This is a genomic window from Flavobacterium sp. YO64, assembly GCF_004119505.1.
GTDB lineage: Bacteria > Bacteroidota > Bacteroidia > Flavobacteriales > Flavobacteriaceae > Flavobacterium > Flavobacterium oncorhynchi.
Window position 1 is genome coordinate 1 of sequence record NZ_NRQV01000025.1, and the last position, 57,671, is coordinate 57,671.

The 57,671-nt window shown below is 32.6% G+C and carries 48 protein-coding genes and 1 other RNA gene (1 of these 49 running past the window's edge); 21 read left to right on the forward strand and 28 right to left on the reverse strand.

Annotated elements, in window-relative coordinates; all coding sequences use genetic code 11:
* On the forward strand, window positions 1-180 hold a 180-nt coding region (locus BOW57_RS20785), incomplete at its 5' end, for a hypothetical protein (protein ID WP_206734750.1).
* Between the two features lie 46 nt (window positions 181-226).
* Complete coding sequence (locus BOW57_RS16120; RefSeq protein ID WP_129055720.1) at window positions 227-862, forward strand: GNAT family N-acetyltransferase; 636 nt, start codon at window positions 227-229, stop codon at window positions 860-862.
* A 53-nt stretch (window positions 863-915) separates the two neighbouring features.
* On the opposite strand, the gene BOW57_RS16125 is transcribed toward BOW57_RS16120, so the two are convergent.
* The 9 genes from BOW57_RS16125 to BOW57_RS16165 all read right to left on the reverse strand — a co-directional run bounded on the left by BOW57_RS16125 (window position 916) and on the right by BOW57_RS16165 (window position 13,235).
* Window positions 916-1,413 (reverse strand): AraC family transcriptional regulator, encoded by a 498-nt coding sequence (locus BOW57_RS16125; protein WP_129055722.1) that lies wholly within the window; start codon window positions 1,411-1,413, stop codon window positions 916-918.
* On the reverse strand, window positions 1,374-1,904 hold the full coding sequence (locus BOW57_RS16130; RefSeq protein ID WP_129055724.1) for a hypothetical protein: 531 nt from the start codon (window positions 1,902-1,904) through the stop codon (window positions 1,374-1,376). The genes BOW57_RS16125 and BOW57_RS16130 overlap by 40 nt, the downstream gene beginning before the upstream one ends.
* 9 nt (window positions 1,905-1,913) lie before the next feature.
* Complete coding sequence (locus BOW57_RS16135) at window positions 1,914-2,894, reverse strand: AraC family transcriptional regulator (RefSeq protein ID WP_129055726.1); 981 nt, start codon at window positions 2,892-2,894, stop codon at window positions 1,914-1,916.
* A 126-nt stretch (window positions 2,895-3,020) separates the two neighbouring features.
* On the reverse strand, window positions 3,021-4,043 hold the full coding sequence (locus BOW57_RS16140; protein ID WP_129055792.1) for an META domain-containing protein: 1,023 nt from the start codon (window positions 4,041-4,043) through the stop codon (window positions 3,021-3,023).
* A gap of 230 nt (window positions 4,044-4,273) precedes the next feature.
* Window positions 4,274-6,046, reverse strand: coding sequence for a mechanosensitive ion channel family protein (locus tag BOW57_RS16145; RefSeq protein ID WP_129055728.1), 1,773 nt, complete (start codon window positions 6,044-6,046; stop codon window positions 4,274-4,276).
* A gap of 365 nt (window positions 6,047-6,411) precedes the next feature.
* Window positions 6,412-7,836: a SusD/RagB family nutrient-binding outer membrane lipoprotein gene (locus tag BOW57_RS16150; protein WP_129055730.1), complete on the reverse strand. Its 1,425-nt coding sequence runs from the start codon at window positions 7,834-7,836 to the stop codon at window positions 6,412-6,414.
* Window positions 7,837-7,848: 12 nt separating this feature from the next.
* The gene (locus BOW57_RS16155; RefSeq protein WP_129055732.1) at window positions 7,849-11,037 is read right to left on the reverse strand and encodes a SusC/RagA family TonB-linked outer membrane protein; all 3,189 of its coding nucleotides are present in this window, start codon (window positions 11,035-11,037) and stop codon (window positions 7,849-7,851) included.
* An 813-nt stretch (window positions 11,038-11,850) separates the two neighbouring features.
* On the reverse strand, window positions 11,851-12,543 hold the full coding sequence (locus tag BOW57_RS16160; protein ID WP_089056121.1) for an SIMPL domain-containing protein: 693 nt from the start codon (window positions 12,541-12,543) through the stop codon (window positions 11,851-11,853).
* A gap of 53 nt (window positions 12,544-12,596) precedes the next feature.
* Window positions 12,597-13,235: a rhomboid family intramembrane serine protease gene (locus BOW57_RS16165; RefSeq protein ID WP_129055734.1), complete on the reverse strand. Its 639-nt coding sequence runs from the start codon at window positions 13,233-13,235 to the stop codon at window positions 12,597-12,599.
* Window positions 13,236-13,347: 112 nt separating this feature from the next.
* On the opposite strand from BOW57_RS16165, the gene BOW57_RS16170 reads away from it, so the two are divergent.
* Window positions 13,348-14,223, forward strand: a complete 876-nt coding sequence (locus BOW57_RS16170; RefSeq protein ID WP_129055736.1) for a lysophospholipid acyltransferase family protein — start codon at window positions 13,348-13,350, stop codon at window positions 14,221-14,223.
* Between the two features lie 86 nt (window positions 14,224-14,309).
* Here BOW57_RS16170 and glmM read toward each other — a convergent pair whose 3' ends face one another.
* Window positions 14,310-15,698, reverse strand: a complete 1,389-nt coding sequence (gene glmM, locus BOW57_RS16175) for a phosphoglucosamine mutase (protein WP_089054399.1) — start codon at window positions 15,696-15,698, stop codon at window positions 14,310-14,312.
* 282 nt (window positions 15,699-15,980) lie between these two features.
* Here glmM and BOW57_RS16180 point away from each other — a divergent pair, with 282 nt between their 5' ends.
* The 9 genes from BOW57_RS16180 (at window position 15,981) to BOW57_RS16220 (ending at window position 31,837) form a co-directional block, all read left to right on the forward strand.
* Entirely contained in the window at window positions 15,981-16,565 is a 585-nt protein-coding gene (locus BOW57_RS16180) for an ACP phosphodiesterase (RefSeq protein WP_129055738.1), read from the forward strand.
* Window positions 16,566-16,599: 34 nt separating this feature from the next.
* On the forward strand, window positions 16,600-18,279 hold the full coding sequence (gene ggt, locus BOW57_RS16185; protein ID WP_129055740.1) for a gamma-glutamyltransferase: 1,680 nt from the start codon (window positions 16,600-16,602) through the stop codon (window positions 18,277-18,279).
* An 86-nt stretch (window positions 18,280-18,365) separates the two neighbouring features.
* Complete coding sequence (locus BOW57_RS16190) at window positions 18,366-20,150, forward strand: chloride channel protein (protein ID WP_129055742.1); 1,785 nt, start codon at window positions 18,366-18,368, stop codon at window positions 20,148-20,150.
* 63 nt (window positions 20,151-20,213) lie between these two features.
* On the forward strand, window positions 20,214-21,167 hold the full coding sequence (locus BOW57_RS16195; protein WP_129055744.1) for a Fic family protein: 954 nt from the start codon (window positions 20,214-20,216) through the stop codon (window positions 21,165-21,167).
* Window positions 21,168-21,268: 101 nt separating this feature from the next.
* Window positions 21,269-24,100 carry an excinuclease ABC subunit UvrA gene (gene uvrA / locus BOW57_RS16200; RefSeq protein WP_129055747.1) on the forward strand — a complete coding sequence of 944 codons (2,832 nt, stop codon included), beginning with the start codon at window positions 21,269-21,271 and terminating at the stop codon, window positions 24,098-24,100.
* Between the two features lie 101 nt (window positions 24,101-24,201).
* A complete protein-coding gene (locus BOW57_RS16205; protein ID WP_129055749.1) occupies window positions 24,202-25,110 on the forward strand; it encodes a hypothetical protein in 909 nt (302 codons plus the stop codon).
* 432 nt (window positions 25,111-25,542) lie between these two features.
* Window positions 25,543-26,271, forward strand: a complete 729-nt coding sequence (locus BOW57_RS16210; protein ID WP_089054389.1) for a TIGR00730 family Rossman fold protein — start codon at window positions 25,543-25,545, stop codon at window positions 26,269-26,271.
* A gap of 216 nt (window positions 26,272-26,487) precedes the next feature.
* On the forward strand, window positions 26,488-29,238 hold the full coding sequence (locus tag BOW57_RS16215) for an aminopeptidase (RefSeq protein ID WP_129055751.1): 2,751 nt from the start codon (window positions 26,488-26,490) through the stop codon (window positions 29,236-29,238).
* A gap of 187 nt (window positions 29,239-29,425) precedes the next feature.
* Window positions 29,426-31,837: a thiamine pyrophosphate-dependent enzyme gene (locus tag BOW57_RS16220; protein ID WP_129055753.1), complete on the forward strand. Its 2,412-nt coding sequence runs from the start codon at window positions 29,426-29,428 to the stop codon at window positions 31,835-31,837.
* Between the two features lie 271 nt (window positions 31,838-32,108).
* Here the strand turns inward: BOW57_RS16220 and kdsB are convergent, their stop codons facing one another.
* Window positions 32,109-32,843, reverse strand: a complete 735-nt coding sequence (kdsB, locus tag BOW57_RS16225) for a 3-deoxy-manno-octulosonate cytidylyltransferase (protein WP_129055755.1) — start codon at window positions 32,841-32,843, stop codon at window positions 32,109-32,111.
* Between the two features lie 130 nt (window positions 32,844-32,973).
* On the opposite strand from kdsB, the gene BOW57_RS16230 reads away from it, so the two are divergent.
* Window positions 32,974-34,308 (forward strand): PQQ-binding-like beta-propeller repeat protein, encoded by a 1,335-nt coding sequence (locus BOW57_RS16230; protein WP_129055757.1) that lies wholly within the window; start codon window positions 32,974-32,976, stop codon window positions 34,306-34,308.
* A gap of 192 nt (window positions 34,309-34,500) precedes the next feature.
* Here BOW57_RS16230 and ygiD read toward each other — a convergent pair whose 3' ends face one another.
* The gene (gene ygiD, locus BOW57_RS16235) at window positions 34,501-35,331 is read right to left on the reverse strand and encodes a 4,5-DOPA dioxygenase extradiol (RefSeq protein ID WP_129055759.1); all 831 of its coding nucleotides are present in this window, start codon (window positions 35,329-35,331) and stop codon (window positions 34,501-34,503) included.
* A gap of 87 nt (window positions 35,332-35,418) precedes the next feature.
* On the reverse strand, window positions 35,419-36,828 hold the full coding sequence (locus tag BOW57_RS16240; RefSeq protein ID WP_129055761.1) for an ATP-dependent RecD-like DNA helicase: 1,410 nt from the start codon (window positions 36,826-36,828) through the stop codon (window positions 35,419-35,421).
* A 329-nt stretch (window positions 36,829-37,157) separates the two neighbouring features.
* Here BOW57_RS16240 and BOW57_RS16245 point away from each other — a divergent pair, with 329 nt between their 5' ends.
* Both BOW57_RS16245 and BOW57_RS16250 read left to right on the forward strand, forming a co-directional pair.
* Complete coding sequence (locus tag BOW57_RS16245) at window positions 37,158-37,979, forward strand: DUF3822 family protein (protein WP_089054382.1); 822 nt, start codon at window positions 37,158-37,160, stop codon at window positions 37,977-37,979.
* Window positions 37,976-38,581, forward strand: coding sequence for an RsmD family RNA methyltransferase (locus BOW57_RS16250; protein ID WP_089054381.1), 606 nt, complete (start codon window positions 37,976-37,978; stop codon window positions 38,579-38,581). Before BOW57_RS16245 ends, BOW57_RS16250 begins: the two co-directional genes overlap by 4 nt.
* Before the next feature lie 50 nt (window positions 38,582-38,631).
* Here the strand turns inward: BOW57_RS16250 and BOW57_RS16255 are convergent, their stop codons facing one another.
* A complete protein-coding gene (locus tag BOW57_RS16255; RefSeq protein WP_129055764.1) occupies window positions 38,632-40,734 on the reverse strand; it encodes an outer membrane beta-barrel family protein in 2,103 nt (700 codons plus the stop codon).
* 135 nt (window positions 40,735-40,869) lie between these two features.
* On the opposite strand from BOW57_RS16255, the gene BOW57_RS16260 reads away from it, so the two are divergent.
* On the forward strand, window positions 40,870-42,228 hold the full coding sequence (locus BOW57_RS16260; protein WP_129055766.1) for a sensor histidine kinase KdpD: 1,359 nt from the start codon (window positions 40,870-40,872) through the stop codon (window positions 42,226-42,228).
* Between the two features lie 10 nt (window positions 42,229-42,238).
* Window positions 42,239-42,928, forward strand: coding sequence for a response regulator transcription factor (locus BOW57_RS16265; protein ID WP_129055768.1), 690 nt, complete (start codon window positions 42,239-42,241; stop codon window positions 42,926-42,928).
* A 31-nt stretch (window positions 42,929-42,959) separates the two neighbouring features.
* Here BOW57_RS16265 and BOW57_RS16270 read toward each other — a convergent pair whose 3' ends face one another.
* The 4 genes from BOW57_RS16270 to rnpB form a co-directional block, all read right to left on the reverse strand.
* Window positions 42,960-43,502 carry a hypothetical protein gene (locus BOW57_RS16270; RefSeq protein WP_129055770.1) on the reverse strand — a complete coding sequence of 181 codons (543 nt, stop codon included), beginning with the start codon at window positions 43,500-43,502 and terminating at the stop codon, window positions 42,960-42,962.
* 93 nt (window positions 43,503-43,595) lie between these two features.
* On the reverse strand, window positions 43,596-44,513 hold the full coding sequence (locus BOW57_RS16275; protein WP_129055772.1) for a ketopantoate reductase family protein: 918 nt from the start codon (window positions 44,511-44,513) through the stop codon (window positions 43,596-43,598).
* A 176-nt stretch (window positions 44,514-44,689) separates the two neighbouring features.
* Window positions 44,690-45,940 carry a cation:dicarboxylate symporter family transporter gene (locus BOW57_RS16280; protein ID WP_129055774.1) on the reverse strand — a complete coding sequence of 417 codons (1,251 nt, stop codon included), beginning with the start codon at window positions 45,938-45,940 and terminating at the stop codon, window positions 44,690-44,692.
* A gap of 32 nt (window positions 45,941-45,972) precedes the next feature.
* Window positions 45,973-46,295: RNase P RNA component class A (gene rnpB / locus BOW57_RS16285), an RNA gene on the reverse strand.
* Window positions 46,296-46,419: 124 nt separating this feature from the next.
* On the opposite strand from rnpB, the gene BOW57_RS16290 reads away from it, so the two are divergent.
* On the forward strand, window positions 46,420-46,713 hold the full coding sequence (locus tag BOW57_RS16290; RefSeq protein WP_089056090.1) for a hypothetical protein: 294 nt from the start codon (window positions 46,420-46,422) through the stop codon (window positions 46,711-46,713).
* Between the two features lie 225 nt (window positions 46,714-46,938).
* On the opposite strand, the gene BOW57_RS16295 is transcribed toward BOW57_RS16290, so the two are convergent.
* From BOW57_RS16295 to BOW57_RS16310, 4 genes are all read right to left on the reverse strand, one after another.
* Window positions 46,939-47,232, reverse strand: a complete 294-nt coding sequence (locus BOW57_RS16295) for a type II toxin-antitoxin system RelE/ParE family toxin (RefSeq protein ID WP_129055776.1) — start codon at window positions 47,230-47,232, stop codon at window positions 46,939-46,941.
* Entirely contained in the window at window positions 47,225-47,473 is a 249-nt protein-coding gene (locus BOW57_RS16300) for a type II toxin-antitoxin system ParD family antitoxin (RefSeq protein ID WP_129055778.1), read from the reverse strand. The genes BOW57_RS16295 and BOW57_RS16300 overlap by 8 nt, the downstream gene beginning before the upstream one ends.
* Window positions 47,474-47,573: 100 nt before the next feature.
* A complete protein-coding gene (locus BOW57_RS16305; RefSeq protein WP_129055780.1) occupies window positions 47,574-48,023 on the reverse strand; it encodes a nuclear transport factor 2 family protein in 450 nt (149 codons plus the stop codon).
* Between the two features lie 57 nt (window positions 48,024-48,080).
* Window positions 48,081-48,875 carry a peptidase gene (locus tag BOW57_RS16310; RefSeq protein ID WP_129055782.1) on the reverse strand — a complete coding sequence of 265 codons (795 nt, stop codon included), beginning with the start codon at window positions 48,873-48,875 and terminating at the stop codon, window positions 48,081-48,083.
* Window positions 48,876-49,055: 180 nt separating this feature from the next.
* Here BOW57_RS16310 and dnaX point away from each other — a divergent pair, with 180 nt between their 5' ends.
* Together dnaX and BOW57_RS20915 are read left to right on the forward strand one after the other, a co-directional pair.
* Window positions 49,056-50,129: a DNA polymerase III subunit gamma/tau gene (gene dnaX / locus BOW57_RS16315; RefSeq protein ID WP_129055784.1), complete on the forward strand. Its 1,074-nt coding sequence runs from the start codon at window positions 49,056-49,058 to the stop codon at window positions 50,127-50,129.
* Window positions 50,110-50,808 (forward strand): DNA polymerase III subunit gamma/tau, encoded by a 699-nt coding sequence (locus BOW57_RS20915; protein ID WP_241687460.1) that lies wholly within the window; start codon window positions 50,110-50,112, stop codon window positions 50,806-50,808. The genes dnaX and BOW57_RS20915 overlap by 20 nt, the downstream gene beginning before the upstream one ends.
* A 72-nt stretch (window positions 50,809-50,880) precedes the next feature.
* Here BOW57_RS20915 and BOW57_RS16325 read toward each other — a convergent pair whose 3' ends face one another.
* From BOW57_RS16325 to BOW57_RS16350, 6 genes are all read right to left on the reverse strand, one after another.
* Window positions 50,881-51,459: an NAD(P)H-dependent oxidoreductase gene (locus BOW57_RS16325; protein ID WP_129055786.1), complete on the reverse strand. Its 579-nt coding sequence runs from the start codon at window positions 51,457-51,459 to the stop codon at window positions 50,881-50,883.
* A gap of 128 nt (window positions 51,460-51,587) precedes the next feature.
* Window positions 51,588-52,148, reverse strand: coding sequence for a Crp/Fnr family transcriptional regulator (locus BOW57_RS16330; protein ID WP_129055788.1), 561 nt, complete (start codon window positions 52,146-52,148; stop codon window positions 51,588-51,590).
* A gap of 22 nt (window positions 52,149-52,170) precedes the next feature.
* Entirely contained in the window at window positions 52,171-52,743 is a 573-nt protein-coding gene (locus tag BOW57_RS16335) for a TMEM175 family protein (RefSeq protein ID WP_089056046.1), read from the reverse strand.
* 139 nt (window positions 52,744-52,882) lie between these two features.
* Window positions 52,883-53,773 carry a Ppx/GppA phosphatase family protein gene (locus BOW57_RS16340; RefSeq protein WP_089056045.1) on the reverse strand — a complete coding sequence of 297 codons (891 nt, stop codon included), beginning with the start codon at window positions 53,771-53,773 and terminating at the stop codon, window positions 52,883-52,885.
* 33 nt (window positions 53,774-53,806) lie between these two features.
* On the reverse strand, window positions 53,807-55,888 hold the full coding sequence (ppk1, locus tag BOW57_RS16345) for a polyphosphate kinase 1 (protein WP_129055790.1): 2,082 nt from the start codon (window positions 55,886-55,888) through the stop codon (window positions 53,807-53,809).
* Between the two features lie 5 nt (window positions 55,889-55,893).
* On the reverse strand, window positions 55,894-56,379 hold the full coding sequence (locus tag BOW57_RS16350) for a histidine phosphatase family protein (RefSeq protein ID WP_089056043.1): 486 nt from the start codon (window positions 56,377-56,379) through the stop codon (window positions 55,894-55,896).
* Window positions 56,380-56,877: 498 nt separating this feature from the next.
* Between BOW57_RS16350 and BOW57_RS16355 the strand changes: the two genes are divergently transcribed.
* The coding region annotated (locus BOW57_RS16355; RefSeq protein ID WP_164973726.1) for a choice-of-anchor L domain-containing protein crosses the window boundary (this coding region is incomplete at its 3' end): on the forward strand, window positions 56,878-57,671 show 794 of its 1,705 nt. The annotated region continues 911 nt past the right edge of the window.

Consider the following 57,671-nt stretch of genomic DNA (forward strand, 5'->3'; position numbering starts at 1 on the left):
CGCTTAAAAACAAAATTAAGAGTACTAAATTTCAATACAATAAAAATGGAACTATTAAGTAAACATGCTTTAGAGAAACATAGGAACAAAATAATGGAACAACTTAATTTTGTTCCGTTTAATATTCTTTTTGCCAAAAATGTTGTGGAACAAAAAATGACTGGAGAAGTTTTTTGTTGATAATACAGATTATCCTCAAATTTTCTATATTCTGCATTCGTATGGAATGTCATTGTTGTTGGGTAAAAGCAGTGATGAAATTAACTATAAGTTCTTAGAAAATATATTAAGTCGTAATGTAGAAAAAAACAAAGTTGAATGGATGCAGGCTTATCCTTATGAATGGGATTTTACAATAAAAAAGACATTAAAAGATTGTATTTATACACATACTCCTCCTATTGAATTGGATATCAGAGTAAATTTCACATTTAATCTGTCAAAGTATGCAAATTCGAAAAAGGAAGTAATAGATGAAAATATAGTAATCTTGAAGACAACTAAAGAAGATTTTGAAAACATAAAAGGAAGTGTTATTCCTAAATATTTTTGGCATAATTCTGATGAGTTTATAAACAATGGTATAGGATATAGTTTATTTTATAAAAATTCGCTTGCTTCACTTGCATTCTCAGCTGTTGTAGATGGTAAATATGTTGAATTGGGAATTGAAACACAAGAACAATTTAGGGGGAAAAAAATTGCGTACAAAGTCTGTCATGCATTAATTCAATATTGTTTAGAAGAAGGATTCGAACCTATTTGGGCTTGTAGAAAATCAAACGTTGGGTCTTACAAACTTGCTGAAAAACTGGGCTTTGAAGAATCACAAACTATACCCTATTATAAACTTAATTATTAGAAATTAAATTATTATATACTCCTTTTTTAATAAAGATTTATTCGTTAATTGGCCTATTTACGAACTGTATTAGGCAAAACACCAAAATAATTTTTATAAATAGATGAGAAATAAGTGGTTTTATTATACCCTAACTCATAAGCAACATCGCTGATTAATTTAAAACTGCCGCTTTCTAACAGCTCTTTTGCGAGCAGCAGTTTTTCAATTTTAAAAAATAACGGCGGACTCATTCCAAATATACTGCTGTATAAGGCTCTATATTTTGTAGGCGACATATTAGCAATATTAGCTAAGAATTCGATTCCTGGAAACGGAATTAAAAGATTGGATAATAAATGCTCCTGACTTAACATAACTGCTTCAATATCTTTCTCTAAATGAGTTCCCATACTAGGCATCTTAGTATTCAATCTTTCAATTAAATATCCTAGTAAATTGTAAGCAGCTCCTTTTAATAAAAATTCATAATTAGGATTACCTATTTTTTGTTGTTTCAAGTCATTCAATACTACTTTACTTCTGCTGTCGATGTGACCGTAAAAGAACATTTTGTTTTTTTATCATCAAAAACATCTTTAAAATCCTTTTCAAATTCGGTATCTTTAAAAAACGTTTTTAAATAAGATTTACGAATAAACAATCTTAAGGTATAAAATCGTTCTCCTACTGTTGAGAGATAAGTACTTTTGATTTTATTATCGACAATCGCGAAACTTAATTTGGATTTATATCCTATTTTATGATTTACATCGTCGATTACATGCTTACTAACACTGTCGCTCAAATCATAATATACAATCCAGAAATCATCCTCAGAAGGAATACGTGTAAATCGAAGAGGTATATTCATAATTGAATCGACAATAACCACTGAAAAATCCGAGTTAATTTCTAAAAAACAGCTTGAACCGCTTGCAACTTCTTCTGGGAAATACATGTTTTCATTAACAATTGTACATCCTAAATCATCAACAAATTTTTGCCGCCATTCAGGTGTTAAGTAATAAGTATGCTTAAATTCTGGAAGTACTTCGTTCATAACTATTTTTTATAATTGACTTTGATACTCTTTTGGAAAAATTCCATATTTGCTGCTAAATCGTTTCGCGAAATAAGAAATATTGGCATAATTCAATTTATCAGAAACTTCACTAACTGTATATTGTCCCGTTTCTAATAATTCTTTAGCATGTTCTAACTTACTGTCTGAAAAAAAAGTTCCTGGACTGAATCCAGTAATTTTTGTAAACAACTTTTTGTATTTAGATGGAGACATATGTACTTGTTCAGCCAAAAATTCTATACCCGGAAAAATTCCTTCAATAGACTTTAGCAATAAAGCTTTTGAAGCTATAATGCTCTTTACATCATCTCCTATGACTTTACCAATAATGATTTTTTTCTCTAATAATTGATCTAGATAATCCCCAATTAAATTATAAACAAGTCCTCTAAAATAAAGTTCAAATAAGAAACTGTCATAGGATAGTTTTCTAAAATCATTTAATAAAATAGAACTCTCAGTACTCATTCTTCCCATACTGATAATTGTATTTTTTTCGGCATTAAAAACATCTTTGGATACCATTTTAAGTCTGGGCACCTTATCCATGTACTCTTTTAATGCTGTTTTATCCATAAAGATGCAAATAACATATGTGCCCGTTCCTTTGTTTACAGCATACTCTGTTTCTAAGGCACTATCTATTATTGTTAAATTATAATCAAACTTACCTACTACAGAAGTTTCCTTATCTAATATAAAATCTATATTATGATTAGTGATATAAAAATACAATCCTACAAATCTTTTTAAGTCATTTTTGTATTTTAACAATACTGTTTCTTTGTAGGAAACATCAATGAGCATTGCTGAAATTCTTTCTTCCATTACTAAAACGAAATGTGTACCAATATAGGTTTCATTATCTCCTTTTATAAAGTTACCATCAACAGTTCCTCCCATAGCTTCTGCCACTACATCAATCCATTTTGTTTCAAGAGAATAGCAATGTTCAATGACTTTCATAGTAAAAAGATTTACTATAAAAATACTAAATTATTCAATAAAAAAACCAGTGAATTAACTTCACTGGTTTTCTAATTATTCTTTGTAACTCTTTAATCTCCTTTAAGATGATTTTGTAGAATTAATTTATTTTGTAATCCCAAACATCATTACCAATCTATCATTAAGATAAAAATTCAAGGTTTGATCTGCTACATCAAAACGCAGGTCTTTATTGTTTAGGTAAGATAGTATTTTTTGTTCTGTTTTATTACCTTCTTCACCAATACAAGCCATAGCTGTAACGGCAACATTATTAAAAGAAACTTGATCGTCATTAGTTTCATAAGTTCCTGAGAAATTATTACAGCCTGTATTTCCGCTCACTTTCTTTTCAGCTGGGTTAAATTTAATAGAAGCTCTGCCGTAATCTTGTCCAACATTTTCAAGTGCTATTAATTTCCAATTGTTTTTACCAATAAAACTCCAAAGTTCATTTTGAGTTGGTATAGAAAACTCCATAACAATTTTGTTTTTTGAATTTTTGAACTGAACTTTATTGTTTTTCTTCACAATTTTGAACTTCTTATTTGTTATCGCTGCGCTGAAATCTTGTTCCAATTTCATGCTTTCAGGATCACAAGCCATTAAAGTTCCAAAAGGAGCAGCTGTTTTAATTTGATTTTTTGAAGAAAGCTTTGTATACTTCACATTGAAGTTATTACAACCATTTTTACCGCTGATTGTTCCAGTTTCATTGTTGATTGTGATAAATGCTTTGCCGCTGCTTATCTTTTTACCATTTAACTGCGTTAAAATCATTTTTGTATTGTAAATTCCTTTTTCCTTATTTACAGCCGTTTTTGAAATAATCTTTTCCAATTTATACAAGTATGAAGAAGCATCAGCAGGAATAGGTTCTGGTCTTTTTGTTCTCGTAACCATTAGCTCATATCGATTTCCTTTTTCAAAATTAAAACCTTCAATATGACTATAAAAAAGCTGCCATTCTTTATCATTATCATACCTTACCTGAAGACATTCCATAGGACCAACACCTTGACATGGTACTTTATTTTCTCTCACAAACATTTTTAAACTTTCCTGACCGTATGTAAATGTTGATAATAATACTACCACAAAAACATACATACTTTTAAATCTTTTCATCATTTTAATTTTTTAGAATACCGATTAAGCATTCTGATTATTCATGTTTTTTTTGCAGGCATGAATTGTGCCATTTTAAAATACAGAATGCTTTTAACTTTTTTTTATCACCAATTAATCTTCCTTTTTCTTTAACAATCTAACTACTACATACTGATAATCAACTAATTTAATCAATTAGAACAATAATCTTACGTTCTGTTTTATTTAAGATTACTATAATAGTATTTTTACTCTTCTTTTGGCTTAAAACTGCCATCGTCTGGATATTTGAGACTGTCTTTTATTTCTTCGACTCGTTTTGGATCAAATTTAGGAATCTGTAATTCACTGTTTTCTTTCCATTTTTTAACGGTTTCCGAAATTGCTGCTGCCTTTTCGCTTGACGTAGGCGTATCTCGAGCCATATAAAGTGTTTGTGAAGGATAAGCCAAAGATGTTCCGCTTTGTTCTATTATATCCATCATTCGTAATAATATATCTTCTTGCACTTCTTGCGATATTTCAAAAGTTACTGCTTCTATATAGGCTGTGATTTCAACTTTCAAAGCATCGGCAGTAATACCTGTAAAACGCACTATGGGTGGTGAATTTAACACTGCTGGATGTGCATACAGTAAAGATCTAAGTTCTACCAGCAAATAACGCATTTGATCAGGCGTGGTTTCCATCCTAAAAGTAAATATCGGGTTGAAGATAAAACGATCACGATGAGCATAGTTTTCTATTTTACTGGCTGATAACTGCCCATTAGGAATCGTTACAATTGTACGTGCAGAAGTACGAAGCGTAGTCGAACGCATTCCGATAGATTCTACTGTCCCTTTAATATCATCAACTCGGCAATAATCTCCCACTCTCAAAGGCTGATCTGCAATAAGACTCACACTGCCTACAAAATTTTCTATTGTTTTTTGCGCTCCTAATGCTAATGCGATACCTCCAATACCTAGTGCAGCAAGTCCAGCAGTAACATCGACACCAATAATACCAAGTATTGCAATAATACCTATAATAACGATGGCTACTTTTGTGGTACGACTTAAAAATAAAACGGCAGAAACAGCAGAAATACGACCGCTTCGGCTCATTCTGCTTCGTGTATACATACTTACAAAGTCAGTCATTCTCCAAAGCAGGATCAAGAAAGCAAGAATTCCAATTGTTAATATAATAATACTAAAACGCTGACGTACTACTATAGAAATTCCCATGCGCTGTGTAAATGCGACAAATAAAATTACCGTAAGATACATATGAATTGGCAGTGAAAAAGCATCTATAACAGCGGTGCCTTTTTCGCTTGCTGCTTTTTTCCAAAATTTTTGCACCAAAAAACCAATTACAAAAACCAGTAATCTAGCAAACAAATAAGAAACTAAAGTCATGATTACTACTACTGCCCAATGCCCCACGGGAACATTTCCAAGTTTTCGTTCTTTCAAAACAGCAGGCAATACCCTGTCTAAAAAAGTTTTTTCTCCAGCAATATCTGCTGAAGCAATCGCCTCTACCGTTTCTGCAGAAAAAAGCCATAATGGCGGCTGGCTGTCATCCGATTGGTTTTCTAAATAAAGCTGTATTGCTGTTCTATCTGTAGATATACTTCCCACAAGATCAACACCAGTTGCCAGATCATCGTCTATACGCCCAATTTCTTTACTGCTGATAATTGAAGATGGCGAGAAAGTTCCACCCTGATCTAACAACTGCTGGAAAGTTTTTGCTATACGTATTCTTTCGGCAGTCTTGCGATAGGAACGTTTACTTAGCACCAGATATTGACTGGCACGTAAATAATTTTGGTCGCCAAGAGCTTTAATAAATCCGTTAACTGTTCCTTGAGGTGTTCTTCTTCCAAGTGAATCTTCTGGAGTTTTTGCAGGTTCTTCAGTTGGCGTTTTACTTGAACCTAATAATTGCGCTGTTGCAGTATTTGGTTTTAACAATACTATCAGAAACAAAAGAGAATAAGACAATAAACGCTTTACATCTATAATCATGCTTATATTTATTTTACCGATTTAAAATACTAAAAATAAGAAATATAGCAGATAAAAGGAATCTTTTTGATAAGAAAAAACAAAACTGCATCGCAATAATCAAGACCTAGAAAAATAAAATTCAAAATAAATACTTTGAGTCTTATATCAAAATCATGATATACAAGGATATAAACATTTAGAAATGCATACGGTCATTAGATTCTAAATTCCATAAAAAAAGCCCTAATTTTCACTAGGACTTTTACAAATTGATCACATTGGATCAGGATAGTGATCTATTTGATTTTTTTTCAAAAATTAACTTTATCGATTAATGAAAAAAAGGCTGAAGTTAAATTTGAACACTCTTTTCAGAATCCAATTTATTTTGCATCAAACCATAGTTTTGTTGTAAGCAAATCTTTTCCTTGAGCAGAAACTGCTGTTTGATAATTAGAGCCATTAAGCGACTGCTCTGTTCCAGGGTAAAAGAAACGAGATGGAATTTGTCCATCCAAAACTGTAGACGGCCCCGCTTTCAATACAGGATAATCCAGCCTTCTCCATTCTGTAAAAGCATCAAGACCTTGTCCGTAAAATGCAATCCATTTTTGCGTACCAATCGATTTAGCGTAATTTGATGCATCATACTTTACAGACGCTTGATTAAGATAATTAGAAATAGCAGTCGCATCTGTAATTCCAAATTGATTAAACGATGCTGTAATTGCATTTTTATAAAGCTGTTCCGCATCTCCAGAAATATAACCGCGCGCTGCAGCCTCTGCAAGATTAAACAATACTTCTGAATAAGATACAATTACGGCTGGCGATGATGAAGTCAAGAAGTAAGTTCCTGGTTTTGATGTCTTCGCAAAACCTTGACTATTGGCATCACTATTAGTTAATCCATTGCCTGCTCCCACATATTTAACTACACTTTTATCTGTTGGTAATTGCGCATAAACGGGTAAACGCGGATCTGATAACTCTGTTAATTTATCAACTAATGTTTTTGAAACACGAAAATCGTCACGAGTTTCAAACCAAGCAGAAGCAGGATTTTGTTGAGGCGAACTAGTATACGTAAATTTAAAAGTATCGTTATTGCTGCTCAATACTCCCGCAGCATCTGTAGTTGCGTCAATCGCTGCTTGTTTAGCCAAAGCTGGTTCTTTATCTGAAATTCTCAATGCGATACGCAAACGAAGCGAATTTACCAGTTTTTTCCATTTTGAAATATCTCCTTTATAAGACAAATCACCAGTCACAGTACCGTTTGTTGCACTTAACAAAGACTGAGCTTGTTTTAAATCTTCAAGCAATCCTGTGTAGACTTCTTTTTGTGTATTATAGGCTGGAGTTACTTTCAAACCCGCCTCTTTATACGGAATACTTCCATAAGCATCTGTCAACAATAAAAATGTCCATGAACGCAAGGTTAAAGCAATCCCTTTATAATTGGAATTTGCCTGCTGATCAGAAAAGTTCAAAATCGTATTCAAATCTGTAATCAAAGTAGCATATCCAGTATTCCATAAAGAAGTAAAAGAAGTATTAGATACATCGTATCTGTCAGGCTCTGTGTATTGAATTTTAGCCCAATGCTGTACAAATAACAAAGACGAGTTAAAGTTTGTATTATCGCCCCAATATAAGTCAGCTCCTTGTTTTAATGACCCAGTTAACAAATAAGGTGCTAAAGGAGTTTCCGTCGCATTTGGATTTTTATTAATATCATCCAAAGTATCGCTGCAAGACACGAACGTCAATGCAAATAGTGTTATATATGATAGTTTTTTAAGCATGATTTCGTGTTTTTAAAATTTAAGATTAACATTAAGACTGTAACTTCTTGTTGTTGGCAAAGCTAAACTCTCCAACCCTTGAGCATTTCCAGTATTGAAAGCTGTTTCAGGATCAATATTTGGCGCATCTTTATAAATAAAGAATAGATTACGACCTACAGCAGTTATACTTGCAGCTTCTAATCCCAGCTTCTTAACGAATGATTTATTTAAATTGTAAGCTAGTTTTACTTCTCTTAATTTTACAAAAGTTGAACTGTAGATATAGGCTTCACTAATGTTATATGATGCTTTGTAGTATTCCTGTGCACTAATCACTTGATTGTTCGCAGTTCCATCAGCATACACTCCCTTAAAAATCATTCCATCATCATATACTGTTACTCCGCTTGGAGCAGTTCCACCAGTAACTAGTGTTTTCGGATTTGCAGTGTTATTACTTGGATAATAGTAACTTAATCCGCCATTTTCCGCATCACGACCCGGAAGAGTTTGCGCTAATACACCTGTATAATTACCCGTTCTATTTGTACCTGAAAAAAGCTCTCCGCCTACACTCGCATCAACAAGAAATGAAAATTCGATATTTTTGTAAGTCAATGTATTTGTCACACCTGCTAAATAGTCTGGAGTATAATGTCCTAATACTTTCTTTTGCGGATCAGCTTTTGGTAATCCGTTTGCTCCTACTACAATGTTTCCGCTTGCATCACGCTGATATGCTGTACCGTAAAGTGCACCATAAGCCTGCCCAACAGATGCTAAAACATCAACACCTCCCGAAGTACCAATCGTATAATTCTGAATTTGTTTATCATAATCAAGAATCTCAACTTTGCTTATGTTCTTAGAATAATTGACACCTACATTCCATTTGAAATCTTGTGTTTGAATAGGACTTCCATCCAATTGAATCTCTATACCGCGATTGTTTATTTTTCCAGCATTGATTAATTGTGAATTATAACCACTTGAAGCTGTTGTTTTTATTTCCAGAATCTGGTCAAAACTATTCGTGTTATAATAAGCGGCATCAAAATGCAATCTGTTTTTCCAGAAAGAAGCCTCTAAACCAACTTCTGTTGAACGCGTTGTTTCTGGTTTCAAATTCTCATTCAGTTTTTTCTGTGAAGAGGTTTGAATAGGATTTCCGTCGAATGCAGTTTGAAAATTATAAACTGTAGACAATTGATACGGATCTGCATCATTACCAACTTCAGACCAGCCTCCGCGTAATTTTAAGAAATCAAGTGTATTGCTTTTTAAATTCAAAGCTTCAGACAACACTAAACTACCATTGATAGACGGATAAAAATACGAACGGTTGCTGCTTGGTAATGTTGATGACCAATCATTTCGGGCCGTAACATTTAAAAAAGCATAATTTTTATATCCAAATTGTGCTGAAGCATATGCACTATACACTCTTAATTTTGATAATGTATTGTATGATGTTAACGGATCTCTTGAATTGTTTAATGTATATAAATCAGGAACCGCTAAACGTGGCGCTTTTTGATAATTGTTTGCATCACTGTGGTTACGAATATTGAATCCCGCAAGAGCATCCAAACTAAAATCTTCACTCAGTTTTTTAGTATACGTAAAGATACCTTCAGTATTACTTTCGCTTACCGTGTAAGCATCTTCGGCATACGATCCAAAAGGAGTTCCATTTGTACCATACTTAATCGTGTATTTTCTACGATCGTTATAATAATCAACTCCTGTACGGAATTTAAAATTAAGTCCGTCTGCAAGTTTTGCATCTAAATGAATATCTCCTATTAAACGATTACGTTGTTGGCTAGTCGTATTGTAATAAGCATTCCAGTATGGATTACTGTAGTAACTGTTATTCCAATTTACGTCTCTATTATTTCTAAGCTGATTAATATCAACCTGACGTCCGAACCAAAGAAACTGCAGCATTACACCAGCTGCACGACCTCCCGATGGACCACCTGGTAAAGCAGGAGCATCTGTAACAATATAATTTCCTGTTACTCCTATTTTTACATTTTTAGATATTTGATAATTAGTGTTAATCGTAAAGTTCGTTTTATTTACTTCACTATTTGGCACTGTACCATTTTGTTTTTGATTGTTTATTCCTAAACGAAAATCTGATTTATCATCTGATCTGGCAACAGAAATACTATTATCAAAAGTAATTCCTGTATTAAAAAAGTCTCTCACATTATCAGGATTAGCCACAAAAGGAACTGCCTGACCATTGGAGTAAAATTGAGGAATAAGGCGTCCGTCTAATTTAGGTCCCCAGCTTTCATCAACACCATCATTAATACCGCCTCCTTTACCATCTACGTAACTAAATCTTCCGTTTGAACCTTGTCCAAATGAATTTTGAAAACTAGGCAAAGTAGCAACTTGCGATATTGTTATACCCGAGCTAACACTTATACCAAGTCCTTTTTGACTTTTTCCAGATTTTGTAGTAATAAGAACAACACCGTGCGCTGCTCGAGATCCATAAAGCGCTGCCGCATTAGGTCCTTTTAATACTGTCAATGTCTCAATATCCTGAGGATTTAAATCTGAAATTGCATTTTTAAAATCACGAGTTGCACCTCCAGAGTTCAATTGTGAGTTATCTACAGGAACACCATCTACCACAAACAACGGCTGATTATTTCCTGCGATAGAAGTTTCTCCACGAATAATAATACGTGAAGATCCCATGTCTCCTTGAGAATTTGTAATACGTACACCCGCTAATTTTCCAGCAAGACTGTTCAAAAAGTTCGTTTCTTTTGTATCTGCTATATCCTTGTTCTTAAGTGATTGTGTAGTATAACCTAAAGATTTCTTTTCTTTTGTAATTCCTAGTGCCGTAACTACTACTTCTGATAGCACATTTTGTTCTTCAGTAAGATCAATTGTAACTGAATTTTGATTAACTACAACTTCCTTTTTTTTATATCCCAAATAGCTAACTATTAAAGTATAAGGAAACTTTTGTCCTGTTTGGAAGAAGAATTTTCCATCTAAATCTGTTACAACTCCATGCGTAGTGCCTTTAATGTTTATTGACGCACCAATAACCGGTTCTTTTGTAATAGCATCGATTACTGTTCCTTCGAGTTTAGATTGAATTAGAGGTTTTGTCTCTTGCGCATTAATCCCTATGGAAATCAACAAAATACACAACCAAGTATATCTATTTAATATTTTTTTCATTACTTTGTTTTAGTTTAATAAATAAGGTGAGCCGAAAACGGATTTACTCCATTATCGCTTTCCTTTTAAGAGATGAACAATTTCTTTAAGCTTCGCCATTTCTGCTGCAACAGAAATGGTTTTTTATTTGCTGCACATTCGCTTTTTCATTTTTTTTATTTTGGATTACTATTATTTGAACTGATTTCACAAGAACTCGGCCCTAATACTAAGGCTGCATCTTGATTAAAAAATTGGTATGAATTTGAGATTGAAGAATTGTTAACCGTGATAACCTTAAAACAGAAACTGTTTATTGGTTCTCTGCATATTCAAAAATGAAATATATTTGATACTCTTTAATCTTTGGGTGCCGTTTGCATTTTAAACTCTACTAATTTGATAGAACAAAAGTATATTTTAAAATAATAAACCCAAAATTTTAATTGCTTTTTTTACAAAAGAAATGTTAACTCTAGTAAACAACAATATTTAACAAACTAAATACAAACCACTTAACACATTTAACATCTACTTACTCGGTGTAAGATTTTTTTTAAATCAACAGTTTAAAATTAGAAATAGCAATAGATTTTTTAAAGAATTATCAAAATAAGAAACCGCATTAAAACAAAAAAACCTCCAAAATGATCATTTTGGAGGTTCAGTATTTCTACAATTTAAATCGGGAATTATGTATTAGTAAAAAAACGAGTGAGATAAAACTCATTTCAAAAAATACAAAATCAAAACCGAAAAATCTAATTCAAAAAAAAATCCAAATCCCAATTTTACATTGGAATTTGGATTTTATATTTTGAAATTTTATAAGTCTTAGTCTAAAACAAAACTTACGCTGACATTTGCAGTCACTTCGATTTCTCCAATTGCTAGAGTTTCGTTTGAAGCACCTGCAGAATCCATAGCTTCTGCTGATTTCATTGCTGCATACATTGGTCTTGGGTAATACACCTGAGAGTTATCAGAAATTGTAAAAGCTTTACCCACTTTTTGTCCTAAAACAGAAACATAATCTTCTGCTTTTGCTTTAGCGTCTTTCATCGCTAATTTACGAGCTTCTGATTGAAGTTGTACTAATTTAGAAGTTTCAAAAGAAACTTTGTCTAAACGGTTAATCCCTTGCTGAACCAAACCTTCCATTAATTCATCATATTTTGATAAATCTTTCAATACAATTTCAACAGTTTGTGTTGCATTATAGCTGGTTTTCTTTTTCTCGTAGTCGTATTGCGGATTTAGCGCCACTTGTTTTGTTTTGAAATCAGCTGTTGGCACATTCATTTTTTTGATGAATTTTAAAACAGCGTCCATTTTTTCGTCATTTTGCTTTTTGACATCTTTAGCATTATTCCCTTTTGTTTCAACTGTAGCTGAAATACAAACCTGATCAGGGGCTACTTTTACTTTTCCTTCACCATTTACATTGATTTGAGGAATTTGCTTTGTTTCTTGAGCGTAAGACATAGTCATAAACATGATTGTTAAAAATAATACTACTTTCTTCATTTTTGTTATATTTAAGTTATTTGAAATTGATCTTTCAAAAGTTGTGCCAGTCCTTACAGCTTGCCCATTTTTGCCATACCAAAAAGGATCAAAATAGGAATTGCTAATAAAACAACCATCAAACTATGATCTACAATTAATGAAGGTACTTTTATCAATGTAATCAAATAACCGCCTATAGCACCTCCAAAGTGTGCTGTGTGTCCGATATTGTCATTTTTGGCGCGCATTCCATAAATCGAATACAATAAATATAAAATTCCAAAAAGATACGCCGGCATTGGTATGACAAAAAATATTCCGAGCATCATATCTGGCTGCAATAAAATCGCCGAATACAAAACTCCCGTAACTGCACCCGAAGCTCCTACGGCACGATAATTATAATCGTTTTTATGAAACAACATCGTAAGCAAACTGCCAAAAATCAAACTTCCGAAATACACTAAAACAAAAGAAAAGGTTCCAAGCCATTGTAAAACAACCGGCGCAAAAAACCAAAGTGTAAGCATATTAAAAATCAAATGCATCATATCGACGTGCAAAAAACCAGATGACAACATTCGTATCTGCTCTCCTGCTCTAATACTTCCAACATGAAATTCGTATTTTCTAAAAAAAGAAAGATCATTAAATCCTTTATAGCTAATTAGTACATTCGCCACAATAATTCCAATCAAAATGGTATTCATAAACAATATTTAATATGAAATGTAAATATAGTCATTCTCATAGATAACTCCGTCACAAACCAAAATATCGGTGGTTATTCATTTTTAAATTATATTTGTAAAAAAATACTACATGCAATTTATCGTTTATATACTGGCCTATCCTTTACTTTGGCTTATCTCTATACTCCCTTTTCGCTTATTTTATTTACTTTCAGATTGTATCTACTTTTTGATATACTATGTTGTAGGTTACAGACGAAAAGTGGTTAAAGCGAATTTAGCGCTTACTTTACCTCATTTGAGCGATGAAGAGCGAAAAAAAATCGAGAAAAAATTCTATCAGCATATGTGTGATATGTTCCTTGAAATGATTAAAACGATGAGTATTTCTCCTGAGGAAATGGAAAAAAGATTCAAAGTAACTAATCTTGATTTGGTACAAGAATATGCCGAAAAAGGGAAAAGTGTTATTCTAGTAGCTTCTCATTATGCCAGCTACGAATGGCTTTTAACTATTAATCGTAAAATTGCTTTTCAAGGCGTTGCGGTTTATAAAAAAGTAGCCAATCCTTATTTTGATAAATTGGTGCGAAAAATACGTTCTAAATACGATACAGAATTAGTTGAAACCAAAAAAGCAATTCCAACAATGGCGCAAAATCAGCGTGACGGAATTTTAAGTATGTATGGTTTAGCAAGTGATCAATCGCCAAAATTAGACCGAATTTTTCATTCGATGAAATTTATGGGAATTGAAGTTCCTGTACATACGGGTGCCGAAATGCTGGCTAAAAAATATGATTTGAGTGTGGTTTTTGTAAAAGTAAATAAAATAGCAAGAGGCTATTATGAAGCTACTTTTGTATCATTGGCTGACAATCCAAATGACTACGAAAACTTCGAAATTACCGAAAAATACTTAAGAGAAGTCGAAAAACAAATATATGAAGCTCCTGAATATTATTTATGGACGCATAAAAGATGGAAACACAGAATTGAGAAATAATTCTAAATACATCTCAAATTAAAGCATAAAAAAACACCTCTTTCTAAATAAATGAAAGAGGTGTTTTTTTTATTTATACTGTGAAATTAAATTCCAGCGATTTCTTTTATTTCATCAATAATTCGAAGAGCCAAAACATCAGCTTCTTTTTGTGAAGGCGCTTCAGTATAAATTCGGATAATTGGTTCTGTATTCGATTTTCTTAAATGTACCCATTCAGTTGCAAAATCAATCTTTACACCGTCGATTGTAGAAATATCTTCATTTTTATATTTCTCAGTCATAGCAGTCAAAATCGCATCAACATCGATTTGCGGTGTTAATTCGATTTTGTTTTTACTCATATAATATTCTGGATATGAAGCTCTCAATGCCGAAACAGTCATTTTTTTGTTTGCCAAATGAGTTAAGAACAAAGCAACTCCTACCAAACTATCTCTTCCGTAATGTAATTCAGGATAAATAATTCCGCCATTACCTTCACCGCCAATAATAGCGTTATTTTTTTTCATTAACTCAACCACATTCACTTCACCTACAGCACTTGCTTCATAGTTTCCGTTGTGTGCTTTTGTTACATCGCGTAAAGCACGAGATGATGACATATTTGAAACTGTATTTCCAGGTGTTTTACTCAAAACATAATCAGCACAAGCTACCAAAGTATACTCTTCGCCAAACATTTCTCCGTCTTCGCTGATAAAAGCTAAACGATCAACATCAGGATCAACAACAACTCCCAAATGTGCTTTTTCTTTCACCACTAATTCTGAAATATCAGTCAAATGTTCTTTTAAAGGCTCCGGATTATGAGGAAAATGTCCGTTTGGTTCGCAGTATAATTTTACTACTTCAACTCCCATTAATTCTAATAGTTTTGGAATAATAATTCCTCCAGATGAATTTACTCCATCAACAACAACTTTAAATTTTGCCGCTTTTACCGCTTCAACATCAACCAAAGGCAAATTTAATACCTCGTCGATATGAATATCCATGTAAGCATCATTTGGTGTAATCTCGCCTAAATTATCAACATCCGAAAAATCGAAAGCTTCAGCTTCAGCAATTTCAAGAATTTTAGCTCCTTCTGCTCCGCTTAAAAATTCGCCTTTTTCGTTTAATAATTTTAAAGCATTCCATTGCTTTGGATTATGAGAAGCTGTTAAAATAATTCCACCATCTGCCTTTTCAAGCGGTACTGCCACTTCAACAGTTGGCGTTGTCGAAAGACCAAGATCAATTACATTGATCCCTAAACCTATTAAAGTATTTACAACAAGATTATGAATCATTGGTCCAGAAATTCTGGCATCACGACCAATTACAACGGTTAATTTTTCTTTTGAAGTATTGTTTTTTAGAAAAGTACCGTATGCCGATGCAAATTTTACTGCATCAACAGGAGTCAGGTTATCTCCTACTTTTCCACCAATTGTTCCTCGTATTCCTGAAATAGATTTTATTAAAGTCATTTTTCTGCGTTATGGTTATTTTATTACAAATATAGAAAAGTTACTAAGCTTCTAAGTTGCCAAGGTGCTAAGATTTTTTAAATACTATAAAATTTTAGTAAAACAACATCTCAATTTACTAGGAATCGCAAATGTTGTAAGTTCTTCAGAAGTCGAGATTTCTTAAGTGATGTAACCATTTCATAAAATGCCAGACAATTTTATAACAAAATCATTTAAAAAAGTTTTTATACTTTTACAAGAGCGAACTTAGCACTTTAGAACCTTAGCACCTCACAAAAAATGAATTTCCTAGCCCATATATATCTTTCTGGTGAAAATGATTTAATCAAAATTGGCAATTTTATGGCCGATGGCATTCGTGGGAAACAATTTGAACATTTCCCTGAAGATGTCCAAAAAGGAATACTGCTGCATAGATTCATTGACACTTACACCGATTCGCACGATACGTTCAGACAAAGCACTAAACGACTTCATGAAAAATACCATCATTATTCAGGAGTAATTGTTGATATTATGTACGATCATTTTTTAGCTAAGAACTGGGAAAAATACTCTGATGAAAAACTCGATCATTTTATTAATCGTTTTTACAGGTCATTGCACGAAAATTATCCAATTCTTACTGAGAAAACACAAAACTTAATGCCAACAATGATTCGGGAAAATTGGCTTTGGAGTTATCAAACTATAGATGGTATTCAGCATATTTTAACACAAATGGATCGAAGATCAAAAAATCAGTCAAAAATGCAATTTGCCAGCCAGGAACTCAAAGAATTCTATCCAGAATTTGAACGCGAATTCGATCTTTTTTTTAAAGATGTTCAAGCGCAATCTAAACAAAAATTACTTTCATTATAAAATCAATTGATCTTATAAAAACTCTTATTTAATCATGAAAAAAATCACCTTTATATTATATTTTATTTCCATTTGCAGTTTTGCCCAAACTTCAAAACAAACTGGATTGGTTGTATCTAAAGCTATGGTAGTTTCTGCTCGAGAAGAAGCTTCTAAAATAGGCGCTGCAATTATGAAAAAGGGAGGAAATGCTTTTGACGCTATGGCTGCAACAGAACTTGCATTGGCAGTTGCATATCCATATGCAGGAAATATTGGCGGAGGAGGTTTTATGGTTTACCGCAAAGCAAATGGCGAAGTTGGGAGTTTAGATTATCGTGAAAAAGCACCACTTGCGGCAACAAAAGATATGTTTTTAGACAAAGATGGAAATGTTATAAAAGGCAAAAGTACCGAAACTGCATTAGCAATTGGTGTACCTGGAACTGTTGCAGGAGTATTTGCTGTGCATAAAAAACTAGGTTCTCTGCCTATCTCTGAAATTTTAAAGCCTGTAATTGCTTTAGCCGAAAGAGGTGTTGTAGTAACTCAAAAACAACAAAAACAACTTGAAACTTACCATGATGCCATTGTAAAAGCAAATGGTCCAAATACGCTTATGGCGAAAGAATTTAAAGAAAAAGACACCATCAAATATCCTGCGCTTGCTAATACTTTAAAACGAATTCTAAAAAATGGAAAAGATGAGTTTTATAAAGGAAAAACGGCGCAAATATTAGTAGATTATATTCAGAAAAACGGCGGTATTATCACGCTTAAAGATTTAGCAAGTTATGAAGCTAAATGGAGAAAACCATTGCAGTTTAATTACAAAGAATTAAAAATCACTTCAATGTCACCACCAAGCAGCGGCGGTATTTGTCTGGCTCAAATTATGAAAATGATTGCTCCTTATGATTTGTCAAAAATGGGACACAATTCAGAGCAAGCCATTCAAGTCATTGTAGAAGCCGAAAGAAGAGCTTATGCGGATAGAAGTCAATTTTTAGGAGATCCTGATTTTGTTAAAATACCAGTAAAAGAACTTTTGGCTGATTCGTATTTAAAAGAACGTATGTCGACTTTTAGTTTTGATAAAGCCAGTTTATCATCAGAAATAAGAGAAGGAGAAATTAAGTACAGCGAAAGCACCGAAACGACACATTACTCTATTGTAGATCAATTTGGAAATGCTGTTGCTGCAACCACAACTATAAACGATGGCTTTGGATCAAAATACTATTGCGATGAATTAGGCTTTTTCTTAAATAATGAAATGGATGATTTTAGTGCAAAACCTGGATCGCCAAATATGTTTGGATTAGTTGGAAATGACGCCAACAGTATTGCACCGCAAAAACGAATGTTGAGTTCAATGACTCCAACCATTGTTGAGAAAAACGGAAAATTATTTATGGTTGTTGGTACACCTGGTGGTTCTACTATTATAACTTCGGTACTGCAGACTATTTTAAATGTTTACGAATTTGGTTTAGGTATGCAGGAAGCTGTAAATGCACCTCGTTTTCACCATCAATGGCTTCCAGACATTATTACTTTTGAACCTCATACTTTCAGCACAAATACATTTGAAAAATTAACTGCCAAAGGTTATCTGATTAATGAAAAAACAACTCCTGTAATTGGCAAGGTTGATGCTATTTTGGTTTTACCAAATAAAAAACTTGAAGGAGGCGCCGATTTTAGAGGAGATGATAAAGCCGCTGGTTTTTAGTCTGAAAAAGATTTAAGCAGAAAGATTACGCAAATTTGAATGTTTAAAACTAAATTTGCACCTCACCTGAAATTTTAAAAAAAATAATGATAAAAAGACTTTTTCGAAGACTAGAAAGTATAATTGCTTTGTCGCAATCTGTTATGACACCAAAGCAGTTCATTTTTTTATCAAGTGTTTTGGTAGGTATTTCATGTGCATTTGCTGTAATTGTTTTAAAGACATTTGCTCACAGTGTTTTTTCGTTTGCAACATACATCAACGGAACTTTAAAACTGAGTTTCATCAATAGTATCCTGCCTATAATTGGTATTTTATTAACCGTTTTTGTGATTAACAAAGTTCTTAATGGAACTATCCAAAAGGGAACATCACAAATTTTATACGCGGTTGCCAAAAAAGCAAGTATTATCCCGAAAAAACAAATGTACGCTCAAATTATTACCAGCTCGTTAACAGTTGGCTTAGGAGGTTCTGCGGGTTTAGAAAGCCCTATTGTTGTAACTGGTGCTGCTTTTGGTTCTAATTATGCTCAAAATTATAAATTAGCTTATAAAGACCGAACTTTACTTATTGGCTGTGGAGTTGCCGCGGGAATTGCAGCAGCGTTTAACGCCCCAATTGCAGGAGTTCTTTTTGCTATTGAAGTCTTATTGGTAGATGTAAGTATTTCGGCCTTTACGCCAATTATGATTTCGGCTGCTACTGGAGCTTTAGTTTCTGCGATTGTATTAGATGAGAGCATTTTATTATCTTTTAAAAAGCAAGAGACATTCGACTTTCATAACATTCCCTTTTATATCATTTTAGGATTATTAACAGGGTTTATGGCTGTTTATTATTCTCGAAATTTCCAAAAAATAGAACATTATTTTGCCGAATTAAAAATTGGACCTTATAAAAAAGCATTAATAGGCTCCTCAATTTTAGCACTTTTAATCTTTATTTTCCCAACACTATTTGGTGAAGGTTATGAGAGCATCAAAACACTATCTGAAACTGATCCAGGAAAACTGTTAGACAATACTTTGTTCGAGAGTTTTAGAAACAATCAATGGGTTTTTCTTTTGTTTGTGGGCTGCACCATGATGGTAAAAGTATTCGCTTCTGGACTCACGATTGGAAGCGGCGGTAATGGAGGAAACTTTGCACCTTCATTATTCTTAGGTTCTTATTTAGGCTATTTCTTTTCAAAATTTGTAAGTTTAATTGGTTTATCGCATTTACCAATCAGCAACTTTACAATGGTTGGAATGGCTGGAATTTTGAGTGGTTTATTTCATGCCCCATTAACTGCAATTTTCTTAATTGCCGAGATAACTGGAGGTTACGGCCTAATGATTCCGCTTATGATTGTTTCCTCTATTAGTTTTGCTATTTCTAAACGTTTTGAAAAATATTCGCTCGACGTAAAAAATTTAGCAAAAAAAGGACATGCCTTTACCAGCAACAAAGATTCTAACATTCTTTCGACTTTAGACATTGATTCTATTATACAATGCGATTATTTAACCGTACATCCTGAAGACCATTTAAGTAAATTAGTGGATCTAATTTCACATTCAAATCAGGTCGTTTTTGCAGTTGTAAATAATGAAAAAGAACTCGTAGGAATTGTACATTTTAATGACATTCGCGAAATTATATTTAATGCATATCGTGTAAAATACACTTTGATTAAAGATGTTATGAAAACACCTGCCGCAACAATTTCATCGTACGACAGTATGGAAATTGTAATGAGCAAATTCGAAAAATCAAAATCAGCATTTTTACCCGTTTTGCGAAATGACAAATACTTTGGCTTTATTTCCAAATCTATAGCGCTTGAAGCCTATAGAACAAAATTAAAATCCATGACAATAGAATAACCTTAATATCGGATACGTTAAAAATTTTAAATATCCGATATTAAGAAGTATATTTGTCGCATAATGTGGAACATAGACCTAACGTACAGAACAGAATTTCAATCAACATTTGATAGATTGTACCAAAAAAGGCAAGAACTGCAAACCAGCAGACCACTGCCTAACATTGCTTTGCATAAAATTCGTGAAAGCTTATCTTTAGAATGGACTTATAATTCAAACAGTATCGAAGGAAACACAATGAGTTTACGAGAAACTCAAATGGTAATTCAAGAAGGAATTACCATAAAAGGAAAATCACTTCGAGAACATTTTGAAACCCACAATCATGACAAAGCAATTGATTATTTATACTCGATTGTCGATGATAATTACAAACTTCGAAGCATTGATATTCTTTCGATTCATGGTTTAGTTTTGCGCTCCATCGAAGATGATTTTGCAGGTCGTATTCGCAATGGCGGCGTTCGAATTTCAGGAGCTAATTTTATGCCTCCAAACGCCAATAAAGTTTCGGATTATTTAGATGAATTGATTGATTTTGTCAATACAAATCCGCTAGGTTTAAACGATATTGAACTGGCAACAATTTATCACCATAAATTAGTTTGGATTCATCCTTTTTTTGATGGAAATGGCCGTACTGTTCGATTAAGTATGAATTTATTATTGATGCGCTCCGGTTTCCCACCTGCTATTATTCTTAAAAATGACAGGAAAAAATATTACGAAGCGTTAAATCAAGCCAATAATGGTAATTATCAAAAACTAACACTTTTAATGTGTCAGGCATTAGAACGCACTTTAAATATTTACTTAAATGCAATGCCAGGAAGCAGTTATGATTACCAGCCAATCGTAAATATAGTAAGCGAACCCGACACTCCATACGGTCAGGAATACGTAAGTTTACTTGCTCGAACAGGAAAAATAGACGCTTATAAAGAAGGCCGAAATTGGTACACAACCAAAGAAGCTATCGAAGAATATATGGCAACCAGAAAACGAAAACGCTAGTTTACACCAGCGTTTTTTTGTTACTAATTGTAACATAAAGTTTTGCAGTCTAGTACAAAAAGAACAAATCAAAGTGGTAACTTTGCGTTTTGCTCAAAATTATGCTAGATAAAGACAACACTATTGAAGTTCTTGGTGCAAGAGTTCATAATCTAAAAAATATCGATATTTCTATTCCGCGTGAAAAACTTGTTGTTATAACAGGCCTTTCTGGTTCGGGAAAATCTTCTTTGGCATTTGATACCATTTATGCCGAAGGGCAACGTCGTTATGTCGAAACTTTTTCGGCTTATGCCCGTCAATTTCTTGGTGGATTAGAACGCCCAGATGTAGATAAAATTGACGGACTTTCGCCAGTTATTGCAATTGAACAAAAAACAACCAGTAAAAGTCCGCGTTCAACCGTTGGGACTATTACTGAAATATACGATTTCCTCCGACTTCTTTATGCTCGTGGTGCTGACGCATACAGTTACAACACTGGCGAGAAAATGGTTTCTTATTCTGATGAACAAATTAAAGACTTGATTATTCAGGATTTTAACGGAAAACGAATCAATATTCTCGCACCAATTATTAGAGCTAGAAAAGGACATTATGCTGAATTATTCCAGCAAATTACCAAACAAGGATTCTTGAAAGTTCGTGTAAATGGCGAAGTGCAAGATTTAGTTTCCGGAATGAAATTAGATCGTTACAAAACGCACGATATCGAAATTGTTGTAGACCGAATGGTTATCGAAAATACAGAAGACAATCAGAAACGATTGGCTGAAAGTATTAATACTGCCATGCATCATGGCGAAAACGTATTGATGATTTTAGATCAAGATTCTAATGAAGTTCGTTATTTCAGCAGAAATTTAATGTGTCCTTCAACTGGAATTTCGTATCAAAACCCAGAACCGAATTTATTCTCCTTTAACTCGCCAAAAGGTGCTTGTCCGCATTGTAATGGATTAGGTACTGTACATGAAATTAACGTTAAAAAGATTATTCCAAATCCGAAATTATCAATTAAAAGTGGTGGTTTTGCTCCGCTTGGCGAATATAAATCTTCTTGGATCTTTAAACAATTAGAAACCATCGGAGAAAAATTTGGGTTTAAAATCACCGATCCAATCGAAAAAATTCCTGAAGAAGCCATGACAATGATTCTTTATGGCGGAAAAGATAAATTTACAATAAACTCAAAAGACCTTGGCGTTACGCGAGATTATAAAATTGATTTTGAAGGAATTTCAAACTTCATAAAAAATCAATATGACGAAAGCGCAACGACCAGCATAAAACGTTGGGCAAAAGATTTTATGGACGAAATAAATTGTCCAGTTTGCGAAGGCTCCCGTTTAAAAAAAGAAGCACAGTTTTTTAGAGTCAATGAAAAAAATATTACAGAATTGTGTAATATGGATATTTCTGATTTAACGGCTTGGTTTCAAGACTTAAACAGGCATTTATCTGAAAAACAACTTTTAATAGCTTCTGAAGTTGTCAAAGAAATCAAAGATCGTTTAAACTTCTTGATGAATGTTGGTTTAAATTATTTGGCTTTAAGCCGAAGTTCAAAATCACTTTCTGGCGGTGAAGCACAGCGTATTCGATTAGCAACACAAATTGGTTCACAATTGGTTGGCGTTTTATATATTTTGGACGAACCAAGTATTGGTTTACACCAAAGAGACAATGAAAAACTAATCAAATCTCTAGAGCAATTACGCGATATTGGAAACTCCGTTATTGTAGTAGAACATGATAAAGACATGATCGAAACCGCTGATTATGTTATTGATATTGGTCCTAAAGCAGGAAAATACGGCGGCGAAATCATCAGCATTGGAACTCCGAAAGAAACTTTGGCTTCTAACACTATTACTGCTCAATATTTGAACGGTAAAATGAAACTAGAAATTCCGAAAAAGCGTCGCGAAGGAAACGGAAAGTTTTTAAAACTGACTGGAGCCACAGGAAATAACCTAAAAAATGTTTCGATAGAAATACCTTTAGGTCAATTAACTTGCGTTACAGGAGTTTCAGGAAGCGGAAAATCAACTTTGATCAACGAAACCCTTTATCCTATTTTGAACGCTTATTATTTTAATGGCGTAAAAAAACCACAACCTTATAAAAAGATTGAAGGCTTAGAACATATTGATAAGGTTATCGATATCGACCAAAGTCCAATTGGAAGAACGCCGCGTTCAAATCCAGCCACTTACACTGAGGTTTTTACTGAAATCAGAAACTTGTTTACGATGACTTCTGAAAGTATGATACGTGGTTACAAAGCAGGACGTTTTAGCTTTAACGTAAAAGGCGGACGTTGCGAAACCTGCGAAGGTTCTGGTGTAAGAACTATCGAAATGAACTTTTTACCAGATGTTTATGTAGAATGCGAAACTTGTCAAGGTAAACGTTTTAATAGAGAAACTCTTGAAATCAGATATAAAGGAAAATCTATTTCGGATGTTTTAGATATGACAGTTGATGAAGCGGTTCCGTTCTTTGAAAACATTCCGAAGATTTACAGAAAAGTAAAAACAATTCAAGATGTTGGTTTAGGATATATCACACTTGGGCAGCAAAGCACAACGCTTTCAGGCGGTGAAGCACAACGTATTAAATTAGCTGGAGAACTATCTAAAAAAGATACCGGAAATACTTTTTATATTCTAGACGAACCTACAACTGGTTTACACTTTGAAGATATTCGTGTTTTAATGGACGTTATCAATAAATTGGTTGATAAAGGAAATACGATTCTAGTAATCGAACACAATATGGACGTTATTAAACTTGCGGATTATATTATTGATATTGGCCCCGAAGGAGGAAAAGGCGGCGGACAATTAGTTGCAAAAGGAACTCCTGAAGAAGTGGCAAAAAATAAAAAAAGTTATACGGCTAAGTTTTTGAAAAAAGAGTTAGAGTAAAAAATGAATCTTTGTCAAAGTTTCAAACTTTGACAAAGATTCTTAGTATTGTTATATTTTAAAACTAATTATTTTATATTTTAGTTTTAAAAACATAGAATATGAAATCAATTTTATTATTCATTGCAATATTATTATTCTCATTCACTGGCACTTCACAAACAAAAAAAGACAGCCTTAACAAAGTTGTCCGTGAACGAATCAATAATATTCAACAAACACAAGCTGATAATCCTTATTTCACAAAACAAGAAATTGAAGAGGAATATGTAAGTGAAAATAATACATTTCAAACTTTAGCAAAACCCAGTGAGAATAGTGATTTAGCTAATTACTTTAAGATTTACTTAGAATCTAACCTTTTAAAGAAGATTGATTTCTCTACAATTAAATCTTCTTACTTATACAAAAACATTTCAAATAGTAAATTTAACTATACCATTCGATTAACTTTTGAAATAAATAAAAAAAAGAAGCCAACTAATTTTCATATCAATACAGGAAATAAAGAACTAGATAGAAAAGTCATTGAAGTTTTTAAAAAATATCCTTTAGAAAAATTATCACTTTCAGAAGTAGACAAGCATGGAAAAATCAGTATTCAACTATTTGCCAAAGAAAATAAAAATATCATAATAAAAGCAAGTACGTTCCCTGTCGTTGACCAATTACCGATTGCAAAAGGTTGCGAAAATCTTCAAACAAACTGGGAAATCAATAGCTGTTTGTATGAAAAACTAAACGAATATATTATACAGAATATTTCACTTAAAACCATTAGTGAACAGAATCTGCGAGGTGAAATCATTTTTAGTCCACGATTTTCTATTAATGCTGAAGGAAGGATTGTTAAGGCCAATTGTATAGCTCCAAATAGCATTATAAAAAATGAGATTGATCGCGTAATATCGTCATATGATCAAATATTGACTCCTGGAACTAGAAACAACAAACCCAGAAATACGTATTGCAACACTTACAGAACACTAACCATTAAAGATTTGAATTAAAAGCAGCAATCAATAAACTCTTTTTTACTTTTCAGTTGTTTCACGCTTAAAGTTCATATAATTTTAATTCTTTGATAATGAACCAAAAACAAAAAATCAATATTTTTATTATACTTGATTTAGATTATAAAATTCCATTTTTATAACAATTCTAAAAAAAAGAGTTAATTTAGTAACCGCTTTTTTTCAAAATTTCGAACATTTGAAGAAAGATGTTTCAATTAAACCAAGTGTTTATTTGAAATCAAGTGCCCTAGCCCTGATGGGAACGGCATCTCCCGATTTAGAAAACAATGCTTTTTAGCCGTAGTTTTTGTTTATCTGGAATATAGTGGACAGCACGACACGAGCGATAGTAAACTGACGAAGTAAACAGCTCCTTCCTTCGTCCATGCAAAAAAACAAATAGAATAATAAATTAAAATACCTAAAATGAGATTAGAAGATTTTGATAATGATGAGGACAAAGTAATTCAAGACCGTTTAAAACAAAAAACGTGGAATGAAATTAGAACAAATGACAGCTGGGCGATTTTTAAAATCATGGCCGAATTTGTAAATGGTTACGAAAGCATGGGACGTATTGGTCCGTGTGTATCTATTTTTGGTTCTGCGAGAACAAAACCAGACGACAAATATTATTTATTGGCTGAGAAAATTGCTTATAAAATCAGCAAGGCCGGTTATGGCGTAATTACAGGTGGAGGACCTGGAATTATGGAAGCCGGAAACAAAGGCGCACATTTAGGCGGTGGAACTTCGGTTGGTTTAAACATCGAATTGCCTTTTGAACAGCATTTTAACCCGTATATCGACCACGACAAAAACCTGAATTTCGATTATTTCTTTGTGAGAAAAGTTATGTTCGTAAAATATTCACAAGGTTTTGTGGTTATGCCGGGAGGTTTTGGAACTTTGGATGAAATGTTTGAAGCAATTACCTTAATTCAGACTAAAAAAATTGGAAAATTCCCAATTATTCTAGTTGGAGTTGAATTTTGGTCTGGTTTGATCGACTGGGTAAAAACTGTTTTGGTCGAAAAAATGCATACAGTAAGCCCAGAAGATTTGAACTTATTTAAAATCGTAGACACTGAAGATGAAGTTGTTGACGTTTTAGATAAATTCTACAAGAAATACGATTTGAGTCCAAACTTCTAATGTTTGAATTCTATATTATTATAAAAAAGAGAAGCTGTTTTTTAAAACAGCTTTTTTTATGCTATTTTTACATAAAACCAAAATAACAGAACACACGTACATTAAAGATACAGTCCAAAATTTTACGCCAAATTCTTGAAATCATTATCTAAAATTATAATCCTTATTTTTGTTTTATTCAGTTCAGTAAAACAATACGGCCAACATCAATCTAAGATGGAAGTTGCGGTAAATCTTGAACTTAAAACACTAAATATCAAGCAGGATATTACGTATCACAATACTTCTAATGATACTTTAGTTTCGATAGTTTTGAATGACTGGAACAATGCATTTTCAGATAAAAACACTCCGCTTGCCAAACGTTTTTCGGATGAATTTTATAGAGGTTTTCACGTGGCTAAAACAACAGAAAGGGGAAATACAACAATTTTAAACCTGACTGATACTGATTTTATGGCGCTTGAATGGGAACGAACTGCCAAGAATCCCGATTTTATTGTGGTCAGATTAAACCGAAAGCTGCGTCCTGGAGAACAAATTGATCTTCATATTACCTATATTGCTAAAATTCCGAGCGACAAATTTACACATTACGGTTTTGATCAAAATGGCGGAATGAACTTAAAAAACTGGTTCCTAAGCCCTGCCCGATTTGAAAATCATCGTTTTACAAAATACAATAATTTCAACCTAGATGACATCGCAAATGCCGTTACAGATTATCAAATTGAAATAAAAGTACCTGCCAACTACTCGATTACTACCGATTTAAATTCGATTTCAAAAGATGCTTCAAATCCTCTATTCAGTACGTATTCGTATTCTGGAAATAATAGAATAGATTTCAATTTAATAATCGAAAAACAAAATAATTTTAAAAGTTACAGCAATGGTTCTTTAGAAGTTCTTTCGGATTTAAGCAATAAAAAAATCAGCGAAACTCAAAAAGCAATTGTTATTAATAGAGTTACCGCTTTTGCTAACGAGTTCATCGGGAAATATCCATATGAAAAAATCACTGTTTCGCAGGCTGATTATAATCGAAATCCGTTTTACGGACTCAATCAGCTTCCTTCCTTTATAAGTCCGTTTACAGATGAGTTTATGTTCGAAATTACTTTTTTCAAAACCTACCTCAACAATTATCTTAAAAACAGTCTTCGTCTTGATCCAAGAAAAGACAACTGGATTTTTGATGGAATTCAGATTTACGCCATGATAAAATACATGGAAGAGAATCATTTGGATCAAAAAATGCTCGGCAACCTTTCTAAAATGAAACTCTTTAACAGCTATAACATCACCAATTTAACTTTTAATGAGCAATACAGCTATTATTATATGCTGATGGCTCGTAAAAATCTGGATCAACCTCTTGGAGATCCAAAAAACACGTTAATAAAGTTTAACGAACAAATTGCGAGTAAATACAGAGCTGGTCTAAGTTTAAGCTATTTAGATGATTACTTAAACCATAGTATTGTACCAGAAAGCGTACAGGAATTTTACAATCTGAATAAACAAGAACAAACTAACCGATATGATTTTGAAAAAATACTAATTAATAAAAGTCCTAAAAAAATCGATTGGTTTTTTAAAACGATTATCGATTCTCGTGATATTATTGATTACAAATTTTCGAGTGTTTCTAGAACAGCAGACAGCATTGCTTTTTCGGTTAAAAACAGAACGGGTATTTATGCTCCAATTCCTATTTTTGGACTTAAAAAAAATGAAGTTGTTTTTAAACAATGGATTGAACCTCTAGAAAATGATTCTGTTTATCATTTTGATCGTAAAAATGCAGACAAAATCGTTATAAACTACGACAATGAAGTTCCTGAGTTTAACCAGAGAAACAACTGGAAGTCGTTAAAAACGCTTGCCATTACCAATCGTCCGATAAAATTTAATTTTGCAAAAGATCTGGAAGATCCTTACTACAATCAGATCTTATATATACCTACGCTATCGTATAACCTATACGATGGTTTTACGCCCGGAATGCGTTTTCATAATAAAACCATTCTGGACAAACCGTTTACATTTGATATTACTCCTGCCTATTCAATTAAAGCCGGAACTCTCTCAGGATCATCAGCTTTTGTTTGGAGCGAAAATTATCGTCACAGCACCTTGTATAATATTCGTTATTCTATTAGTCAAAACTATTATCATTACGCACCAGATGCCACTTATTTGCGTTTGAATCCAATGGTTCAATTTAGAATTCGTGAAGAAAATTTTAGAGACAATAGAAAACAGCTCTTTATGTTTAGACAAGTAATTGTAAATCGAGAAGCGAGTACTTACATTACAGACAATTCTAAACCAAATTACTCTATTTTTAATGCTAGATATTCTAATACAAAAACAGAACTGATTAATCATTTCAGTTATATGAATGATATTCAGTTTTCTGGAGATTTTGGAAAACTTTCTGGAGAAGTAGAATACAGACGTTTATTTGAAAACAATCATAAATTAAATTTAAGGTTATACGCGGGAACTTTCCTTTACAACACAACAAATTCAGACTATTTTAGTTTTGGTTTAGACAGACCTACAGATTACCTTTTTGACTATAACTTTTTCGGAAGATCAGAAACCACAGGATTTTTTAGTCAGCAGTATGTTATGGCCGAAGGAGGTTTTAAGTCTAAACTTGCACCAGCATATGCTAATCAATGGATGACAACTCTAAATGCCAGCTATGCAATCTGGAATTGGATTGAAGTTTACAGTGATATAGGTTTGTTGAAAAACAAACATCAAAGCGAATATTTTGCTTATGACAGCGGTATTCGGTTAAATTTAGTTCCAGACTATTTTGAATTATATTTTCCAGTTTATTCTAATAATGGATGGGAAATCACCCAAAATAAATACAATGAAAAAATTCGATTCATAATTACCTTCTCGCCAAAAACATTAGTTAATCTTTTCACCCGAAAATGGTTTTAATTGAATTAATTTTAAACAAAAACATAAATAATTATCATTAAAATAACGAAAACAATAAAAATAACATAAATAAAATACGTAGTTTTTTGAATTTAAATACAAATAATTAAATTATATTTATTTTAAAGAATTATGATTATTAATTGTTTTTAAGTAATTTCGCAGTCTCAACATGACCCACAAGATTATGATAAAAGAAAAAAGCAATACTACTTTAACGTTTGAAGATTTCAAAACTGAAGTATTGAACGACTACAGAATTGCAGTTACAAGTCGTGAATGTAGCCTTTTAGGTCGTAAGGAAGTTTTAACAGGAAAAGCCAAATTTGGAATTTTTGGCGACGGAAAAGAAGTACCGCAGCTAGCAATGGCAAAAGCCTTTAAAAATGGAGATTTCCGTTCTGGTTATTACCGCGATCAAACTTTTATGATGGCCATTGGAGAATTAACTCCACAACAGTTTTTTGCTGGTTTATATGGTCATACTGATTTAAATTTTGATCCAATGTCTGCAGGAAGACAAATGGGCGGACATTTTGTTACGCACAGTTTAAATGAAGACGGATCTTGGAAAAACCTGACTAAACAAAAAAACTCAAGCTCAGACATATCACCTACAGCTGGACAAATGCCAAGATTATTGGGATTAGCGCAAGCTTCAAAAATTTACAGAAACGTTGACGGTATTACTATCAAAGACAATTTCTCGGTAAATGGAAATGAAGTAGCTTGGGGAACTATTGGAAATGCAAGTACATCTGAAGGTTTGTTTTTTGAAACCATAAATGCTGCAGGAGTATTACAAGTTCCTATGGTAATGAGTGTTTGGGATGATGAATATGGTATTTCTGTTCATGCAAGACATCAAACTACAAAAGAAAACATCTCTGAAATCTTAAAAGGATATCAACGTGATGAAGATTCTAAAGGATATGAAATTTTTAGAGTAAAAGGCTGGGATTATGCTGAATTAGTTTCAACATACGAAAGAGCCGGCGCTATTGCTCGTGAAGAACATATTCCTGTTTTAATTCACGTTAACGAATTAACACAGCCACAAGGACACTCTACATCAGGTTCTCACGAACGTTACAAAAATGCTGAACGCTTAGCTTGGGAAAGAGATTTCGATTGTATTCGTCAAATGCGTTTATGGATGATTGCAATCAATATTGCATCACCAGAAGAACTAGCAGAAATTGATTTTGAATTGAAAAAAGAAGTTCTAGAAGCCAAAAAAGAAGCTTGGAACTCTTTCATCAACCCGATTATTGAAGATCAAAAAAATCTTTTGGCTTTATTGGAACAAATTGCAGAAGCAAGTATCAACCATAAAGACAGAATTAAAAAATACATTTCAGAATTAAGTGCAATAAAAGCACCTTTAAAAAAGGAAATTTTAGTTTTTGCCAGAAAGATTCTTCGCTTTGTTGAAGTCCCAAACAGCAAAATGCTTTTATCAAACTGGATTACTAATTATATTGCAGTTACTCAAGAAAAATTCAGTAGTAATTTACATTCTGAATCTGAGCAAAATGTATATTCAGTAAAAAAAGTTTTACCTGAATATGGAGAAAATGCAAAACCAGATTCTGATGGCCGAATGATTCTACGTGATAATTTCGACGCATTATTCTCTAAATATCCAGAAACTTTGATTTTTGGTGAAGATGTTGGAAACATCGGTGATGTTAACCAAGGTCTTGAAGGAATGCAGGAAAAATACGGAGAACTCCGTGTTGCCGATGTCGGGATTCGTGAAGCAACTATCCTTGGACAAGGAATTGGTATGGCTTTAAGAGGCTTACGTCCAATTGCTGAAATTCAATATTTAGATTATCTATTATATGCTATACAAATCATGAGTGATGATTTGGCTACATTACAATATAGAACGGTTGGAAAACAAAAAGCACCATTAATCATCAGAACCCGCGGACACCGTTTAGAAGGTATCTGGCATTCTGGTTCTCCTATGGGAATGATTATAAATGCGATTCGCGGAATTCACGTTTTAGTTCCAAGAGACATGACTCAAGCTGCAGGATTCTACAATACTCTTTTAGAGTGCGACGAACCGGCTTTAGTAATTGAGTGTCTTAATGGTTACCGTTTAAAAGAAAAAACACCTTTAAACTTTGGTGAATTCAAAACTCCTATTGGTGTTGTTGAAACCCTAAAAGAAGGTTCTGATATTACTTTAGTTTCTTACGGATCAACTTTAAGGTTGGTACAACAAGTTGCAACAGAATTATTAGACTTAGGAATTGACTGTGAAGTAATTGATATTCAATCTTTACTTCCGTTTGATATCAATAAAGACATTGTAAAAAGTATCGCTAAAACAAACCGTCTATTAATAATCGACGAAGATGTTCCAGGCGGAGCTTCAGCTTTTATCCTGCAACAAATTTTAGAAGAGCAAGACGCTTACAATTATCTTGACAGCAAACCACAAACACTTGCTGCAAAAGCACACAGACCTGCTTACGGAACTGATGGCGATTATTTCTCTAAACCTTCTGCCGAAGATATTTTTGAGAAAGTATACAGCATGATGAATGAAGTTAATCCTTCTAAATATCCTAGTTTATACTAAGAATTTTAGAATGTTTTAGATAAAAAAAAGCTCCTAGTATTTGGAGCTTTTTTATTTTATAAGGAAAATCACCATAAAGTTTGTCATTTCGACGAAGGAGAAATCTTCACAAGCAGCTCAACAAAGATTGGAGATTAACTGCACGGAGTTTCTTACGAAGATTTCTCCTTCGTCGAAATGACAAAAAACGCGCATATTAAATTAGAAATCCGTTTAAATCTACGCTTTCGCAAAAGAGAATCTGTTTAATCAGTGTTCAAACTACGGGTAATTAAATATCACGCAACATCGCTCTGGCTCTTTCTAAATCTTCTGCTGTATCTATCCCGATTCCAACGTGTGTTGTTTCAACCATTTTAATGCGTTTTCCGAATTCTAAATAACGTAATTGCTCCAACTTCTCAGAAGCTTCTAAAGATTTCATAGGAAGACTGTAAAAGTCTAACAACGCTTGCTTTCTAAACGCATAAATTCCAATATGCTGAAAATAACGAACTCCAACATCTTTATCTCTTGGGTACGGAATTACTGATCTAGAAAAATACAATGCAAATTGCGATTGATCTACCACCACTTTTACATTATTTGGGTTATTGATTTCATCTTCATCTGTAATTTCACGCATTAACGAAGCCAAATCAATTTTCTTATCGGCATCATTTTTAAATACAGACAAAACCTGTTCTAATGGCGCAGCTTCTGTAAAAGGCTCATCACCTTGTACATTTACAACAATATCGACATCTAGATTGGCAACAGCTTCTGCAATTCGGTCACTTCCAGACTCATGTTCTTTGATGCTCATAATTGCTTTTCCGCCGTGAGAAACGATTTCATCAAATATCAAATCAGAATCAGTTACCACAAAAACATCATCAAACAACTTTGTCGAAACTGCAGCTTCATAGGTTCTTAAAATTACTGTTTTACCTCCTAAATCCTGCATAAGCTTTGCAGGAAAACGTGTCGAAGCATATCGTGCCGGAATTACCGCTATTATTTTCATTGTAAATCTTTTTTATGTAAAACAAATGTAACTATTCAAACCTAAGATAAAAAACATAATTACTGCAGATCGTTATAAAACTGACTGCCAATGTTTTAAAAAATAAAGTATATTTATCCGAAAAAAAAGTATGAGAAAATCGTCGATTCTGGTTCTGTTTTTATTGAATTTAACTTTTATTAATTCGGCTTTAAGCCAAAAAAATAATGCTGTTCCATTAAATGCATTTGCAAATCACATTTTTGACGGCAATGGTTATCAACCGCCGACAACTTTAAAATGGAAATTTAAAACCGAAGGTAAAATCTTCTCCTCACCCATTACCAAAAGCGGCATTGTTTATATCGGCAGTGAAGATGGCAATTTATATGCAATTGAAGAAAAATCTGGAAATCTAAAATGGAAATTCAAAACAGATGGCGCTATTCACAGCTCACCAAGTATTTTTGAAGATACCGTTTTCTTTGGAAGTTTTGACGGCAATTATTACGCGGTAAATACTAAAACAGGGAAACAAATTTGGAAATTTAAAACGGGCGGAGAACACTGGATGGGAGAAAAAGGCGGCGGAGGAATGAAACCTGAAACACAATACATGGATGACTTATGGAGTTTTTACCTATCATCACCAGTCGTATATCAAAATAAAAAAATAGCTCAAGTAATCTTTGGAAGCAGCGACGGAAACATCTATTCGCTTGATACAAAAACCGGAAATGTAAACTGGAAGTTTAAAACTAATGGTCCTGTTCATGGAACTCCCGTTATAGATAAAAACAAAGTTTTTGTTGGCGGCTGGGATGCTGTTTTATATGCTCTGAATGCCGAAACAGGAAAAGATATATGGCATTTTGCAACTTCTACGAAAATAGGCTTTAAAGGAATACAATCGTCTGTAACGGTTTCTGACGGAAAAGTATATTTTGGAGCGCGTGATCCTCACTTTTTTTCGCTTGATGCCGAAACAGGAAAATTAATCTGGAAATACGATGCTGAAAATTCTTGGATTCTAAGCACTGCTGTCATTACAAATGGAACTATTTATGTAGGAACTTCTGATACCTATGTTTTATTGGCTCTTGACGAAAAAACCGGCGCTGAAAAATACCGATTCAAGACAAATGGCTATGTTTATAACTCGCCTGTAATAGCAGGAAATACGATTTATTTTGGTGATTTCACTGGAAATTTCTTCTCACTGGATTTACTTTCTGACGGAAAAAAATCAAATACTATAAGCACTGATAATCGTAAACAATATGCCAATTCTATTTTGAAAAATGATCTTTTAGATTTTGGATATGCCGGTCAAAACGAAGATCTGTCCTACTACGATAACAACAAAAAAGTAATGGATCAATTTTACAAATTAGGTTCAATCCTTTCTTCTCCTTTTGTAAATAATAACACTATTTATTTTGGAAGTGCAGATGGATATTTATATGCTTATAATTTAGAAAAATAGACTACTTTGTAACCTTATCTGCGAAACGCATTTTACCGCAAAGGGCGCAAAGTTGCTTTATTCGCAAGGTTATATCAAACGCAAAAGTTCGCAAAGCTTTATCAATATAGCTTTGCGAACTTTTGCGCTTTATAAGCGTAATCCCAGACAAAATAACTTTGCTTGCTTTGCGGTAAAAATTCTACACAATTTTTACATAATTTTTACTGAGGTCATACTCAATGAACCTGCCAAAAGTTTATCATTGAACAAACTTAGTTCTTCTGATTTTTCTTTTAATCCTAAAGTATACAATAATGGCAAATAATGTTCTGGCGTTGGAACTGCCAATTGAACTGCTTTGTTCATTTTTTCGAAATCTATTAACGGCTTAAAATTCCCATCTAATAAATAATTATTTACCGTTTCTCGAGCTTCAATTGCCCAATCGTAACCGTAATTATCTTTATCAAAGTTTCTAAAATCAACCATTCTAAGATTATGCACAATATTACCGCTCCCTATAATTAAAACTCCTTTACGACGCAATGATTGTAGTTTTTGCGCCAATTCAAAATGAAATTGACCAGATTTAGTGTAATCAATACTCAACTGAATTACGGGAACATTCGCTTCTGGATATAAGTGCTTTATTACACTCCAAGCGCCGTGATCTAACCCCCAATGTTCATCTAAATCTACTTGAACTGGATCTAAGATTTTTTTAGTTTCTAATGCTAATTCAGGGCTTCCTTTTGCTGGATATTGTACATCAAATAATGCTTGCGGAAAACCTCCAAAATCATGAATCGTTCTTGGCATTTGCATCGAAGTAACTTTGGTTCCTTTAGTAAACCAATGTGCCGAAACGCATAAAATAGCATTAGGCTGCGGTAATGTTTTTGCCAAATTGCGAAAACCTGCCACAAACTGATTTTCTTCAATTGCATTCATAGGATTTCCATGTCCTAAAAACAAAACCGGCATTTTATCTGTATTCGAAAACGTTGACGAAATCGAATGTAAGTCGTTTAGTGTTGTCATCTTTTAAAATATTACAAACACAAATTACACAGATTTACACTAACCTTTGTCTAAAAAAATTCGTGCTAATTTGTGAAATTAGTGTTTTTATTCCTCAAAACTCTCATCTTTAAATCCTATCAAATATAACTTATTTTTAGCACGTGTCATAGCGGTGTACAACCATCTAATATAATCGCGATCGATGCCATTTGGTAAATAAGGCTGTTCTATAAAAACAGTATTCCATTGCCCTCCTTGCGATTTATGACACGTTATAGCGTAAGAGAATTTTACCTGCAAAGCATTAAAATATTCATTTTCTTTTACTCTTTGAAACCTTTTATACTTAGTCGTTTCATCTTCGTAATCTTTCATCACCTCTTCATACAAACGATTTGATTCTTCATAAGTCAATGATGGAGATTCACTTTTTATAGTATCTAAAAGCAATACTGTTTCAAAAGGCTTTTGATCTGGATAATCGACCATTCTTATTTTTACCCTTGCAAAAGTAAATCCGTACAGTTCCTTGATTCCAAACATTTCCAGAACCTCAATAATATCACCATTGGCAATAAAACCAGCTTCATCTGTTTCTTTAAGCCAAAAATAATTATTCTTAACTACCATCAAAAAATCGCCTACAGAAAGTTCACTTTCTTTAAACAAAATCCGAGTTCGAATTTGTTCATTGTATTGATTGGCTCTTTTATTAGATCGCACAATAAAAGCGGTATCTTCAATACTATAATTACTATAAGCCGTATTTATTGCATCTTGAATATCATAACCATCTGTAAGACGCACGATATCTTTAAACTTTTTTACATTGAATCTAAACTCGGTAATAAAGCTTTCCTTTAACAACTCGCGTAATTCTGTTGCGTTGAACAAAATTCCCGAGCTTTCTTCCTGACGCATTACCTCATCTAGTTCAATATGTTCAATTTCTTTATCGTAATGTATTCCAAGTGTTTGAATATCTAACGCTGGACTTATATCTAAATTTACCGGCGGAAGCTGTGCTGTATCTCCTAAAAGAATCATTTTACAATTCGTTCCAGAATAAACGTAATTAATCAAATCATCCAAAAGCGAACCGCTGTCTAAAGTGCTGTCTGAAATCATCGAAGCCTCATCGACTATAAAAACGGTATTTTTATGCTTGTTGAGTTGTTTCGTAAAAGCAACTCCTCCACCCGATGACTTTTTAGGAAAATATATTTTTTTATGAATCGTAAAAGCCGGCGTATTCGAATAATTAGCAATTACTTTTGCCGCGCGTCCAGTTGGTGCAAGCAAAACAAACTTTTTATTAATATCGCCAAGATTATTTACAATTGTCGAAATCACCGTTGTTTTTCCGGTTCCCGCATATCCTTTTAATACAAAAATGGTATCGTTAACTGGTTCGGTTAAAAAAATAGCTATTTTTTGAAAAAAAATATCCTGTTTGTATGTCGCTGCAAATGGAAATCTTTTTTGTAAAATGCCGTAAAACAATGCTGAATTCATAGAGAAAATTTGAAATACAAAGGTCGCTTTTTTTAATGGCAATGGCAATAATTTGAAACCATATAAGCAATGTAAGTAAACTTAAGATTACGCTAAACATCTTAACCGTTTGTTGTTGACATTACTTAAATCATCTTAAAAATTAAAACAAACATACTCTAGGCTTAAATCCAGATCTCACTTATATGATAAAGAAAACTTAACCTTACTTTAAAATGTTTTTGAAATTGTTTTTTGAAATTGCAATTATAATTGTTCCTTTTTAATTTGTAAGTTTGTAGTCGCCTTAAATTCTTTCTTGTAAAACAGGTAACGAATTGTAAATCAATATGTCATTACAAAACACTAACATTATTTCCAAAAATTATAAAAAACTTTCGATTCAGGTTTCACTGAACGGATTTTCATTTTGCTGTTTTGATACTTTAAATAATACCATAACTTCATTTAACGAAGTTCAATTTGATACTACTCAAAAACAAAATAAAATCGAGGACTTATTTTCAGCTTCATTTAAAAATTATCCTGAATTAAAAGAAACCTACGATGATATTCTAGTCATTCATAACAACAATCTTTCGACTTTTGTACCAACTGCTTTATTTGATGAAAATTATCTAGGCAGTTATTTACAATACAGTACAAAAGTATTTGAATCTGATTTTTTTACTTTCGATAAAATCTCAAATTACGAAATGAACTCGGTTTATATCCCGTACATAAATATCAATAATTTTCTAATTGATAATGTAGGATCTTTTGAGTACAAACACGTAAATAGTATTCTAGTCGAAAAAATTCTTGAAGGTTCAAGAAATAATGATGAGAAAAAAATGGTGGTAAACTTTAATCCAAATCATTTTGAGATTATCGTAGTTCAAAATCAAAAACTATTATTATTTAACTCTTTTGAATATCAAACTCCAGAAGATTTTATTTATTATTTGCTTTTTACAGCTGAACAAACCAATTTAAATCCGGAGATTTTTCAACTGGAATTGTTAGGCACAATAAACCAAAACGATCCATTTTATGCGATTGCATACAAATATATTCGTAATGTATCTTTCTTAGACGTGAGTGCATTACAAGAAAAAAACAATTATACAACTGCTCAGAATCAAAAACATTATATCTTATTTCAATCATGAGAATTATTTCAGGAAAATACAAAGGACGCCGCATTTTTCCGCCAAAAAACCTTCCTGTAAGACCTACGACTGATATGAGTAAAGAAGCATTATTTAATGTTTTGAATAATCATTTTAGTTTTGACGGCTTAAAGGTTTTGGATTTATTTTCGGGAACCGGAAATATCAGCTACGAATTTGCGTCACGCGGAAGTGCACCAATCACCTCTATTGATGGTGATTTTGGATGCGTAAAATTTATTAAACAAGTTTCGTCAGAATATGATTTTGACATTGCTGCTACCAAAAGCGATGTTTTTAAATTTCTGGAGAACTGCAAAACATCATACGATATTATTTTTGCCGATCCTCCTTATGGATTAGATCAAAACACTTTTGAAAAAATTGTTTTAACAGTTTTCGAAAGAGATTTGCTTCACGACGATGGCATGATGATTATCGAACATTCTAAATACACTAAACTAGATCATTTGAGTAATTTTTCATTTCAAAAAAGTTACGGAGGTTCATTCTTTAGTTTCTTCGAATTAAATTCGACAGATGACGATGAAGAATTACCTGGTGATACACCAATAAAAATTACGGAAGAAGACGAAGGATAGTTTTCCTTTTACAGCACAAAAAAACCTTGAAATTTCAAGGTTTTTTTATTCTATCTCACTCTGCTTTCATTCTCATCAATACTTTTCCCTTTAAACTCACTTTCTTTTACTTTTCCAAAAGAGTACTTTAACGCAATCGAAATTTCATGAGAGTCTACAACATATCGTGCTTTCGAACTGACAGCATTAATGGTAAAATTTTCGGTTCTAATCGTGTTTTTAAAAATATTATTCCAGCTTAAAGTACAATTCCATTTTTTGAAAAAAGTTTTCGAAACTGCTATATCAGCAACAAACATAGGGTTTCTTTCAAAAACGCCGACTTTCTGTTTTGTCAATCCCCAAAAATTCAATACAAAATTGTATTCCTTTGGAAGCTTAAATTCATTATTGGAGTAATAATAAAAATAAGGTTTTGAAGTCATAAATACTGCCGAAGCATCTTCAATTTTCTCTAAAATAAAAAGCAGTGAATTATTCGTTGTCCAAAACTTATAAGTAAAAGGCAATTCGAAATCAAGATTAAAACCTGCTTCTTTATCAAAATTTATATCCTTAAATGTCATTATACTATTCTCGTTATCAAACGTAAAACTGTTATAAACTGGATTTGTCTTTTGATAATAACTTAGCTTAACTGTTTTGTCGTGATACCGAAAAGTCGACGAAATTTCGTTGATTATGGTAGGGTCTAAAAATATATTTCTGGTGTATAAAAAATACGGATTTATATAGGTTGCTCCCTGACTTAAAGATGAATAATTGGGTCTTGATATGCTTTTTGAATAGTTTATACTAATGCTTTTTGTGCTGTCAATTGGAAATGTGAATTCTACTTTTGGAAAGAAATTCGTGTAGTTTTTATCGACCAAAGGCAATAAATCACTTTTAAATTTCCCATTAACATTCGTGTTTTCAATCCTGACTCCAAATGAAAAATCGACTTTTTTAATCTTGCCCGAAAACTGGCTGTATCCTGCCAAATTCTGTTCTTTAAAATCATAATTGCTTATTTCATCAACACCCGTTTTATAATAATAAATATCAATATCCGATTTTGAATTTGCTGATGAATACAATCCTCCTACTTCTAATTTCAGATCGTTTTTAAACTTTTTCTCCATATCAATTCTTCCCGAAAAAACATTCACTTTAAAATCCTGATCTCGATTTTGAGTTCTCTCAAATTGTGTATCATTAAAATTATCTTGCACATTACTCCAAGATTTTTGATCAAAATTTGAATACTGAAAACCACTAAAAACAAGCAGATCAATTGCTTTTATTTTCTTAGAATAATTCAAAAATGAGTTTACAAAATTCTTGTCTCCCTCATTATCACTATAAGTAACAACATTATTCTCTACATCCTTATTTTTATTATTGGTAATTGTATTTATAGGAAAAGTATCCGTCTGTAATTTACTATTGATACTAATCGAGAAATAATCCTCCTCGTTTATCTTATAAAACAAGCCGCCGCCAAAAACAAATTGTTTTCTTTTTGTTTGAGCCGTTACATCATATTTGGAAACGATTCCTGCATTTGGAATCTGGTAATCGATACTGTGATTCTCCCACGGATTTAAACGATTATAATTAAAGTTTGCTTTCCATTCTAATTTATTCTTTTTAAAACTGGAATTAAATCCGAGATAATTATTAAACTGTTTTTTAAAAGATGCTGTTTCAGAAATATCAGTTCTAAAACTGTCTTTTTTACTAAATTTTCTTGTAATCAAAATTACACATCTTCCTTCGGCTTCGTATTTTGCAGATGGATTTTGAATAATTTCGATAGTTTTAATATCGGCTGAAGCCAAAGCATTCAAATCATTCATTCCTGCTTTTTGATTGTCAATATAAATCAGCGAACTTCCTTTGCCTGCAATCGTAATACTTTCTTTATCTGGATTAACTAAAACGTCTGGTAATTTCGCCAGCAAAGCGACTGTATTTGGAATTGAATTGTAAATAGAATTGGCAACGTCAACTTTTATATTTCCGTTCGAGTTTGTAAAAATCTTTTTATTTTGATTGACAACAACTTCGTTCAATTGATTTGAAATCGAGTCTTTGGAAGTTTTATTTTGTGCATTTGCAATAAACGAAAGAACAAAAAGTAAAAGTGCTAAAAGGAGTTTTAATGGCATACAAAGTTTTTTTGTTTTGAGATGATGCAAAAATGCTTCTAAAAAAGAGTTGCGAAGGTTAATTGAAGGTTAATGCGGAGTTAATGGCTGGAATATCTTGTAAAAGCACTATTTTTGAAATGAATTTTTACGTTTATGAAACAAAGAATCAATTTATTAATAACACTTTCGGTTGTCGCGCTGCTTGTCTTATCGACCGTACAATGTTATTTGGTAAAAACTGCTTACGATTATAAAGTGGCTCAGTTTCATACGCAGATTAAGAATGAAATTGCAGCAATTACAAATAATTACAGCGATATTGATGCTGTTTTAGTATCTAAAAAAGAAGCGCTTTACAAGAATTTATCGGAACAATATATTAAAGGCAAAAATTCTAAAATCGATATTAAAAAAGGAATTTTAGAGAGTGAATCTAACGACGTGTTAACACAAAGAATTCAACGAAAGTTCGAAAGAGATTTACCCAATTTCAAAATTGACTTCGCTATTGTTCTCAACAAATTTATTCTTTACAAACACGCTAAAAAAAGAGATACTATTTTTTCTGAAAAGCCTTTTATTCAGAATAAATTGTTCGGAAACCTAAATTCGCTGAATCACGCTTTTTTAGTTCGAAATTATGTCGGTACTACAAACGGAACTTTTGAAAATCAGGAATATAAATTACTTACTGAAGATTCAATGTATGTTTCGGTTATCGATTGGGAACTAATTATTTTAAAGCGAATGACTTTTATTCTTGCTTTGTCATTATTATCAATTCTTACACTTATTTCGCTTTTTGTAATCGCACTTAAAGCTTTAATTAAGCAAAAAAAAGTAAGTGATGTAAAAACAGATTTCATCAATAATATTACACACGAACTTAAAACTCCTTTAGCCACATTGGGCATTTCGACCAAAATTTTGGAGCAGAAAAACATTCGTGACAACGACGAAAATTTTAATTCAATTGTTAATACAATTTCACGTCAGAACAATCGTCTTCAAAATTTGATTGATCAAGTTATGGCTAATTCTTTGGCCGAAAATGAAATCGAATTGCAAAAGGAAAAAATTGAAACTGAGCATTTCCTGAAGATAATTGTTGATGATTTTAAAATTGCTTTTCCAAAAATCAATCTTAAAACTGATTTTCAAACTCAGAAAACGATTTTAGTTCTGGATAAATTTCATTTAACAACCGCTTTTTTAAATGTTTTAGAAAATGCCGTAAAATATGGATCAAACACAATTACCGTAAAAACAAAAATCGTAGAAAATCAGTTTTCTATTTGTTTTGAAGATGACGGAATTGGAATTGCAAAAAACAAACAATCACTTCTTTTTGATAAATTTTATCGTGTAGAGCAAGGAAATCTTCACAATACAAAAGGTTTGGGTCTAGGATTATATTATGTTGATCAAATCGTAAAAGCGCATCAGGGTTCTGTTAACGTTATTAGCGATTTAGGAAAAGGAACTCAGTTTACTATTTTATTAAAAGTTTAATTACCCTATTTTGAAAAAATTACTTTTAGCTGAAGACGATTTTGACTTTGCAGCAATTTTAAAACAATATTTAGAGCTTCATCAATTTGAAGTAACTTGGGCAGAAAATGGCGAAGTAGCTTTAGATCATTTTAAAAACCAGACTTTTGACATTTGTATTCTGGATGTTATGATGCCCAAATTGGACGGATTTTCATTGGCCGAAAAAATGATTACAATCAATCCCGAAACTCCATTTATTTTTCTAACTGCAAGAAAGCTGCAAGAAGACAAAATCATTGGATTAAAACTAGGTGCCGACGATTATATAGCGAAACCTTTTGAAGTCGACGAACTGGTTCTGCGCTTGCAGAATATACTAAAGAGAATCGAGCAAAAGAGAAGTTTAGAAGGAAACAATACAATTGAAATTGGTTCGTATATTTTTGATAATGAACGTTTAACTCTTAACAATAGAAATCACGTTCAGCAGCTCACAGAGAAAGAAGCTTCTCTTATTGAATATTTGTATCTAAACCATAATCAGTTATTAAAGAGAGAACAAATTTTAATGTCTGTTTGGAAAAAAGACGATTATTTCTCAGGACGCAGCATGGATGTTTTTATCAGCAGGCTTAGAAAGTATTTTAATTCAGACCCAAAAATCAGCATTGAAAGTGTTCGAAGTATTGGCTTAGAATTTAAAATAGAAAAACCTTGACGAATCAAGGTTTTTCTATTTTAAACGAGCTTTATTTTCCAATTACCCAGCCCAAAGTAAAATTTATAATTGGAACAAATTCGGTATCATATTCATCAAAATTCACTCCTGGTCCAGCATTAAATTCTAGATTAAACCTTCCTTTATAAGTACGCTGTAATCCCCAAAGGGCGCCAAGTGTAAACGAAGAAGAAGCCTCTCTGTAATTATCATTTGTAGAAATAGAACCAAAACTATAAACCGCGTTTGCTGCTAAATAATTCCCGGAATTTCTTGCCGTTCTTTTTCCTTTTTCTGCTCTTTTTTCAAGATTATAATAATGACGAAACTGTTCATTAATAGTAGGATAAATGGCAAAATTAGAATTGTTTGAATTGGCTTGAAAACCTAAACCTAAACTTGCTTCAGAATATAAGGTATTTTTAGAACCGAAACCGTGCTCATAAACAAATCCAGGCAGTAATAAATTTATTTTAAATTGATGTTTAGCTACTGCAGTCGGAGCATCGTCTTGTGCATTGACAGCATTTATAAAAAGAACAGAAAGTAATAGAAATAGGTAATTTTTCGTCATTGGTTGTTTTTAAATTGGTTTCGACAAAAATAATATTAAAAACATACTACAACTTAAAAAAGTAAATTATTTTCTTACAGATAATCACAAAAATTATTTAATTAAAACTGCAGCAATCTTTTCATAAACTGGTGTTTTTACACCATACTTTCTTCCTTCATTCACAACAAACTGTGTAAGCGAAACTGCTTCAGTATTTTTGCCTGCTAGTAAATCTCTATGCATAGAGGATGTTGCCTCTTTGGGAGATTTCTCTAATTTTATAATAGTTTGCGCAACAATATCTTCGGGAAGTTTTAAACCTTTTGCCTGCGCCACATCTTCGATTTCATGAAGCAGTTCGATATAAATTACTTTAGATTCCAAATGATGCAGTATCTCACCAATATTCTGATTTAAATAAGAAGTTACAGAGGCTAATGCCGAAATAAAAATAAACTTCTCCCAAACTGTTTCTTCAATATTTGCAGCCAAGTAACTTTCTATTTTTGCCTTTTTGAAGATGTTTTGTAACTCTTCTAATTTTGAAAATGGTGCGGTTTTAGAACCAAAAAATAACTTTTCGTAAAAGCCAATTTTCCGAATTGTTCCAGGTGAAAAGATCATCGAAATAATGTAAACACAACCTTGCAGAACTTCATTTTCCGGAAATATCTTTTGGATTCTTTCCTGTGCATCAACACCATTGTATAAAGGTAAAATCACTGTTTCATTCTTAACCGTTTTTTTCAAAGACGATAAACTTTCTTCAATATCATAAGTTTTAGTCGCACAAATTAAATAGTCTAATTCGCCTATTTCGTCAGGATTATTAGAAACTATACTAGGAAAAACAATTGTTTCAGAATCATCGGTTACAATTTTTAATCCGTTTTCGGTAATCGCTTTTTGAGTTTCGCCTCGCGCAATAAAGATCACTTCTACATCATCAGACTTATAATACGCTTTCGCTAAAAGTCCGCCAAAATAGCCGCCAACACCGCCAAGTCCTAAAATTCCAATTCTTTTCATAGTCTTTTTTTTATCACTAATTACACCAATTATCACGCATAATTTTGTCATTTCGAGGAACGAGAAATCACACTTGTAATTCGACAAAGATTGGAGAATCTTGTCACGGAGTTTCTCGTGTGATTTCTCGTTCCTCGAAATGACAAAGAAAACCGTTTCTCACCTGAGCACTTATATTACTCCTCCAAAACAGGATTCAAATCAAGTTCTGTAAAATCCCTTTCGGTTTTCGAAATTATAATTGTTGCCACCGTGTTTCCAATTAAGTTGGTAATGGCCCTGGCTTCACTCATAAATTTGTCTACTCCTAATAGAAACGCTAAACCTTCGACTGGTATTTTATGAAGTGCTGTTAAAGTAGAAGCTAAAACAATAAATCCGCTTCCCGTAACACCTGCGGCACCTTTTGAAGTAATCATTAAAATACCAATAACAGTAAGAATTTCAAAGAAACTCAAATGTACATCATACAATTGAGCCAAAAATATTACCGACATCGATAAGTAAATCGATGTTCCGTCGAGATTAAAAGAATATCCTGTTGGAATCACCAATCCTACTACCGATTTACTGCAGCCCATTCGTTCAAGTTTTACCATAATACTTGGCAGAGCAGCTTCTGAAGATGATGTTCCTAGAACTAACAAAAGTTCTTCTTTAATATATTTTAAAATTGAAAGAATACTTATTTTATAATAATGCAGAATGCTGCCTAAAATTAGAAAAACAAACAATGCCATGGTTAAATAAACACAAAGCATTAATTTTCCGAGTGGAATTAAAGTTCCTAATCCAAACTTTCCAATTGTATATGCCATTCCGCCAAAAGCTCCTATTGGCGCGAGATACATAACATATTTTAAACCGAAGAAAACGACATTTGAAAAACGTTCTAAAACTAAAATGGTTTGTTCTCTTTTTTTATAAAAATTCAAAGCAATTCCGCATACAATTGCCGCTAACAAAACCTGCAGTGTAAAATTGGAAAGGAAAAATTCAAGCCATGAAAAATCTTTTGCCGCACCATTTGTATATTGACTTGCGTCACCTAAAGTTAATCCCGATTTATCAATTTTTCCAGGTTTAAAAATATAAGCAACTGCAACACCAATTGCTAAAGCTACGGTGGAAACAACTTCAAAATAAGCTAAGGCTTTCACGCCAATTCGTCCTACTTTCTTTAAATTACCCATTCCAGAAATCCCCAAAACAATCGTTAGGAAAATAATCGGGCCGATAAATAACTTGATAAGACTTATAAATTTCGCTCCTAAAATTTCCATTTTCACACCATTTTCAGACGAAAAATGTCCAAGTAAAATACCCGCAATTATGGCTATTAAAACCCAAAAAGTAAGATTTGTTATTATGGTATTAAAAAGACTTTTTTTTGCCTTTGAAGAAGATTTTGGAGTGGTTATATTCATGAAAACAGGTTAGTAGAGTTTCACAAATATATAAAAAAAGCAGACCTATAAGCCGGATTCTGTCCTTGATAAATCAAGGCCTTATCATTTATCTAGATTCCGAATTACTTCGGAACTCGAGCTACCTACCCTTCAACAACGAACGAGAAGCCCTTAAATGTTGATATACTTGGTATTTCACCGCATAGAGTTTACCTGGTTTCACTACAGCATTACCTGTACATACTTTCTGCTGCACTTGTCCTAATCCCGATAGCTATCGGGACCGACGGGCGTTACCCGCTATGCTTCTCTGTGGTGTCCGGACTTTCCTCCCCTCCAATAAAATTGGAGCGGCGATAAGGCGGTCTGCGCTGCAAAAGTAGCGATTTATGAACTAAGAATAATGATTTTAAATTTCTGTTTTTATGAGTTTTATCATAACTTTTTAATTTTAAAATAGTTATCTTTAAAATTCGATAATTTTAAATTCAAATATTATGATTAGGATGTATCACTACGCAACTGTTTCAAAAGCTTTAGATCAATTGCATGAAAAAGGGTTTACGTGCGATTTTAATCTCAACTCAGACATTCTTAAAAAAAATCCTGAGAAATTTGAAATTGTACATGTGTATCGATACGAAGGGGAATCAGACCCAGGCGATGAGGCAGTTGTATACGGAATTAAGTCCAGTAATGGCAAAAAAGGTGTTTTTGTAGCAGGTTTTTCTGCCGATGCAGATCAAGAAACTGCCAAACTTTTATTTGATTTAAGTATTAAAGGAAGGTAATTTTCAGAAGTCAAAACTACCAGTTTTCTAATCAGTAAGAAAATTATGTTTCCATTTTAAAAGTAAAGAAATAACAATCTATGTCATCTTGAAGAATTAAGAAATTTTCATTCGCAGCTCGTATAAAAATTGGTTATTTACATTGCAGAGTTTCTTGCGAAAATTATTCGTTCCTCGGGATGACATAAAAAAGAAGTTTATCTTAGTGCTTTTTTTACCAAAGAATTAGAGCTTACTTTTTAAATCCATTCTTCCATGAAGAATCCTAACAACTTCTATTTCGCTCTCTGAAATAATTTGATAAAAAAGAATATGCTGGTTTGACTTAAAACCAAATAAACTTTTTGCGATATTATCATATTTTTTTCCAAGATTTGGATTCTCAGCCACTTCCTGACACGAATCTAAAAGTAATAAGTAATATTTATCAGCTTGATTTTCTGACCATTCATCAAAAGTATAATTCCAAATATCTGCTAAATCTTCAACTGCTTTATTTGTCAAATGATATTTAGCCATGTTTTCTGTTTGCTTTTAAACTTTCAAGATGTTTTTTAGAATCAAAGTTCTCAGCGCGTCCACTTTCTAGTCCCTCCTGAACAGCTTTTTTCAAAATAAGTAATTTATTCTCTTCTTCTTCTAAAAGACGTAATCCTGCTCTAATAACTTCACTTGCGTTTTTAAACCTTCCCTCAGAAAGACTATTTTCAATGAAGTTTTCAAAATGATTTCCAAGCGATATTGATGTATTTCTTCCCATGATTTAACTTTGTAGATTACAAAGTTACCCAAAATTGGTAACTAATACAATCTGATTTAAAAAACAATATTTTTTTTCCAGCAAAAAAGAACATAATTATTTATTCATGCTGAGTTACATCATTATACTGCCAAAGTACATTAATAATTTTCCATTCGCCATTTGTTTTTACAATATGCATATAATCTATCCATGCATCCGCAAGTAACTTCACCGATGCTGTTTTTGCAGAAACATCTAACAATTTGACTTCTTTTCTTGGATTTTTGGGGAATTTATCGCCTTTTACATTATAAGTTTCTGCCAGTATAACCATGTTTTCAGCAAAAAACTCAGAGATATAATCTTTCTGTGCTGCTTTATTTCTAAAAACTGATCTTTTTACCATTCTAGGATGCAAGGCACTTTCCATCAATTTTGGATTTGGATTATGCTGTGCTTCAATATATGCCAAAGCTGCTCGTTTAATTTCTAATGTATCTTGAGCGGTTTGTGCTTGAATTTTAAAAGAACTAATTATAATTACTATGAGTATTAAATATTTTTTCATGTAAAATGGGATTAAGATTTATTATCTAAAACGTTCTAAAATTGTTATTACTAGAAATTAACTTCCAAGTTTTCCATAACGTTGTTGTTCAGAAAAATACAGAATTACTTTCTTTCCGTTTTTTTCGTACGGATAAAATAATTCATAATAACCATTATGCGAACTGTAACGTAATTCGTTGCTGCCTTTCTCAAAAACACTTTTCAAATACTCTCTTTCTTCTTTTGTAGTTTTATAAATATACCGCTGTTTTTGTGGCTGAATAGTGTCTTTCAAATTTCCTTCATAATAATCACTAAAGCCCAAATAAACCTGAGAGCCTTTAACTGAATCTTTTACAATCACAGTAACATTGGGAAAATTTTTATCTGTCTTAGACAAAATATCCAAAATATCAGCAGTCTCTTTTATATAGCTTTCAGAAAAACTATAATTTACTAATTTATCGCTATTTGCTTTATTAATTGCAATAATTGATTCAGCCGATTTAATCAATCGCTCTTCTTTTTTAGCCGAGGTTAAATAATCTCCGCCAAATAAAATAATAGCAATCAGGGGAAAAATTAAAATCAAAGTCAAAAACCGCAATCTGTTTGATTTATTATTCACTGCATCTAGATTATGTTTTTCGGCAATTCTGGTCAAATTAAACATTAAATTGATAATCAGAGAACCAACCATCAAAGCAAGAATTCCTAAAATACTTAGATAAAATGTTTCGGTCATATTCTCTTTAAAAACTTTTAAACCAAAAACCTGAATGGTTATAAAAGTAAATACCCAATACACTAATAAAAGTATTGATGTGATTCCAATAATATTGCTTAATCTAACTATTTGTTTTGCGTTCATTTATCTAAGTTATTATATAATAAATCCTTCTGCCTTTTTCACACTAAAAATATTACTTTAATTCGAATCTACTCAAATTTTTTTTTTCATTCTCCTATTCAACCAGTTAAAAATCTTTCAATTTTTAAATTTTTAATTCATTAAATTATACTCTATATTTGCTATCGAATAAAAAAGAATATGGAACAATTTGTAGTATCGGCTCGTAAGTATCGCCCGCAGACCTTTAAGGATGTCGTGGGACAAAAAGCCATTACAAACACTTTGTTGAATGCGATTGACAGTAATCACCTTGCTTCTGCTCTTTTATTCACGGGACCGCGTGGAGTTGGAAAAACTACTTGCGCACGTATTTTGGCTCGAAAAATAAATCAGCCTGGATATGACGATCCTAATGAAGATTTTGCATTTAACGTTTTTGAGTTGGATGCCGCTTCAAACAACTCGGTTGATGATATTCGTAATCTTATCGATCAGGTTCGAATCCCGCCGCAAACTGGGCAATACAAAGTTTATATTATTGACGAGGTGCATATGTTGTCTTCGGCTGCTTTTAATGCTTTTTTGAAAACATTAGAAGAACCGCCAAAGCATGCTATTTTTATTTTAGCGACAACAGAAAAGCATAAAATCATCCCAACGATTTTATCTCGTTGCCAGATATTTGATTTTAAAAGAATTACGGTAAAAGATGCTAAAGAACATTTAGCAGATGTTGCTCAAAGTCAAGGAATCAATTTTGAAGATGATGCTTTGCACATTATTGCTCAAAAGGCTGATGGTGCAATGCGTGATGCTTTATCTATTTTTGACCGTGTGGTTTCGTATTGCGGAACTAACTTAACGCGTCAGGCTGTAACCGAAAATCTAAACGTTTTAGATTACGAAACTTACATCAGCGTTACTGATTTGATTCTGGAAAATAAAATTCCAGATCTTTTAATAGCTTACAACGATATTCTATCAAAAGGTTTTGACGGACATCATTTTATTGCTGGATTAGCGTCTCATTTTAGAGACTTGTTAGTTAGTAAAACTCCTGCAACTATTTCTTTATTAGAAGTTGGAGAACAAGCGCAGCAAATGTATGGTGTTCAATCTCAAAAATGCTCTCAAGAATTTTTATTAAAAGGAATTGATATTGCAAATGACTGCGATTTAAAGTATAAATTGAGTCAGAATCAACGTCTTTTAGTCGAATTATGCTTGATGCAACTTGCCTCTATCAACTTTGATGGAGAAAAAAAAAGTTGAGCAATACATAATCCCTCCTACTTATTATAAAAACGGAAGTTTTTCTATTGTTGAAGTTCCAAGTCAAAAGTCAAAAATCGAAAGTCAGACTGAAACTTCAAAAACGGAAGAAAAAGTCAATAATAATTCTGCTGCCGTAAATACGGCTGTTCCAGAAACTCCGAAAATTGAAACTCCGAAGATTGAAACTCCAAGAGCTGAAACTGGAGGTGAAGCAAAAGTTTCTGCCTTCTCTTTGGCTAGTATTCGCAAGAAAAAAGAATTAGAGCAAAGTGGTAAAACTTACGTTAAACCCACATCTATTCTACCTATTGAAGACTTTACTGAAACTGAAATGCTTGTGCAATGGAATAAATATGCAGAGCGTTTAGGTCAAAAAGGCTTGAAGATTATGGAGTCGATCTTATTAATCAACGATCCTGTTTTAAATGGAACCAACATTACTTACGAACTTCCAAACGAAGGTTCTAAGTTAGAATTCGAAAGTCAGATGAACGCGCTTTTAGGGCATTTAAGAGGTCACCTGCACAATCACGATATCACAATTGAAGTAATTGTAAATGAAAAACTGGAAACCAAAAGAAGTTTTAACGATCAAGATAAATACAATCGTTTGCATGAAATAAATCCAAACATTGAGCTTTTACGTTCAACATTTGGATTGGATTTACCTGGATAGTTTTATACTCTTCTCATTGCGAATTTGCGTAAAATTGTTTTTACAAGAAAACAGCAATTAACTTTAACAGCATTATTTATTTAGAAGTCCGAAATTATAAACTTTTTCGAGCCATTTTTGTCTCTGACTTTCCTTTGCTGTTTTTATGATTCCGATATAACTTACTTTAACAGGTTTTACACCGCAAAATTCTAAAGTTGATTTCTTTAATTGATTCACGCTTGGTCTTCCAAAAAACAATCTGTAGTACCAGCCGGGCTGATCTAGAGTTGTGATAATATGCGCTGTTTTTCCTTTTAATAATTTATCCCACCAAACTGAATTTTCTCTGTACTGAAATGCCATTCCAGGCAAAAATAATCGATCTATAAAGCCTTTTGTAATTGCAGGAAGTCCGCCCCACCAAACTGGATGAACCCAAACTAAATGATCTGCTCTTTGAATTTTTTCCCACGATTCTAATAAATCCGGCTCTAGTTCGGTTCGTTTTTGATATCCAAATTTTAAATTTGGGCTAAAATTCAGAGCTGCAATTGTAATTGTTTCCACAATTGCTCCAGAAGCTGAGGCACCTTTTTCATATTCCGCAGCAATGGCAAAATTAAAGCTGTCCGGATTTGGATGTCCATTTATAATCAGTATTTTTTTCATGCTTTTCTTTTTTTCAAAAATACTTTTTGCCCGTTTTCTTTTACTAGACAAATGTCCTAAAAAAAGCTAAACACAAATTCAAATTCAGGCTGATCTTTTCCTCTAAATAAAAAAAATTCTTGAGCTGCTTAAAAAACGGCTTTTCTAATTCTGCTTAAATGTCTTGGTGTAACTCCTAAATAGGATGCTAAATATTGCAACGGAATCAACTGAAGGTATTTTTGATGATTCCTAAAAAGCGCTTGATAACGTTCTGCGCCTGATGATTTTTGAAAATCTACCATTCGTTTTTGAAGATTTACAAACTCCATTTCGGTTAATTTCCTGCCAATTTCCTGCCAATTATAACTTGATTTATAGAGTTTTTCTAATGCATTTCGATCCAAAACCTGCAATTCTGTATCGACCAATGCTTGAATATTTTCTTCGGCTTTTTCTTGCGTTATGAAACTGGCAAATGATGCCATAAAATCATTTTCAAAAGCAAAACAATTGGTAATTTCATCACCTTTATGATTCATAAAAAAGGAACGAAGAATTCCTTTTTCTATAAATACTATTTCATTACAAATCTGATTTTCTTCTAGTAAAAAATCTCCTTTTTTGAGTTTTCTAAAAGTGATTAAATCATCTAAATGTGACAACTCTTCATTAGATAATTCCTGAATTGATTGAAAAACAGCTTTCATTTATAGTATTAAAATTACTCTTTTAAGAAAAAATTCTTTCAATTCTTTTATCCGGAATAAGCCATAACATTGCAACTATAAAATAAGCGGCTCCAGAAATAATAACATTATAAAACGAAGCTGCAATACCAATAACATACAAAACTGCTGAAGCTTTTCCTTTTAAATCTCTTCCTAAAGCTTTGGCTAAGGCTGAATTTTTTCCCTCAACATCAAGAACTGTTTTTTGAAGAATCACATAAGAGATTGCACAAAGCAACAGAATAATACCATACAAAGCCATTGCCGCTTTTTCAAAATTGTGTTCTCCCATCCAACCTGTCGAAACTGGAATTAAAGAAAGCCAAAATAGTAAATGCAAATTACTCCAAAGAATTTTTCCGTTTACTTTTGATAAACCATGAATTAAATAGTGATGATTATTCCAGTAAATTCCAACGTAAATAAAACTCAAAATATAGCTTAGAAACTTTGGTATAAGTGGTTTCAAGTCAGCAAACTCATGGCCTTGAGGAACTTTAATTTCTAAAATCATAATAGTGATAATAATTGCTAAAACACCATCACTAAAGGCTTCGAGTCTAGTTTTGTTCATTTAAATAAGTTTAAAATGGTCTAAGTTTCTTTTAAAAAATTTGCCACGAATTACACAAGTTTACACGAATTACATTTTATAATGTAAATAAAAAAACTAGCGCAAATTTGTGAAGTTCGTGTCAAAAAAATAATTCTATTTATATTTTACCGTAGTACATCGCTTTTACGATACCATCTGAAAGTCCAATTTTAGGAACGTATATCTGACGCGCTCCACTCCACTTCATTGCGTTAAGATAAATTCTTGTTGCATGAATAATTACGTCGGCACGATCTGAATTTAATCCTAATTCGGCGATTCGTTGTTCGTAAGTAAGTGAATTTAAAAACGCATACTGCGAATTTATGTAAATATATGAAAGTGGTTTTTCTTGCTGTTTTCCAGACATTTTAAACAACTTATTGATGTTTCCGCCAGAACCTATAAGAGTCACTTCATCATAATCTGCGGTATTGGTTTTAATCCATTTTTCAATTTCATCCCAAACTACATCGTGCACCATATTATTCAACAAACGAACGGTTCCTGCTTTAAAAGATCTTGAATTAATCAATTTTCCATCAGAGAACAAAGTAAACTCGGTACTTCCGCCTCCAACATCAACAAACAAATAGGTTTCATCTGTTTTTAGTAAATGATGCAAATCTGTTGAAGCTATAATAGCTGCTTCTTTTTTACCATCAATAATCTCGATTTTAATGTCGGCTTTTTTCTTAATTAAAGCCACAACCTCTTTTGCATTGTATGCCTCGCGCATTGCCGAAGTTGCAAACGCCATATAGCGCTCTATTTTATGTACTTTCATCAAAAGATTGAATGCTTTCATCGCATCAACCATTCGATCTATATTTTCTTCTGAAATTTCACCTACTGTAAAGGCATCTTGTCCCAAACGAATTGGCACACGAACAAGTGAACTTTTATTAAACTGCGGTTCTTTGCCATCTTGCTCTACAACATTCGATATCAGAAGCCTCATGGCATTTGATCCAATATCTATTGCTGCAAATTTCCTTATATTAATCATGCTCACTTTATGATTTGAAATTGTTTTCTATTACTATTGATTTACTTTTTGCGGAATTTCTTCGAACTTTTTAATTTTGTTTTGATAATATTTATAGGTTTCAAACTGCGCTCTAAATGATGCATGATGATTTCGAGGTTTGTACTTATTGTCTAATTTATAAGAATGGTATCTTACTTTAACGTTTCCTTTCCAAGCAATATTAAAGTTATCGATTAATTCTTTTTTAATTTCAAGATCATAGATTGGGCAGGTAACTTCAACTCTTCCATCAAGATTACGTGTCATAAAATCAGCAGAAGAAATATAAACTTCATTAAGACCCGCGTTTCCAAAAATATAAACTCTTGAGTGTTCTAAGTAATTATCGACAATACTAATAGCTTCAATGTTTTCGCTCATTCCTGGAATCCCTGGAATCAAAGAACAAATTCCTCTTACCTGCAGCTGAATTTTTACACCTGCATTACTTGCTTCGTATAATTTATCGATCATTTTAAAATCAGATAAACTATTCATTTTTAACTTAATATGTGTTTTTCTTCCCGCTAAAGCATGCAGAATTTCACGATCTATAAGTTTCACAAATTTTGACCTTGTATAATGCGGCGATACTATTAAATGTTTGTATCTGTGCACTCTATAATTTATATCGAAAAATTCGAATATCTTGGTAACATCTTTCAGAATACCTTGATTGCAGGTAAACAAAGTAACATCTGTATAAATTTTTGCCGTTGCTTCATTAAAATTTCCTGTAGAAATAAATCCGTAACGACGAGTTTTTCCTTCTTCAAGTCTTTCGATAACGCAAATTTTACTGTGCACTTTAAGACCTTTAATTCCAAAAATAAGCTCAATTCCTTCTGTCTGCATTTGCTCTGCATACGAAATATTACTTGCTTCATCAAAACGCGCTTGAAGTTCAATTTGAACCACTACTTTTTTTCCGTTTTTTGCAGCATTAATTAATGAACTAATAATTTGCGAATTCTTTGCCAATCGATATAAAGTAATTTTTATACTGGTTACTTTTGGATCTAAAGCTGCTTCACGCAAAAACTTGGTTAAATATGAAAATGACTGATAGGGAGCGTGTAATAAATAATCTTTTTTACTAATTTTTTCTAATATACTTCCGCCAAGGCTTAAACCTGGAATTGGCAGAGGCTCGTTTGGTTTGTATAACAAATCGTAGCGTCCTAAATTAGGAAAACTCATATAATCACGGCGATTATGATATCTTCCGCCGGGTATTATACTATCTGTTTCAACAATTTTCATCTTATCTAAAAAGAACTGCAGAGTATCCTCTTCAATTAAATTATCATAGATAAAACGAACTGGCTCACCTATACGACGATCTTTTACAGATGTTGCGATTTTTTCAAGCATACTTTTACTCAAATCACTGTCAATATCTAACTGTGCATCACGAGTAATCTTAATCATATGTGCTGAAACACTCTTATAATCAAATATGTTAAAGATGTTTTTTAGGTTGTAACGAATAACATCGTCAATTAAAATTACATACTGTTTTTCATCTTCAGACGGAAGAACAACAAATCTGTTTATCGTTTTTGGAATTTCTATTACAGCGTAACGTACTTCGTTGTTTGTCATTTCTAAACGAACGGCAAGATATCCTAAAGTGTCTTTTAAAACAGGAAATTCTGCCAAATCATTCAATATAATAGTTACCAATTCTGGACTTAATTTTTGCATAAAAAAGTCTTTCAGGAAACTTTCCTGATTTTTGGTAATTTGATCTTCGTTTATAATAAAAATATTCTCTGTTTCAAGTTCAGCTTCAATATTTCCTAGAATACGTAAACTTTCTGATTGCTGCTGAATTACAATTTCGGTAATATCTTTAATTAATTGATGTGCCGAAACTCCACCTAAGTATTTTTCGCCAGAAATTCCAGAGAGACTTAATCTTCTAATTGCGGCATAACGAACTCTAAAAAATTCATCTAAATTGTTTGAAAAAATTCCAACAAAACGCAGTCTGTCTAAAAGCGGAACCGTATTATCACCCGCTTCCTGAAGTACTCTTGCGTTAAACGCTAACCAGCTTTTTTCTCTATCGATATATTTTTGTTCGTACACTATATTTATTTTAAATCTTTGGGGAAAATTGTTTTATGGGTTTTGCCTTTATTTATAGTATCCCAGCTTTCTGAATCAAACTGTAAAGATACAAAGCCTGAGGTTGGGACATTTTCTATAAAAACATCCCCAAATTTATTAACAAAATTTGTAATAGCCTCGTTATGTCCAAAAAGAATAACGCTTTCGAAACTATTATCACATGATTTAATAACCTTTTCGAGTTGTTTATCATCAAAAGTATAAAGGTCGTCTTTATAAACAATACTTTCTATAGGATATGAAATGTTTTGTGCAAAAATTAAAGCCGTTTCTGAAGCTCGTGCCGCAGTACTGCTCCAAATAATATATGTTTTTGGAAGATATTTCGAAATAATAGCAGAAACATCATGCGCATCTATAATTCCTCTCTTCATCAGTGGCCGATCAAAATCTTTTAGAGGAGCTTCCCAACTTGATTTAGCATGACGTATTAAAATTAAATTTTTCATAAGCCGAAGATTTGAAACCTCAAAAAGAGGTCATTATTTTTTTTAAGTTCTAATTTACAAAAGATATTTTAAACCTTCTCAATTTTTTATTAGTGTTAACATTTTAAGTAAATTTTAACAAGAATAATTAATTCCACGACTTTTAAAACTTACAAAAGCGTCTTTAGAATTTTATCTTAAAAAATGTACTTCACCTATTAAACAATACAGTTCGTCGATATTTTGCAAATCAGTAAAACTTTAACTAAATAATTGATTATTAATCATTTACACTGAGTTTAAAAAATGATTTTAAGCCAAAAAGAGAAAAAAACTCCCTATTAAATTTACCAATATTTGGCAAAAAAAATATTTTTTTCATGCCTTTTTTGATAAAAAAAGAGCACTTAAACGAGTTTTTAGGTTAGTTACAGAGAAAAAAAAACAAATCCAAAAACTCTACTATAATTTTGATTGTGTTAACATTTTACAAAAACCACAAAAACAAAATCCTAATATATGAGAACTAAATCTACTCTACAAAAAGTGGGAAAATTGATTGAATGTTGTAAGTATATTTTTCCCTTTCAAAAAAGAACTCAGAACGGAGATGTTCCTAAAATTAATTTAAAATTTATTTTTATAATGATTTTAGGTATCGTGTTCTATTCTTCGACTGTCTCCGCACAGGAACTTCCCGTGCGAATTGGGAATACCCTGTCTACAAACAAGGCCGCATCAAAAACCACTGCAAAAACTGCTGCCATTAGTGCATTAGCCGCTGCTGGTTCAATAGATGTTGCCAATGCAGCAGCAGGTTATAATGGCTATACTGCCGATCAATTAGTTCGAAATGTTTTGACCTCAGGCTGTTTAACCATTAGTAATGTTCGCTTTGGTTATTACAAAAAGAACAACAACAATAGCTGGACCTGGAATAATCATTCTTGGTCAAATACTGCTGGAGATCGCCAGTTAGGGTATTACAGTAAGGCAACCTCGACATTTCCTATTGATGAAGGTATTCTTTTATCTACAGGAAAAATAAGCTCTGCAATGGGACCTAATACCTATACCAACAAAACAGATGAAATGGTAAATGATGCCAGCGATCCCGATTTAACTGCAATTTCTGGTAAAACAATGCATGATGCATCAATATTAGAATTTGACTTTGTTCCTGATGGAAATTTAGTCGAATTTAAATTTGTTTTTGCATCAGAAGAGTACTTGGAATATGTTCATACTAACTACAATGACGCTTTTGGATTCTTTTTAAGTGGATTTGGAATAACTGGTCCTTATACCAACAA

Bases quoted from the DNA above. Each gene is read 5' to 3' on its own strand.
- BOW57_RS16335 (WP_089056046.1), bottom strand. From the start codon at position 52,743: ATGAACAAAACTAGACTCGAAGCCTTTAGTGATGGTGTTTTAGCAATT.
- BOW57_RS16165 (WP_129055734.1), bottom strand. From the start codon at position 13,235: ATGAATACCATTTTGATTGGAATTATTGTGGCGAATGTACTAATTAGC.
- uvrA (WP_129055747.1), top strand. From the start codon at position 21,269: ATGCTAGATAAAGACAACACTATTGAAGTTCTTGGTGCAAGAGTTCAT.
- BOW57_RS16280 (WP_129055774.1), bottom strand. From the start codon at position 45,940: ATGAATATAACCACTCCAAAATCTTCTTCAAAGGCAAAAAAAAGTCTT.
- kdsB (WP_129055755.1), bottom strand. From the start codon at position 32,843: ATGAAAATAATAGCGGTAATTCCGGCACGATATGCTTCGACACGTTTT.
- BOW57_RS16260 (WP_129055766.1), top strand. From the start codon at position 40,870: ATGAAACAAAGAATCAATTTATTAATAACACTTTCGGTTGTCGCGCTG.
- BOW57_RS16150 (WP_129055730.1), bottom strand. From the start codon at position 7,836: ATGCTTAAAAAACTATCATATATAACACTATTTGCATTGACGTTCGTG.
- BOW57_RS16300 (WP_129055778.1), bottom strand. From the start codon at position 47,473: ATGGGAAGAAATACATCAATATCGCTTGGAAATCATTTTGAAAACTTC.
- BOW57_RS16140 (WP_129055792.1), bottom strand. From the start codon at position 4,043: ATGAAAAGATTTAAAAGTATGTATGTTTTTGTGGTAGTATTATTATCA.
- ggt (WP_129055740.1), top strand. From the start codon at position 16,600: ATGAAAAAAATCACCTTTATATTATATTTTATTTCCATTTGCAGTTTT.
- BOW57_RS16135 (WP_129055726.1), bottom strand. From the start codon at position 2,894: ATGAAAGTCATTGAACATTGCTATTCTCTTGAAACAAAATGGATTGAT.
- BOW57_RS16125 (WP_129055722.1), bottom strand. From the start codon at position 1,413: ATGTTCTTTTACGGTCACATCGACAGCAGAAGTAAAGTAGTATTGAAT.
- glmM (WP_089054399.1), bottom strand. From the start codon at position 15,698: ATGACTTTAATAAAATCTATTTCAGGAATACGAGGAACAATTGGTGGA.
- BOW57_RS16180 (WP_129055738.1), top strand. From the start codon at position 15,981: ATGAATTTCCTAGCCCATATATATCTTTCTGGTGAAAATGATTTAATC.
- BOW57_RS16240 (WP_129055761.1), bottom strand. From the start codon at position 36,828: ATGAATTCAGCATTGTTTTACGGCATTTTACAAAAAAGATTTCCATTT.
- BOW57_RS16270 (WP_129055770.1), bottom strand. From the start codon at position 43,502: ATGACGAAAAATTACCTATTTCTATTACTTTCTGTTCTTTTTATAAAT.
- BOW57_RS16275 (WP_129055772.1), bottom strand. From the start codon at position 44,513: ATGAAAAGAATTGGAATTTTAGGACTTGGCGGTGTTGGCGGCTATTTT.
- BOW57_RS16310 (WP_129055782.1), bottom strand. From the start codon at position 48,875: ATGAACGCAAAACAAATAGTTAGATTAAGCAATATTATTGGAATCACA.
- BOW57_RS16290 (WP_089056090.1), top strand. From the start codon at position 46,420: ATGATTAGGATGTATCACTACGCAACTGTTTCAAAAGCTTTAGATCAA.
- BOW57_RS16350 (WP_089056043.1), bottom strand. From the start codon at position 56,379: ATGAAAAATTTAATTTTAATACGTCATGCTAAATCAAGTTGGGAAGCT.
- BOW57_RS16145 (WP_129055728.1), bottom strand. From the start codon at position 6,046: ATGATTATAGATGTAAAGCGTTTATTGTCTTATTCTCTTTTGTTTCTG.
- BOW57_RS16210 (WP_089054389.1), top strand. From the start codon at position 25,543: ATGAGATTAGAAGATTTTGATAATGATGAGGACAAAGTAATTCAAGAC.
- BOW57_RS16295 (WP_129055776.1), bottom strand. From the start codon at position 47,232: ATGGCTAAATATCATTTGACAAATAAAGCAGTTGAAGATTTAGCAGAT.
- BOW57_RS16160 (WP_089056121.1), bottom strand. From the start codon at position 12,543: ATGAAGAAAGTAGTATTATTTTTAACAATCATGTTTATGACTATGTCT.
- BOW57_RS16130 (WP_129055724.1), bottom strand. From the start codon at position 1,904: ATGAACGAAGTACTTCCAGAATTTAAGCATACTTATTACTTAACACCT.
- BOW57_RS20915 (WP_241687460.1), top strand. From the start codon at position 50,110: ATGGAGAAAAAAAAAGTTGAGCAATACATAATCCCTCCTACTTATTAT.
- BOW57_RS16120 (WP_129055720.1), top strand. From the start codon at position 227: ATGTCATTGTTGTTGGGTAAAAGCAGTGATGAAATTAACTATAAGTTC.
- BOW57_RS16305 (WP_129055780.1), bottom strand. From the start codon at position 48,023: ATGAAAAAATATTTAATACTCATAGTAATTATAATTAGTTCTTTTAAA.
- BOW57_RS16170 (WP_129055736.1), top strand. From the start codon at position 13,348: ATGCAATTTATCGTTTATATACTGGCCTATCCTTTACTTTGGCTTATC.
- BOW57_RS16325 (WP_129055786.1), bottom strand. From the start codon at position 51,459: ATGAAAAAAATACTGATTATAAATGGACATCCAAATCCGGACAGCTTT.
- BOW57_RS16220 (WP_129055753.1), top strand. From the start codon at position 29,426: ATGATAAAAGAAAAAAGCAATACTACTTTAACGTTTGAAGATTTCAAA.
- BOW57_RS16195 (WP_129055744.1), top strand. From the start codon at position 20,214: ATGTGGAACATAGACCTAACGTACAGAACAGAATTTCAATCAACATTT.
- BOW57_RS16245 (WP_089054382.1), top strand. From the start codon at position 37,158: ATGTCATTACAAAACACTAACATTATTTCCAAAAATTATAAAAAACTT.
- dnaX (WP_129055784.1), top strand. From the start codon at position 49,056: ATGGAACAATTTGTAGTATCGGCTCGTAAGTATCGCCCGCAGACCTTT.
- BOW57_RS16215 (WP_129055751.1), top strand. From the start codon at position 26,488: ATGGAAGTTGCGGTAAATCTTGAACTTAAAACACTAAATATCAAGCAG.
- BOW57_RS16190 (WP_129055742.1), top strand. From the start codon at position 18,366: ATGATAAAAAGACTTTTTCGAAGACTAGAAAGTATAATTGCTTTGTCG.
- BOW57_RS16330 (WP_129055788.1), bottom strand. From the start codon at position 52,148: ATGAAAGCTGTTTTTCAATCAATTCAGGAATTATCTAATGAAGAGTTG.
- BOW57_RS16230 (WP_129055757.1), top strand. From the start codon at position 32,974: ATGAGAAAATCGTCGATTCTGGTTCTGTTTTTATTGAATTTAACTTTT.
- BOW57_RS16155 (WP_129055732.1), bottom strand. From the start codon at position 11,037: ATGAAAAAAATATTAAATAGATATACTTGGTTGTGTATTTTGTTGATT.
- BOW57_RS16205 (WP_129055749.1), top strand. From the start codon at position 24,202: ATGAAATCAATTTTATTATTCATTGCAATATTATTATTCTCATTCACT.
- ygiD (WP_129055759.1), bottom strand. From the start codon at position 35,331: ATGACAACACTAAACGACTTACATTCGATTTCGTCAACGTTTTCGAAT.
- BOW57_RS16340 (WP_089056045.1), bottom strand. From the start codon at position 53,773: ATGATTAATATAAGGAAATTTGCAGCAATAGATATTGGATCAAATGCC.
- BOW57_RS16250 (WP_089054381.1), top strand. From the start codon at position 37,976: ATGAGAATTATTTCAGGAAAATACAAAGGACGCCGCATTTTTCCGCCA.
- BOW57_RS16255 (WP_129055764.1), bottom strand. From the start codon at position 40,734: ATGCCATTAAAACTCCTTTTAGCACTTTTACTTTTTGTTCTTTCGTTT.